The 51975-nt window shown below is 61.3% G+C and carries 41 protein-coding genes and 1 pseudogene; 18 read left to right on the plus strand and 24 right to left on the minus strand.

The features are described 5' to 3' along the window. Window positions 1-239 precede the first annotated feature (239 nt). Window positions 240-1631 carry a M20/M25/M40 family metallo-hydrolase gene (locus ACXAHG_RS18520; RefSeq protein WP_475059712.1) on the minus strand — a complete coding sequence of 464 codons (1392 nt, stop codon included), beginning with the start codon at window positions 1629-1631 and terminating at the stop codon, window positions 240-242. Window positions 1632-2012: 381 nt separating this feature from the next. On the opposite strand from ACXAHG_RS18520, the gene hemA reads away from it, so the two are divergent. The 3 genes from hemA to ispG all read left to right on the plus strand — a co-directional run bounded on the left by hemA (window position 2013) and on the right by ispG (window position 5814). After that, window positions 2013-3248 carry a 5-aminolevulinate synthase gene (hemA, locus tag ACXAHG_RS18525; RefSeq protein ID WP_475059714.1) on the plus strand — a complete coding sequence of 412 codons (1236 nt, stop codon included), beginning with the start codon at window positions 2013-2015 and terminating at the stop codon, window positions 3246-3248. Window positions 3249-3378: 130 nt separating this feature from the next. Next, window positions 3379-4587 carry a helix-turn-helix domain-containing protein gene (locus ACXAHG_RS18530; RefSeq protein ID WP_475043830.1) on the plus strand — a complete coding sequence of 403 codons (1209 nt, stop codon included), beginning with the start codon at window positions 3379-3381 and terminating at the stop codon, window positions 4585-4587. 105 nt (window positions 4588-4692) lie between these two features. Next, window positions 4693-5814, plus strand: a complete 1122-nt coding sequence (gene ispG, locus ACXAHG_RS18535; RefSeq protein WP_475043828.1) for a flavodoxin-dependent (E)-4-hydroxy-3-methylbut-2-enyl-diphosphate synthase — start codon at window positions 4693-4695, stop codon at window positions 5812-5814. 79 nt (window positions 5815-5893) lie between these two features. Here the strand turns inward: ispG and ACXAHG_RS18540 are convergent, their stop codons facing one another. Next, window positions 5894-6658 (minus strand): DsbA family protein, encoded by a 765-nt coding sequence (locus ACXAHG_RS18540; RefSeq protein ID WP_475059717.1) that lies wholly within the window; start codon window positions 6656-6658, stop codon window positions 5894-5896. Further along, a complete protein-coding gene (locus ACXAHG_RS18545) occupies window positions 6655-8034 on the minus strand; it encodes a M48 family metalloprotease (protein WP_475059719.1) in 1380 nt (459 codons plus the stop codon). Before ACXAHG_RS18545 ends, ACXAHG_RS18540 begins: the two co-directional genes overlap by 4 nt. Between ACXAHG_RS18545 and ACXAHG_RS18550 the strand changes: the two genes are divergently transcribed. The 4 genes from ACXAHG_RS18550 (at window position 8033) to ACXAHG_RS18565 (ending at window position 13908) form a co-directional block, all read left to right on the plus strand. Beyond that, window positions 8033-9178, plus strand: coding sequence for a pyridoxal phosphate-dependent aminotransferase (locus tag ACXAHG_RS18550; protein ID WP_475043822.1), 1146 nt, complete (start codon window positions 8033-8035; stop codon window positions 9176-9178). The genes ACXAHG_RS18545 and ACXAHG_RS18550 overlap by 2 nt on opposite strands. Window positions 9179-9248: 70 nt before the next feature. Further along, window positions 9249-10478 carry an N-acetylmuramoyl-L-alanine amidase gene (locus ACXAHG_RS18555; RefSeq protein ID WP_475059721.1) on the plus strand — a complete coding sequence of 410 codons (1230 nt, stop codon included), beginning with the start codon at window positions 9249-9251 and terminating at the stop codon, window positions 10476-10478. Window positions 10479-10487: 9 nt separating this feature from the next. Beyond that, the gene (locus ACXAHG_RS18560; RefSeq protein WP_475059724.1) at window positions 10488-11276 is read left to right on the plus strand and encodes a phosphodiesterase; all 789 of its coding nucleotides are present in this window, start codon (window positions 10488-10490) and stop codon (window positions 11274-11276) included. A gap of 130 nt (window positions 11277-11406) precedes the next feature. Then, window positions 11407-13908: a penicillin-binding protein 1A gene (locus ACXAHG_RS18565; protein ID WP_475059726.1), complete on the plus strand. Its 2502-nt coding sequence runs from the start codon at window positions 11407-11409 to the stop codon at window positions 13906-13908. On the opposite strand, the gene ACXAHG_RS18570 is transcribed toward ACXAHG_RS18565, so the two are convergent. Further along, window positions 13902-15902 (minus strand): Hint domain-containing protein, encoded by a 2001-nt coding sequence (locus ACXAHG_RS18570; protein ID WP_475059728.1) that lies wholly within the window; start codon window positions 15900-15902, stop codon window positions 13902-13904. The genes ACXAHG_RS18565 and ACXAHG_RS18570 overlap by 7 nt on opposite strands. A gap of 225 nt (window positions 15903-16127) precedes the next feature. On the opposite strand from ACXAHG_RS18570, the gene prfB reads away from it, so the two are divergent. The 3 genes from prfB to ACXAHG_RS18585 all read left to right on the plus strand — a co-directional run bounded on the left by prfB (window position 16128) and on the right by ACXAHG_RS18585 (window position 19800). Beyond that, window positions 16128-17255, plus strand: a complete 1128-nt coding sequence (gene prfB / locus ACXAHG_RS18575) for a peptide chain release factor 2 (protein ID WP_475059731.1) — start codon at window positions 16128-16130, stop codon at window positions 17253-17255. 190 nt (window positions 17256-17445) lie between these two features. Then, on the plus strand, window positions 17446-18855 hold the full coding sequence (locus ACXAHG_RS18580) for a calcium-binding protein (protein ID WP_475059733.1): 1410 nt from the start codon (window positions 17446-17448) through the stop codon (window positions 18853-18855). A gap of 174 nt (window positions 18856-19029) precedes the next feature. Then, window positions 19030-19800 carry a DUF2189 domain-containing protein gene (locus tag ACXAHG_RS18585; protein WP_475043810.1) on the plus strand — a complete coding sequence of 257 codons (771 nt, stop codon included), beginning with the start codon at window positions 19030-19032 and terminating at the stop codon, window positions 19798-19800. A 2-nt stretch (window positions 19801-19802) separates the two neighbouring features. On the opposite strand, the gene ACXAHG_RS18590 is transcribed toward ACXAHG_RS18585, so the two are convergent. Next, window positions 19803-20600: a helix-turn-helix domain-containing protein gene (locus tag ACXAHG_RS18590; RefSeq protein ID WP_475043808.1), complete on the minus strand. Its 798-nt coding sequence runs from the start codon at window positions 20598-20600 to the stop codon at window positions 19803-19805. 236 nt (window positions 20601-20836) lie between these two features. On the opposite strand from ACXAHG_RS18590, the gene ACXAHG_RS18595 reads away from it, so the two are divergent. Next, on the plus strand, window positions 20837-21193 hold the full coding sequence (locus ACXAHG_RS18595) for a S1 domain-containing protein (RefSeq protein ID WP_475043807.1): 357 nt from the start codon (window positions 20837-20839) through the stop codon (window positions 21191-21193). 31 nt (window positions 21194-21224) lie between these two features. On the opposite strand, the gene ilvN is transcribed toward ACXAHG_RS18595, so the two are convergent. Then, window positions 21225-21785: an acetolactate synthase small subunit gene (gene ilvN, locus ACXAHG_RS18600; protein ID WP_475043805.1), complete on the minus strand. Its 561-nt coding sequence runs from the start codon at window positions 21783-21785 to the stop codon at window positions 21225-21227. A gap of 85 nt (window positions 21786-21870) precedes the next feature. Continuing rightward, complete coding sequence (locus ACXAHG_RS18605) at window positions 21871-23622, minus strand: acetolactate synthase 3 large subunit (protein WP_475043803.1); 1752 nt, start codon at window positions 23620-23622, stop codon at window positions 21871-21873. Window positions 23623-24024: 402 nt separating this feature from the next. Between ACXAHG_RS18605 and ACXAHG_RS18610 the strand changes: the two genes are divergently transcribed. After that, on the plus strand, window positions 24025-24876 hold the full coding sequence (locus ACXAHG_RS18610) for a HalD/BesD family halogenase (RefSeq protein WP_475059735.1): 852 nt from the start codon (window positions 24025-24027) through the stop codon (window positions 24874-24876). A 75-nt stretch (window positions 24877-24951) separates the two neighbouring features. Here the strand turns inward: ACXAHG_RS18610 and ACXAHG_RS18615 are convergent, their stop codons facing one another. Further along, on the minus strand, window positions 24952-25941 hold the full coding sequence (locus ACXAHG_RS18615) for an MBL fold metallo-hydrolase (protein ID WP_475043798.1): 990 nt from the start codon (window positions 25939-25941) through the stop codon (window positions 24952-24954). A 266-nt stretch (window positions 25942-26207) separates the two neighbouring features. On the opposite strand from ACXAHG_RS18615, the gene ACXAHG_RS18620 reads away from it, so the two are divergent. Next, window positions 26208-27356 (plus strand): lytic murein transglycosylase, encoded by a 1149-nt coding sequence (locus ACXAHG_RS18620; RefSeq protein ID WP_475059738.1) that lies wholly within the window; start codon window positions 26208-26210, stop codon window positions 27354-27356. Window positions 27357-27359: 3 nt separating this feature from the next. Here the strand turns inward: ACXAHG_RS18620 and ACXAHG_RS18625 are convergent, their stop codons facing one another. From ACXAHG_RS18625 to ACXAHG_RS18635, 3 genes are all read right to left on the minus strand, one after another. Next, complete coding sequence (locus ACXAHG_RS18625; RefSeq protein WP_475059740.1) at window positions 27360-28328, minus strand: LuxR C-terminal-related transcriptional regulator; 969 nt, start codon at window positions 28326-28328, stop codon at window positions 27360-27362. 70 nt (window positions 28329-28398) lie between these two features. Then, window positions 28399-29043, minus strand: a complete 645-nt coding sequence (locus tag ACXAHG_RS18630) for a response regulator transcription factor (protein WP_475059742.1) — start codon at window positions 29041-29043, stop codon at window positions 28399-28401. 49 nt (window positions 29044-29092) lie between these two features. Continuing rightward, window positions 29093-30520, minus strand: coding sequence for a cache domain-containing protein (locus tag ACXAHG_RS18635; RefSeq protein WP_475043791.1), 1428 nt, complete (start codon window positions 30518-30520; stop codon window positions 29093-29095). 283 nt (window positions 30521-30803) lie between these two features. On the opposite strand from ACXAHG_RS18635, the gene ACXAHG_RS18640 reads away from it, so the two are divergent. The 3 genes from ACXAHG_RS18640 (at window position 30804) to ACXAHG_RS18650 (ending at window position 35324) form a co-directional block, all read left to right on the plus strand. Beyond that, window positions 30804-31886, plus strand: a complete 1083-nt coding sequence (locus ACXAHG_RS18640; protein ID WP_475043789.1) for a TRAP transporter substrate-binding protein — start codon at window positions 30804-30806, stop codon at window positions 31884-31886. Between the two features lie 142 nt (window positions 31887-32028). Next, complete coding sequence (locus tag ACXAHG_RS18645; protein WP_475043787.1) at window positions 32029-32955, plus strand: TRAP transporter small permease subunit; 927 nt, start codon at window positions 32029-32031, stop codon at window positions 32953-32955. 14 nt (window positions 32956-32969) lie between these two features. Continuing rightward, entirely contained in the window at window positions 32970-35324 is a 2355-nt protein-coding gene (locus tag ACXAHG_RS18650; RefSeq protein ID WP_475059745.1) for a TRAP transporter large permease, read from the plus strand. 159 nt (window positions 35325-35483) lie between these two features. Here the strand turns inward: ACXAHG_RS18650 and ACXAHG_RS18655 are convergent, their stop codons facing one another. From ACXAHG_RS18655 to ACXAHG_RS18715, 13 genes and pseudogenes are all read right to left on the minus strand, one after another. Then, window positions 35484-35867: a VOC family protein gene (locus tag ACXAHG_RS18655; protein ID WP_475059747.1), complete on the minus strand. Its 384-nt coding sequence runs from the start codon at window positions 35865-35867 to the stop codon at window positions 35484-35486. Next, window positions 35867-36691, minus strand: coding sequence for an arginyltransferase (locus tag ACXAHG_RS18660; protein ID WP_475059750.1), 825 nt, complete (start codon window positions 36689-36691; stop codon window positions 35867-35869). Before ACXAHG_RS18660 ends, ACXAHG_RS18655 begins: the two co-directional genes overlap by 1 nt. 130 nt (window positions 36692-36821) lie before the next feature. After that, window positions 36822-37253, minus strand: coding sequence for an RDD family protein (locus tag ACXAHG_RS18665; protein WP_475059752.1), 432 nt, complete (start codon window positions 37251-37253; stop codon window positions 36822-36824). A 75-nt stretch (window positions 37254-37328) separates the two neighbouring features. After that, entirely contained in the window at window positions 37329-37784 is a 456-nt protein-coding gene (locus ACXAHG_RS18670; RefSeq protein ID WP_475059754.1) for a DUF2852 domain-containing protein, read from the minus strand. A gap of 468 nt (window positions 37785-38252) precedes the next feature. Further along, complete coding sequence (locus ACXAHG_RS18675) at window positions 38253-39176, minus strand: DNA cytosine methyltransferase (RefSeq protein ID WP_475059757.1); 924 nt, start codon at window positions 39174-39176, stop codon at window positions 38253-38255. Continuing rightward, on the minus strand, window positions 39130-39336 hold the full coding sequence (locus ACXAHG_RS18680; protein WP_475059759.1) for a Com family DNA-binding transcriptional regulator: 207 nt from the start codon (window positions 39334-39336) through the stop codon (window positions 39130-39132). Before ACXAHG_RS18680 ends, ACXAHG_RS18675 begins: the two co-directional genes overlap by 47 nt. A gap of 195 nt (window positions 39337-39531) precedes the next feature. Continuing rightward, the gene (locus ACXAHG_RS18685) at window positions 39532-39789 is read right to left on the minus strand and encodes a hypothetical protein (protein ID WP_475059761.1); all 258 of its coding nucleotides are present in this window, start codon (window positions 39787-39789) and stop codon (window positions 39532-39534) included. Window positions 39790-40180: 391 nt separating this feature from the next. Beyond that, window positions 40181-40642: a hypothetical protein gene (locus ACXAHG_RS18690; protein WP_475059763.1), complete on the minus strand. Its 462-nt coding sequence runs from the start codon at window positions 40640-40642 to the stop codon at window positions 40181-40183. Between the two features lie 248 nt (window positions 40643-40890). Next, on the minus strand, window positions 40891-41142 hold the full coding sequence (locus ACXAHG_RS18695) for a hypothetical protein (RefSeq protein WP_475059766.1): 252 nt from the start codon (window positions 41140-41142) through the stop codon (window positions 40891-40893). 8 nt (window positions 41143-41150) lie between these two features. After that, window positions 41151-42128: pseudogene (locus tag ACXAHG_RS18700) on the minus strand (transposase); the annotation flags it as partial. Between the two features lie 294 nt (window positions 42129-42422). Continuing rightward, window positions 42423-45806 (minus strand): metallophosphoesterase, encoded by a 3384-nt coding sequence (locus ACXAHG_RS18705; protein ID WP_475059769.1) that lies wholly within the window; start codon window positions 45804-45806, stop codon window positions 42423-42425. 322 nt (window positions 45807-46128) lie between these two features. Continuing rightward, a complete protein-coding gene (locus ACXAHG_RS18710) occupies window positions 46129-46824 on the minus strand; it encodes a hypothetical protein (protein WP_475043764.1) in 696 nt (231 codons plus the stop codon). Between the two features lie 59 nt (window positions 46825-46883). Continuing rightward, window positions 46884-47555: a hypothetical protein gene (locus ACXAHG_RS18715; protein WP_475059771.1), complete on the minus strand. Its 672-nt coding sequence runs from the start codon at window positions 47553-47555 to the stop codon at window positions 46884-46886. A gap of 423 nt (window positions 47556-47978) precedes the next feature. Here ACXAHG_RS18715 and ACXAHG_RS18720 point away from each other — a divergent pair, with 423 nt between their 5' ends. Together ACXAHG_RS18720 and ACXAHG_RS18725 are read left to right on the plus strand one after the other, a co-directional pair. Beyond that, on the plus strand, window positions 47979-48341 hold the full coding sequence (locus ACXAHG_RS18720) for an SRPBCC family protein (RefSeq protein ID WP_475059774.1): 363 nt from the start codon (window positions 47979-47981) through the stop codon (window positions 48339-48341). 921 nt (window positions 48342-49262) lie between these two features. Further along, on the plus strand, window positions 49263-51975 hold a 2713-nt coding region (locus tag ACXAHG_RS18725), incomplete at its 3' end, for a beta strand repeat-containing protein (protein WP_475059776.1).

A 51975-nucleotide genomic window follows, 5' to 3' on the forward strand; every position in this document is an offset into this window, starting at 1 on the left:
CCCCCGTCTCGTGGCTACCCGTTCTCCTTCCCCCCTCCCCTTGTCCCTCGCCCCAACCCCCCCCCCCCCCTTTTTTTTCCCTCCCCTCCTACACCCCCCCCCCCCGCGCCGCCTTTGGCGGCGCCATGCCCAACGGGAAGAGGGGCGCATCAGTGCCCCGATGACGGGCGGGAGAACGCGCATTTTTCTTGGCGGGAAGGCAAGGGCGGGGCGGGCTATTCGCAGGCCCCGCCAATGAATTACTTCGCGCTCAGTGCGTCCAGGATGCGGGCCCAGGAGCGCATGCCCTTGTGGAAGCTCTTCAGGTCGTATTTCTCGTTCGGCGAGTGGATGGCATCATCATCATTGGCAAAGCCGACGAGCATCGATTCCATGCCGAGGATCGACTTGAAGAAACCCGCGATCGGGATCGAGCCGCCCATGCCGCAGAACACTGCCTCGCGCTGCCATTCGTCCGACAGCGCGGCGCGGGCGGCGGTGAATTCGGGGCGGCTGATGTCCATGACTGACGCCTTGGAGCCTTCGAGATCGTTGTCCCAGACCACCTTGCAGTCGGGTTTCAGCTGCGCCTCGACGTGTTTGCGGATCTTTACCCGCAGCGCGTCAGGGTCCATGTCGCCGACCAGGCGGCAGGTGATCTTGCAATGCGCCTGTGACGGGATCACGGTCTTGGAGCCGGCGCCGTTGTAGCCGCCCCAAAGGCCGTTCACCTCCAGCGTCGGGCGGGCCCATTGCTGTTCCAGGACCGAGCGGTCCTTTTCGCCATGCGCCTGGGTGTAGCCCGCATTGTCAAGGTAGTCCTTTTCGTCAAAGCCGCAGCCTTCCCACTGGCGCAGCTGGTCCTCGGGCACCTCATGCACACCTTCATAGAAGCCGTCGACGGCGACCTTGCCGGTCTCTTCGTCATAGAAAGAGGCGACGATGCGGCTGAGTTCGCGCAATGGGTTGAGGCCGGGGCCGCCGTAGTGGCCGGAGTGCAGGTCAATGCGCGGGCCGATCACGGTGAATTCATCCTTCAGCATGCCGCGCAGTTGCGAGGAGATCGACGGCACCCCGCGCGACACCATCGAAGTGTCGCAGATCAGCGCGATGTCGGCCTTCAGTTCTTCTGCGTTGGCCTCCATGAAGGGAATGAGCGAGGGGGAGCCGCTCTCTTCTTCGCCCTCGAAGAAGAAGGTGATGCGGCAGGGCAGGGAGCCGTTGACGGCCTTCCAGGCGCGGCAGGCCTCGACAAAGGTCATCAGCTGGCCCTTGTCGTCCGAGGAGCCGCGGCCGCGGATCACGGTGCCGTTTGGGGTTTCCTCCAGCTGCGGCTCAAACGGCGGCGTGTTCCAGAGGCTCAGCGGGTCAACCGGCTGAACATCATAATGGCCGTAGAACAGCACATGCGGGGCGTCGGTGTTTTCCTCGCCCACATGGCCGACCACCATCGGGTGGCCTGGGGTGGTGCGCTTTTCCGCCTTGATGCCGATGGCGTTCAGGTCGGCGACCAGCCAGTCGGCGGCTTTGTCGCAGTCTGCCTTATAGGCAGGGTCGGTGGAAATCGACTGGATGCGCAGCAGTTCCATCAGCCGCTCTGTCGCGGCGTCTAGCTCTGCGTCGATCCGGTCCAGAACGTCATTCAGTGCCATTTTGCTCTCCTGTATGTCGGGGAGGCCCAGGGTAGGCCGTTTTGCCGCGGACCCTAACAGCGCGGTAAGGGAGGGGCCAGAGGTCCCGGGGCTGGAAATCCATGGCATTTTCAGCTGCGGCGGTTTCCGATCCTGCACATTATTCGGAAAACCGGGAAACAGATACGACGCAAACGGACACAGGTTGGCCGCAGCTGTCCTTGCCCGGCCTCTGTTTAAGTTTTATTTGACCTGCATCAATGTTGCGCACCCCCGGCGGCGCGTATGCAGTTGATCGGAGGGGGCGCCTGCGGTAACCATTCCCGGACGTGAATGTGGTCTGACCGCCGGACGGCCGAGCCCTTTACACAGCCCGCGTGCTCAGCCGGAGCACAATTAGCTATGGAGATGCCGGTGGACTATACCGCGAAACTGGACGCAGCGATTGCCAGCCTTCACGACGAGGGCCGTTACCGGACCTTCATCGACATCGAGCGCAAGAAGGGCCATTTCCCGCATGCGGTCTGGACCCGGCCGGATGGCCGCCAGCAGGATATCACTGTCTGGTGCGGCAACGACTATCTGGGCATGGGCCAGCACCCGGTTGTGCTGGAGGCGATGCATGATGCCATCGACTCGACCGGCGCAGGATCGGGCGGCACCCGCAATATCTCGGGCACCACGGTCTATCACAAGCAGCTGGAGGCCGAACTGGCCGATTTGCACGGCAAGGAAGCTTCGCTGCTGTTCACCTCGGCTTATATCGCCAATGATGCGACGCTGAGCACGCTGCCCAAGCTGTTCCCGGGACTGATCATTTATTCCGACGCGCTGAATCACGCCTCGATGATCGAAGGCGTGCGCCGCAATGGCGGGGCCAAGCGCATCTTCCGCCACAACGATGTGGCGCATCTGCGCGAGCTGCTGGAGGCGGACGATCCCAAGGCGCCCAAGCTGATTGCCTTTGAATCGGTTTATTCGATGGACGGCGATTTCGGCCCCATCGCCGAGATCTGCGACCTGGCGGATGAATTCGGCGCGCTGACCTATATCGACGAGGTCCATGCGGTTGGCATGTACGGCCCCCGCGGCGGCGGCGTGACTGAGCGGGACCGTCTGGCCCACCGCATCGACATCATCAACGGCACGCTCGCCAAGGCCTATGGCGTGATGGGCGGCTACATCGCGGCCTCGGCCAAGATGTGCGATGCGATCCGCTCTTATGCGCCGGGTTTCATCTTCACCACCTCGCTGGCGCCGTCGGTGGCGGCAGGGGCGGCGGCCTCGGTGGCATATCTGAAAGGCGCGCAGGAGCTGCGCGACAAGCATCAGGACCAGGCCAAGGTGCTGAAACTGCGCCTGAAGGGTCTTGGCCTGCCGATCATCGACCACGGCAGCCACATCGTGCCGGTAATCGTCGGCAACCCCGTTCACACCAAGGTGCTGTCCGATCACCTGCTGGAAGATTACGGCATCTACGTCCAGCCGATCAATTTCCCGACTGTGCCCCGCGGGACAGAGCGGCTGCGGTTCACGCCCTCGCCGGTGCACGGCCCCAAGGAGATCGACGCGCTGGTTCATGCAATGGACGCATTGTGGTCGCATTGTGCGCTGAATCGTGCCGAACTTGCCGGGTAACATACTGATCAGTGTAAATTTACCTTAGGTGTGTTACGCTGTTGTCAATCAATGAGCGGATCTGAGTCGCATCTGTGATTCTTTCACCGCTCAGCAGTAGATTGCGGCAGGCATTGATGGGACGGCAGGCATGATCGGGCGCTTCACCCAGCGCAAGCACGAAGAGCATGGAGAGGTCGCGGAACCGAAAGGTTTTGACGACTTCGAACTCAAGCTCGGTGACGTTATGCGGGGCGAACGGGCGACAATGGGCAAATCGCTGCTCGACGTCCAGCGCGAGCTGCGGATCAAGGCCTCCTATATCGCTGCCATCGAAAATTCAGACCCCACCGCCTTTGACACGCCCGGCTTTATCGCCGGGTATGTGCGGTCTTATGCCCGCTATCTGAACATGGATGCGGAACAGGCGTTCCAGGATTTCTGCAAGGAAAGCGGTTTTGCCGTGGCGCATGGCATGTCCGCCGAGGCCTCCAGCCGCAGCAAGTCCGGCGGCGCGCCTGCCGCCGCGTCCAAGGGCCTGGGCGGCGATGCCTTTGCCTCGCCCAATACCCCCTTTATCCCGGCCCCCAGCAGTTTCCTCAGCCAGATTGAGCCGCGCGCGGTTGGGTCTCTGATGGTGCTGGCCGGGCTGATCGGCGGCATTACCTATGGCGGCTGGGCGGTGCTGAAAGAGGTGCAGCAGGTGCAGTTTGCACCGGTGGATCAGACCCCGGCAGTGCTGGCGGACCTGGACCCGCTCAGCAGTGCCGTGCTGGAAGTTGCCGAAGGCGCCCAGGATCCCGCGGCTGAAGCGCTGGACCGGCTATACCGGCCGCAGGCGCTGGACGTGCCGGTGCTGGTCGCGCGCGATGCGCCGATTTCGACACTGGACCCTTCCACGCTTGGAAACTTCGCGGCGCCGGAACTGCCGAGCGTCGCCCTGGCGGAGGCCAGCATTTCCTATGAGCAGGATGCGTTGTCGCAACCGGTTCCGCAGGTCGTGGCGGAAATCAAACCGGGTGTGGAAATGGTGGCGGTGCGCCCCTCCTGGGTGCAGGTCACGGCTGCCGATGGCAGCGTGATCCTGGAAACCATCATGGATGCGGGCCAGCGTTTCGAGGTGCCTCTGACGGAGGATGCGCCAAAGCTGCGCACCGGGGAAAGCAGCGCCATCTATTTTGCCGTCAACGGCGAGCATTTCGGCCCGGTGGGCGAGCGCGGCCAGGTGTCCAAGAATATCGAGCTGTCGATGGATGCCATCACCGGCCGGTTTGAACTGGCAGACCTGACTGACGGGCGCAACGAGGCACTGGCGACCTTGGTAGCTGAGCTGCAAGCGGCCCAGCCGGCGTCGCAGTAAACGGATCTTCAGGAATTCCCGCAAGACGCCCGGTGCCGCCATTGCAGCGCCGGGCGTCAGCACGTATCTAGGCGGTAACAGGATCCAGCCGGGACACATGCCGCAATGTCGATCAATCACATCCGCCCCTGGCGCCATATCGAGCGCCGCAAAAGCCGCCAGATCCATGTGGGCAACGTGCCCGTCGGCGGTGATGCCCCGATTGCGGTGCAGACCATGACCAACACGCTGACCACCGATGTGGCGGCGACGGTGGCGCAGGTCCAGGCCGCGGCTGAGGCCGGGGCTGATCTGGTGCGGATCTCGGTGCCGGATGAGGCCTCGTCCAAAGCGTTGAAGGAAATCGTGCGCGAAAGCCCGGTGCCAATCGTCGCCGACATCCATTTCCACTATAAGCGCGGGATTGAGGCGGCAGAGGCAGGAGCGGCCTGCCTGCGCATCAACCCGGGCAACATCGGTGATGAAAACCGTGTGGCCGAGGTGATCAAGGCAGCGCGCGACCACAATTGCTCAATCCGGATCGGGGTGAATGCCGGCTCCTTGGAAAAGCACCTCTTGGACAAATACGGCGAGCCCTGCCCGGAGGCGATGGTGGAGAGCGGGCTCGACCATATCCGCATCCTGCAGGATCATGACTTTCATGAATTCAAGATCTCGGTGAAAGCCTCCGACGTCTTCATGACCGCTGCCGCTTATCAGCAGCTGGCGGAAGCCACAGACGCGCCCATTCATCTTGGCGTGACCGAAGCCGGCGGCTTTGTTTCCGGCACTATCAAATCTGCCATTGGCCTGGGACAGCTGTTGTGGATGGGCATTGGCGACACGTTGCGCGTCAGCCTCTCTGCCGATCCGGTGGAGGAGGTGAAGGTGGGGTTTGAGATCCTCAAATCCCTTGGCCTGCGCCACCGCGGCGTCAATATCATCTCCTGCCCCAGTTGCGCGCGTCAGGGGTTTGATGTGATCAAGACGGTAGAAACCCTGGAGAAGCGCCTGGAGCACGTTAAGACCCCGATGAGTCTCAGCATTATCGGCTGCGTTGTGAACGGCCCGGGCGAGGCGCTGATGACCGATGTCGGCTTCACTGGCGGCGGCGCGGGCTCCGGCATGGTCTATCTGGCCGGCAAGGCCAGCCACAAGATGTCCAACGAACAGATGGTCGACCACATCGTCGAGGAGGTCGAGAAAAAGGCCGCGCAGATCGAGGCGGCCCAGGAAGCGGCGGAGTAATACTCCAGCCGTTTCATCTTTCCAGAAATACTCCGGGGTCCGGGGCAGCGCCCCGGTCCTGCCGGTTCAGCTTAACCGATCAGCTCTGCTGCTCGCGGATCTCCGCCACCATGATCTCCATCTGGTCGGCAGGCAGGTAACCGCGCAGCAATTCATTGCCCAGCACAAAGGTCGGGGTGCCGGAGATGGCCATTTTCTGCGCTAGCGCGCGGGTCTGGCGCAGCTCGGCAGTGACCTCTTCGCTGTCCATCTTGGCAAAGATCGCCTCTGCATCCAGCGAAAGGCCATCGGCCAGGCGGCGCAGCGCAACCTCGTTCGGCTCGGCGCCGAAGTCGATCAGCGCGTCATGCACTTGCTTATAGGCGTCAGCACCGGCCACGTGTTTGGTGGCTACGGCAAAACGCGATGACAGAACCGACGCCTCGCCCAGGATCGGGAATTCCTTGATCACCAGGCGGATGTTGCCATCGCTTTCCAGCAGTTTGGCGACTTCGGGTGCGGCGCGGCGGCAGTAGCCGCAGCGGTAGTCCATGAACTCGACCAGGGTGATGTCGCCATCCGGGTTGCCGCCGACCCAGGAATAGCCATCATTCACCAGCTCCTCCATATTGTCGGCGACCAGCACGTCGTCGCGCGCGGCTTCGGCCTGCTGCTGGCGCTGTTCCAGCAGGTCAACGGCTTCCAGGATCAGTTCCGGATTGGCCAGGATGTAGTTGCGGACTTCTTCGCCAAAGGCCTCGCGCTCAGCCTCCGTCATCGCGCTGGCGTCAAAGGCCTGGGCCGGGGCGCCCAGCAGGGCGAGCGCTGTGGCCGCCGCGGCGGCTGTGCGGGTGAAAAGGGTCATTTTCGTCTCTTCCTCTTTTGAGCTTTTTCATAGGCTGTCAGCACGTCCTGTGCCCGCCGCGCAGCGGCAGTTCCTGCAGGCAGCAAAGCGACGGCCCGTTTGGCATGAATGCCGGCGTCCCGCAGACGTCCTTGCAAGGCATATCGTTCGGCGGTGACCAGCGCTGCCATGCCGCGCTGGCCGGTTTTGGCATAGGCCAGCGACATGTCGCGCAGCAGCACCGTGTTGCGGAAATCGATGGCGCGGGCCTTCTCCATGGACTTGAGAGCTGCCTTGGGCTGGCCGGCCGCCAGCTGGGCGCGGCCGTAGCCGGTCAGGATCAAGGGATCCCTGGGGGCCAGCTTGACCGCGGTGGCATAGGCCGCCAGGGCAGCGCTCCATTGGCGGTTCTCGATCAGGATCTGGCCCTTCATCTCGTGGTAGAACGGATCGGATGGCCGGATTGCGAGCGCGCCGTTCATCGCCCTGATCGCCTTCTTCAGGCTGTTCTGCCTGTGATAAGCCGCAGCCTCGCGCATCAGGCGGACGTCTTTGAACTGTTCTTCACGCACCCGGCGCAGGGTCCATTTCGGGGCGCGGGTGAAGGCCGACAGTTTGCCGCGGACGCGGGCGAACCAGTATTGCGCTTCCTGGCTGGCTGCGCCCTTGTCGCCGTGGGCTGCCAGATAGGCCTTGGCCGCGCGGATGCGGTCGCGGCTCAAGGGGTGGGAGCGGGTGTAGGGGGCCTGGCTGGCGGCGCTGAGAACCTCCTGGCCGGCAAAGGCGCGGTGAAGGTCGACCAGCCCCTGCGGGCTGATGCCTGCGCGGTTCAGATAATCGGCTGCGGAGCGGTCGGCAGAGCTTTCCTCGGCCCGGGTATGTGCCAGAAAGCTGCGCAACGCGGAGTTCTGGGTGCCGATGGCAATGCCGGCCGCCGCATCTCCGCCGCCGGCTGCCGCGGCAAGTGCGGCTAGTGCCAGGCCCAGCCCCGCGGCACTGTTGGCAGAGCGCAGATTCTGCATCCGCCGCGCCAGATGGCCGTTGGTGATATGGGCGGCCTCATGGGCGATCACCGCTTGCAGCATTTCCGGGCTGGTGACCTTTAGGATCAGTCCGTAATGCACGAAAATCGTTCGCGAATCCACAACGAAGGCATTGAAGGACGAGTCATTGACCAGAAGGATCCGCACCCGGTTCGCATTCAGCCCCGCAGCGCGCAGCACTGGCGCCGCCAGGCGGTTCAGCCCGTGTTCAATGTCCGGATCGCGCAGCAGCGAGATCGACGCAGCCTGCGCCGCTGAGGCTATCTGAATCAGCGCGCAAAGCAAAAGAGCCGGGATTGACGCCAGCCGGAAGAAACGGTCAAAACTCATGCGCGCACATTGGGAGATAAGCATGCGAAACTCAACCCGGTCCGAGGTCGATCCCTTCATTGTGATGGATGTGATGGAGGCTGCCCGCAAGGCTGAGGAGGCAGGCCGCCATATCATTCACATGGAGGTGGGCCAGCCGTCGACCGGGGCACCGGCCGGTGCGTTGAAGGCGCTGGGGAATGCACTGGAAAACAATGCCTTGGGCTATACAGTTGCCTTGGGTCTGCCAGCCCTGCGCAAGCGGATCGCGCAATTGTACGGGGAATGGTACAACGTCGATCTGAACCCGGAGCGGGTGATCGTTACGCCGGGCTCCTCCGGCGCCTTCCTGCTGAGTTTCACGGCGCTGTTTGACAGCGGCGACCGTGTCGGCATCGGTGCGCCGGGCTACCCCTCTTACCGGCAAATTTTGAAGGCGCTGGGGCTGGTGCCGGTGGACATCCAGACCGCACCGGAGAACCGGCTGCAGCCGGTGGCGGCGGATCTCAAGGGGCAGGACCTGGCCGGGCTGATGGTGGCCTCACCTGCCAATCCGACCGGCACGATGCTGGATCACGCGGCGATGGGCGCGCTGATCGACGCGGCACGGGACGAGGGCGCCAGCTTTATCTCCGACGAGATTTATCACGGGCTGGAATACGAGGCGAAGGCGGTTACTGCGCTGGAGCTGACCGACGAGTGTTATGTGATCAACTCCTTCTCCAAGTTTTTCTCAATGACCGGCTGGCGGGTGGGCTGGATGGTGGTGCCGGAGGATCATGTGCGGGTGGTGGAACGCATCGCTCAGAACATGTTCATCTGTGCGCCGCACGCAAGCCAGGTAGCGGCGCTGGCGGCGATGGATAGCGAGGATGAGATGCGGCAAAACCTGGCCGTCTACGCAAAAAACCGCCAATTAATGCTGGATGGTTTGCCGAAAGCCGGGTTCAGCAGGATCGCGCCGCCGGACGGGGCGTTTTATGTCTATGCCGATGTGTCGGACCTGACCAATGACAGCCGCAGATTTGCCGCGGAAATCCTTGATAAGGCTGGGGTTGCGGTGACGCCGGGACTGGACTTCGATCCCGTCCGCGGCGCCACCACGCTGCGGTTTTCTTATGCGCGGTCAACTGCGGATATCGAGGAAGGCCTGGCGCGGCTCACCCGGTTCATGGCGGAGCGCGGCTGAACGCAGAAGGCGGATTTCCAATCCAGCCGTAATTGCCTAGTCTGCCCGCCAAAAGACCAAGAGGCGTGGCATGGGCAGACTGTTCAAACTTACCGCACTGATCTGGATGCTGGCCGCAGGCGCCTGGGCGCAGGGGTTCAGCGGCCTGGCCCGGATCGACCCGGAAACCAGCCGGGTGACGGATGCCTGGCAGGGGGCTGAGGTTTCCCTGGGCCTCAGTCAGGGCGTGCCGTTCCGGCTGTTCACATTGGACGGGCCGCCGCGGCTGGTGCTGGATTTTCAGGAGGTGGACTGGACCGGTCTGACGCCGGAGGCGCTGTTGCAGGGGGAACAGGTCTCCGCGGCGCAATTCGGCACCTATGTCCCGGGCTGGTCGCGGCTGGTGCTGGAGCTTGCGAAGCCAATGAAAGTGTCCGAAGCCGCGATGACGGTGGACCAGGTGACGGCTGCGGCCCGGCTGATGGTGTCGCTGCAGCCTGCCACGGCAGAGGAGTTTGCCGCCAAGGCAGGCGCTCCGAAGGATCCGCGCTGGGACTTGCCTGCGCCAGAGGCGGTGCAGGGCCGCGGGGAGCGGGACGAGAACGCGCCTTTGCTGGTGATGCTGGACCCGGGCCATGGCGGTATTGATCCGGGCGCCGAACGGGATCACCACAGCGGCCATGTGGTTGAGAAACACCTGATGCTGCAGTTCGCGCGGGAGCTGGGCGAGGTGCTGATCCGGTCGGGGCAATTCACCGTTCAGCTGACCCGCGATGACGATTACTTTGTGTCGCTGGAGCGCCGCATCGCGCTGGCGCATCAGGCGGGAGCAGATGTGTTCATCTCGCTGCATGCGGATACGATTTCCGAAGGCCGGGCGCATGGCTCGACCGTTTACACGCTCTCCAAGGAGGCCTCGGACGTGGCCTCAGCCAAGCTGGCGGAGCGGCATCTGCGCGGTGATCTCTTGTCCGGCACCGATCTCAGCCAGGCGGACGACGGGGTGACGGCTGTGATGCTGGACCTGGCCCGGCAGGAAACCCAGCCGCGCAGCGACGCGCTGGCGGCGGCGCTTATCAAGGGATTGCGTGAACAGGGCCGGCCGATCAACAACCGGCCGCTGCGCTCTGCCGGGTTTTCGGTGCTGAAGTCGGCGGATATTCCTTCGGTTCTGGTGGAGATCGGCTTTTTGTCCAGCAAGCGGGACCTGAAGAACCTGGTTGACGCGGACTGGCGGGCCAAGGCGGCGCGCGGCATCCTCGATGGGCTGATTGCCTGGCGCATCGAAGACGACGCCCGCCGCGCGTTGGTACGGCAGTAGGGGGAGGCAATGAAACTGATCTGGATGTCAGATCTGCATTTCGAGGCAGAGGGGCTGGTGCTGGGCTATGATCCGCGAGCAAGGCTGCAGGCGGCGGTTGATTATATCTCGGCACGTCACAGTGACGCTGCAGCCTGCCTGATCACCGGTGATCTGGTTGAAACGGGAACTGTTCAGAATTACAGGGCGTTGCAGGGGTTTCTTAACCAATTGCCAATGCCGGTTCTGCCCCTGGCCGGCAACCACGACGACCGCGACGCCCTGCGGGAGGTGCTGCCGCTGCCAGGATCTGCGATGGCAGGCTTTGTCCAGTACCGGGCGGATTTTGCCGGGCTTTGCGTTTTGGGCCTGGATACGCTGATCCCCGGAGAAGACGCAGGACTATTATGCGCTGAGCGGCTGGACTGGCTGAAGGCAGAGCTGGATGCTTTGGACGGCCAGCCGGTTATTGCTGCCTTGCATCACCCGCCGCTGAAGCTGGGCCTGCCGATGCTGGATCCGGATAATTTGCAGAACGGGGATGCGCTGCTGGACCTGCTGGCGGATTATCCCAATGTGCTGCACTTGCTGGCGGGCCATGTGCACCGGCCGTGTTCCGGCACCGCGCGGGGTATCCCCTTCACCACGGCAAAATCGGTGCTGTATCAGGCGCCGCCGCCGCGCCCGGAGTGGGATTGGAGCAGCTTCCGGCCCGCGGCAGAGGCACCTGCGCTTACGGTGCTGGAGCACAGCGCGGCCGGGCTGGTGCTGCAGCAATGCCAGTTTTGTGACCACGCCCATGGCGGTCCCGCTGCGTAAGACGCCGCATCAGGCGGGGAAATGTGATAGGATTCTCCCATCTTTCCCGGCATAGATCCGCTGTTTCCTGTTTTGACCCCGGGGATTGCCGCGCCTATATAGGCGGCACCTCGCGAGAAAGGCCAAACCCGTGCTCAGGTTCATACTCTCCTTCTTCGGTTCCATCTTCAGCACCATCACCCTTGGGGTGGCGATGGTGGCACTGACCATCGGGGCGGTGTTCTGGATCTACGGGCGCGACCTGCCGAGCCATGAATCGCTGGCCCAGTATCAGCCGCCTACGATCAGCCGGATCTATTCGGGCGAGGGGCATCTGATCGACGAGTTTGCCAAGGAACGCCGCCTGTTTACCCCGTCGGCGGAAATCCCGGATCTGGTGAAACAGGCCTTCATCTCGGCAGAGGACAAGAATTTCTACAGCCACGCAGGCTATGACGCACGCGGCATCGCTGCGGCGGCGATCGAGGCAGTGCGGTCGCGCGGCCGGAACGTGCGCGGCGCCTCGACCATCACCCAGCAGGTGATGAAGAACTTCCTCTTGTCCGGCGACCGCCGGGCAGAGCGCAAGATCAAGGAGATCATCCTGGCCACACGGCTGGAGGAGACGCTCGACAAGGAGCGGATCCTGGAGCTGTATCTGAACGAGATCTTCCTGGGGCAGAACTCCTATGGTGTGACGGCGGCGGCGCAGACCTATTTCAACAAGACCTTGGGTGAGCTGGAACCGCATGAGGCGGCGACGCTGGCCTCGATGCCCAAGGCGCCGTCGGATTATCACCCGGTGCGCCAGAAGGAGCGTCTGCTGGCGCGGCGCAACTACGTGCTGCGTGAGATGCGCGAGAATGGCTATATCTCCAAGGACGTCTATGAGGTCGAGGTGGCGCAGCCGCTGCGCTCCGTCCAGAATGGCGATTTCGAGGGTTTCCGCACCGCACTGCCGCCACGCGACTATTTCACGGACGAGATCCGCCGCCAGCTGACCGAGGATTTCGGCGAGGGCGAGTTCTTCACCGGCGGCTTTACCGTGCGCGCAACCATCGACCACGAAATGCAGGCCGAGGCGGCGCTGGCGATGCGCGGCGGCTTGCAGAAATACGACCGCTCCCGCGGGATCTGGCGCGGCACCGGTGTTACGCTGGAGGAGGCACAGCTGACGGATGAGGCCGCCTGGCGCACAGCGCTGGCGTCGGCCGAGGTGTCCCGCGACATTGATCTGGGCGGCAAGTGGTATCCGGCGGTTGCGTTGGAGGTGGGCGACCAGTCCCTGACCGTGGGGGTTGAAGGTGCTGAGGGCACCGGCACCGTGCCGCGTTCCGACATTAAGTGGATGAAGGGCAGCTTCAAGGACAACATCAGCCGCGGCGACGTGGTGCTGGTACGGGCCGAAGAAAAGAACGGTGAATTCAGCCACTGGTCGCTGCGGCAGGTGCCGGAAGTGCAGGGCGGCTTTGTCGCGATGGACGTGAACACCGGCAGGGTTCTGGCGATGCAGGGGGGCTTTTCCTACCAGCATTCGGTGTTCAACCGCGCCACCCAGGCGCTGCGCCAGCCGGGCTCCAGTTTTAAGCCGTTTGTCTATGCGGCGGCGCTGGACAGCGGCTACAGCCCGGCGACCATCGTGGTCGACGCCCCGATTGAGATCAACACACCGCAGGGGCTGTGGCGGCCCAAGAACTCCTCCAACAAGTTTTATGGCCCGACACCGCTGCGCACGGGTATTGAACAGTCGCGGAACCTGATGACCATCCGCCTGGCGCAGGAGGTCGGGATGCCGGTGGTGGCGGGATATGCAGAACGCTTTGGCGTCTATGACAACATGGGGCCGTTCCTGGCTAACTCGCTGGGGGCAGAGGAAACCACGCTCTATAAGATGGTGGCGGCCTATGCGATGTTTGCCAACGGCGGCGAGCGGGTGCAGCCGACACTGGTGGACCGGGTGCAGGACCGCTTTGGCAAGACCATCTACCGCCACGACGACCGTGACTGTGTCGACTGTGCCGACCCTGCGCTGGCCCCTGGCCAGGCGCCGCGCATTGTCACCGACCGCGAGCAGGTGATGGACCCGATCACTGCCTATCAGCTCACCTCGATGATGAAGGGCGTGGTGGACCGCGGCACCGCGTCGAGCGTGATCAACCTGCCGGTTCCCACCGCGGGCAAGACCGGCACCACCAACGATTCCCGCGATGTCTGGTTCGTCGGTTTCACCTCCAACATCGTGGCGGGATGCTACATGGGTTTTGACCAGCCGCGCCCGATGGGCCGCGGCGCCTATGGCGGCACCATGTGCGGGCCGGTGTTCCAGCAATTCATGAAGAAGGCGACCGAGAAATTCGGCGGCGGCCCGTTTGAGGTGCCCGAGGGCGGTCATTTCATCAAAATCGACCGTTACACCGGCGCGCGCCTGCCCAACGACGCCTCTGGCGCCTATGTGGTCGCGGAATATTTCCGCGACGGGTTCGAGCCGATCTTTGGTCTGACCTACGATGGCGGTTTTGCCATGGGATCAAACCTGCCGCTGATCGAAGAGGTGCAGGAATCGGGCCGTCAGGTTACCACCTCCAGCGGCGGCACCGCAGTGCTGGGGCCCAAGGCAACCTTTGGCACCATCAGCTCCGGCGGGCTTTATTGATCCGGCGGGGTTTGCGGCCTCAGCAGCGCGGCCTCATGGCGCACGGCGCACAGGCGGGCAGTTTTGCCGCCTTCGCCGTTGTGCCAGCGCAGATCTGGCATGATGCGGAACAACTCTTCGCGCACGGTACCCTCCAGGGCTGAAACCGCCTGAACACCGGGATGAAAGCTCTCGGTGGCGGCGCCTTCGGCATAGATGATCTCATGCTGGTCAAACAGCACATGCACATAGGTGACCATTCCGCCCGGCTCGCGCCGGATGGAGCGGTCGTTCAGCATATGCACCGCTGAGACCAAAACCTCGCGGTCACCGAACAGCAGGCTGGCCTGAGGGCCGGTGAAAAGCATCCGGTGCTGCGGCGAGACCAGAAGGTCGCGCTCCGCCCCGAATTGGCCCGCCTTGATGCGGATGGGGGCCAGATTTCCCGCAGCGGGCACCGTTGACTGGCTGATCCAGCGCACGGGCTGCAGCCCGTTGTCCCGCGTCATCACCTGATCACCCGGGCGCAGGGTCTCAATGGCGCGCAGACCAGCGGCGGTGGCGATACGGGTGCCGCTGGTGAAACAGATGATGGTCTCGATGCCGGAGAAATGCACGGTGCTGCCGTCCAGCAGCTTGGCTGTGCCGGTCAGGCTGCCACCGGTGTTGTCAGTAATGTTCAGCGTGCCGGTGTCGAGCTGGCCGTTGAAATCAAGCGTGTCACCGGCGGTTTCGCCATCGTCGCCGCCAGTGATGGTGATATCGCCGGTGATGAAGGTCTCGTCCGGCGCGATTGTGAAATAGTCATCACCATCGCCGCCGCTGGCGGAATCGCCCTCACCCGCGGTGATGCTGTCATCCCCAGCGCCGCCATCCAGCGTGTCGGCACCGCTGCCGCCGTCCAGCGTGTCGTCGCCGCCCTGGCCATAGATCACATCATCTCCAGCACCGCCTGAAATGCTGTCATTGCCATCGGAGGGCGTTTCCGGCGGCACCGTGAAGGTGATGTCGGTGACCATATAGTCAGAGCCGTCGGTGCCATCGGTCTGCAGGTTGGCGGACAACACCAGTTGGTCAAAGGGGCCATAGCCGTTGATGTCGACAGTTCCGATGCCGCTGCCCGCGGTGTCCTCGGTAAAATCGCCCTGGGCGACCAGCACGCCATCCTTGTAGATCGCCCAATGCCCCTCTTCGCCGAAACCATCGGTATAGAGATGCTTGAAGGAGAAGCTGGCGTCTTCGGTGTCCTGGTCGAAATCGACGATCAGCTCTTCGGAGATGCCGGAGGCCTTGTCATAGCCGATCTGCTCATAGACGTTGCCGCTGTCAGTATCCGAAATCGCACCCGCAACCCCGAAACCGCCGTCGTAGTAGTCAATATTGGCGGCGCTGGCGTTGCCGGAAATGTCCTTGGCGGTCACCGTGAAGCCGCTGCTGGTGTCGGTGACATTTGACGCATTGATGCTTTGATCAGAGTCGGTCAGGCCCGCTTCGCTGCTGCTGTCGCCATAAATGGTGTCAGCGCCTGCGCCGCCCTCCAGGCTGTCGTCGCCTGCGCCGCCGAACACCATGTCGTTGTCCGCACCGGCATCAACAGTGTCGTTGCCGGCGCCTGCCTCCACCGTGTCCTGATTGCCGGATGCACCGCCGCCGCTGCCGTTGTCGATCTGGTCGCCATCGCTGTCGGTATAGCTGCTGTCAATATTGTCAGCTCCGCTGGTGCCCTCCACGGGACCGTCGGTGTCTGTATAGGCTGGCGGGTTATCCGCGGTGGCGGAACTGACGGAATCCGGCGGGCCCAGATCCGGCACGAAATAGACATTGCCATCAGCGGCCAGGTAGTAGACCCCGGTTTCGACCTCGTTCGTGTAAGGCGTGCCGCTGTGGGTGCCGGTCCAGCTCCAGCTTCCGGCGCCCAGGTTCTGGTCGGTGGTGAAAGAGGAATAAGTGGACGTAATCGTATCGCCGTGATCGAGCGAGCCGTCTCCAAGCTGGACAAGATATCCGCTGGGCATAGTCCAAGGTCCCCGGTTTCCGGACGGCAGCCCGCCCGTCAATGTTCCAGCGGTCAGACTGCATGAGCCCGCGTTAAGGCGGCGTTTGCCTTCCTTGGAAATTTATGCGGAATTTTAAGAGGTTTTTCTGCAGCACCCGGCAGGCCTGCGGCCGGTCTGGCCGCTTGCCCGCGGCGCAAGGGTGGTTTATCACGCAGTCCTGATCTCAGATTGCAAGGACCTCCCATGCGCGCGGAAACCCAGAACATCGTTGCAGACATCGAGAAATCGCTGGAACTGCTGGCCCAGCGGATGAACTGGGAAACCGCCGAATACCGGCTGGAGGAGTTCAATGCGCGGGTCGAGGATCCGAACCTGTGGGACGATCCTGAAGCTGCGCAGAAACTGATGCGCGAGCGCCAGGCGCTGGTGGATTCCATTGATACCTACAAGGGCATCCAGCAGGATCTGTCCGACAACATCGAGCTGATCGAACTGGGTGAGATGGAAGATGACGCTGAGGTCATCAAGGATGCCGAGGCGTCACTGGCGGCGCTGAAGGAAAAGGCGGCTGAAAAAGAGCTGGAAGCGCTTCTGGACGGCGAGGCCGATGCCAATGACACCTTCCTGGAGATCAACGCTGGTGCTGGCGGTACAGAGAGCTGCGACTGGGCCTCGATGCTGGCGCGGATGTATGTCCGCTGGGCCGAGAAGAAGGGTTACAAGGTCGAGCTGCAGTCCGAAAGCGCAGGCGACGAGGCAGGCATCAAGTCTGCTGCCTATAAGATTTCCGGCCACAATGCCTATGGCTGGCTGAAGTCCGAGAGCGGCGTGCACCGGCTGGTGCGGATCTCGCCATATGACTCGGCGGCCAAGCGGCACACGTCGTTCAGCTCCGTCTGGGTCTACCCGGTTGTGGACGACAACATCGAGATCGACGTGAACCCATCCGACATTCGCGTCGATACCTACCGCTCCTCCGGTGCGGGCGGCCAGCACGTCAACACCACCGACTCAGCAGTGCGGATCACCCACATCCCGACCGGCATCGTGGTGACCTCGTCCGAGAAATCCCAGCACCAGAACCGCGATATCGCCATGAAGGCGCTGAAATCGCGCCTCTACCAACAGGAGCTGGACCGCCGCAACGCTGCCATCAACGAGGCGCATGAGGCCAAGGGCGATGCCGGCTGGGGCAACCAGATCCGCTCTTACGTGCTGCAGCCCTATCAGATGGTGAAGGACCTGCGCACCCAGCATGAAACCTCTGATACCAAGGGGGTGCTGGATGGTGACCTGGATGGTTTCATGGCGGCCACGCTGGCGCTGAATGTCTCTGGCAAGAGCCGCGCGGACGCGCAGGCCGAGGACTGATCCGGCACCGCCGCAAAAACTGGATATCCGAATGCACAGAGCCCCAGGGCAGCCAGCCTGGGGCTCTTTTTCCGCGCGCGTTCTTTTTATTCTCTGCTTATGGTAAACTAAACCCGCGGTTTTGGCTTATTGTTTCCAGTTCCGGAGCCGCTGTTAAAGATTTCAGTCAGGTAAAGAGAGGGATGGTGCCATGGCCGATTTTGAGCTGAATCTGGCATTTGACGGTGAAACTGAGATTCCCCGGCGCGAGGGGCAGCCCGCGGTCCCGTGGGGTAACAGGTTTCTCAATTCCTACAACATTTTTGAAAGCGATCCGGACAACCGCCTGATTGTGGACGCAACTCTGTCCGGCGAGGACTGGATCGCAAAAATCCTCCGCTTCGGTGATGAGGCAAGAACCAATGTGACGCGGATCACGGACGCCGGCAGCGGCGCCGGCCGCCGGATTGACTATCTAGAGGTTGGCTACAACTCTGAAATTGAACTGGACTCCACCCGCATTCGCCAGATCAACGGCTGGGACGGCGAAAGGCATATGGTCACGCTGGGCAACAACCAGGAAGGCAGCACCTTTTCCATTTTCCTGTTTGCCGCAGAAAACATCCTGACCACGGGCAATGCGCATGTGTTCAGCATACAGACCGGTCTTGGCAGCAGTGATGCGGACCGTGCCAAGGGCGATGTGATCACCATCGGGACAGGTGGCGCTGGGACGGTTCGGACCGGTGTAGGGGACGACAAGGTGGTGATCCGCAATGGGTTTGCTGAGTTCGTCAGCACGTCAAACGGCAATGATACGGTGATTGCTGGCGCCAGCGGTGCTGGTGTCATCCGGACCGGGGATGGCAAGGACACCATCCGCACCGGCACGGAATGGGTCGAGCTGATCTCAGCCGGCGGCGGCAATGATACGGTTGTGGTCGGCACCGGCGGCGGCGGCGTGGTCCGGCTGAGCGACGGCCGGGACGTGGTAAAAATTTCGGAAACCAATCCGGATTTCGGGCTTCATATCAACGGCGGAAGCGGCAAAGACACCGCGGATTTCTCAAAATTCTCCACCGGTATTGTGGTCTCGCTGGACCTGGATGGCGCCTGGCAGAATCCTGGCGCGCGAGGCGGGAGGCTTGACGCGGACGGGCGCGGGTTCTTTCAGCTGACGGGAGTTGAAAACCTGGCGGGCACCGCAAGGGGCGACAGGCTGACGGGGGATGGCGGTGCCAACCTGTTGTCTGGCAAAAGCGGCAATGACCGGCTTTTTGGCCTTGCCGGCAACGACACGTTGAACGGCGGCGGCGGTAAGGACCGGCTGAATGGCGGGGCCGGCAGCGACACGCTGAATGGCGGCCGCGGCAATGATACGCTCGATGGGGGCGGCGGTGCGGATACCTTTGTGTTTGGTTCTGGCGGCGGCGATGATCTGGTCAGGGATTTTGCTGATGGCACCGATCTTTTTCAAATCCGGGGCCACAGCGGCGGGTTTGCCAATCTGGCAATCTCAGACAACAGCGGCGACCGGCTGATTGCCTATGACGGCGGCAGCATCCGGCTGGACGGCGATGCTGGGCTTGGGCTGACTGCAGATGACTTTGCCTTTGTCTGACGCCTTCCAGCGGCGGAACCAGGGGCGGGCCGCGAGATCCGCCCCTTTTTCGGCTCAGGGGGGCGGCGCGTTGACGGCGGCGGTACCCGTCAAACATTTATTCAAGAGGCATTTTTTAATAGCTGGTTCGCGGTTAGGCTGTCTAAAAAAGAAGAAGAGGGAGGACTAACTGCAATGACACCTGAAAAGCCCTTTGGCGTGCCGCCGCTGAAACCGGTCACCACACCGATGCTGTTTGAGGCGTTGCGCCGGGGCTGGGCTGACTTCCGCAAAAAGCCGCTCTACGGGCTGTTCTTTGCTGCGGTCTATGTCCTGGCTGGCTGGGGGATGGCCTGGGTCACTGTGCGCACCGGCACTACCTATTGGCTTGTGCTTGCCGCCATCGGCTTCCCGCTGATCGGCCCGTTCGCTGCAGTCGGGCTCTATGAGGTCTCGCACAGGCTGGAGCAGGGCAGGGGCATTGCTGTCGGCCGGATCCTGGGCGTGGTGCTGCAGCAGAGCCGTCGCCAGCTGCCATCGATCTGCGCCATTATTGTGGTGGTGTTCTTGTTCTGGTTTTTCCTTGGCCACATGATCTTTGCCCTGTTCCTGGGCCATGCCACGATGACCAATATCACCAGTTCAGCTGAGGTGTTTCTGACTGCCAACGGGTTGACGATGCTGGCCGTGGGCACGGTGGTGGGCGCACTGTTTGCGCTGCTGCTCTACATGATCACAGTGATCTCTCTGCCGCTGCTGCTGGACCGCGAAGTGGATTTCGTCACCGCGATGATCACCAGTTTCCAGTATGTGCAGCAGAATTTCGTGGTGATGATGATCTGGGCCGCGCTGATTGCCGGGGCCACTTTTGCGGCGCTGCTGCCGTGGTTTCTGGGGCTGTTCCTGGTGCTGCCGCTGCTGGGGCACGCCACCTGGCACATCTACCGCCAGGCCTCCGCTGAATAGCCTCAGCGGAAGGGCTCTCCGGTGTGCAGCAGGCGCTGGTGGAACGGCAAAAGTTCCGTTTCATCTGCAAAGCCCGCGCTGCGCGCCGCGTCCAGCACCTGGCGGGTGTCCCGGCCAAGGTGCTCATAGACCATGCGTGTCACCCGTTCGCCAGTGCTGCCTTCACGGACGGTGCGGGCAACGTAGCCGGACCAGAAGTTGTTCTCCAGAGAGGCGGTCCGGGCCAGGTAATTGAAGGAATAGGTCATCGATTTGCGCCGGGCGATGACAAAGGCAACGCCATCCTCGTGGCCGCTGACATAGCCGCGGAACTCCCGCGCTTCGGGGGTTGCGGACAGGCCCTGGCTGAGCATCGCTTCCTTGGCCTCAAACCCTTTGATGTAGGTCACGCCAGCGTCCCGGAACACATAGACAAGACCGATCACGAATTTCTCGTCATTGATAAAACTGCGGCGGGTAAAACGGTAAAAACCGGTTGGGAAAAACTCTTCCCTCAGATGCTGCACACCCTGGCCCAGAAAGTCGGCCAGAAACGGGCCATTGATCACCTGGCCGGCTTTGGACAGTTTGTCCACGGGGTCCAGAAGAATGCGGGCGTCCACCTCAAAGAAGCGGCAAATGCGGTCCAGAACATCGGGGCGCGGAAAGCTTTCCCCGGCCAGATAGCGGTTGAATTGCGTGCGGTTGATGCCCAGTTGCCGCGACAGTTCCGAAATAGAAGGGTATTGCCGGGACAATTGACGCAAATTGGCGCCAAACATGTTCCTAAGATCGGCTGGCGAGCGGTTCTGGCTGATCATCCTGGCCTCTGTAAGTGTGATATTTTGCGGCGAATTTGCGCTGCACTGGAACAGGTTATGCGAAAATCCGGCGGAACTGCACCAGATGTTGAACCTGACCGGCGTCAGGTCTGTTGCTAAGTCACGTCAGGAGGCGTGTCAAGCCGACACAAAAACTAGTGCTCCGGCACGTATTTTATCATGTTGGCGTCACTTCAATTGTATCAGAATTGGCAGGCGGCAATGCGAGGACTGGTATGATTGGAGTCGTTTTATGGAGTGACGAATCCCTGAACAAAGCCGTTATCTGGTGCGATGATCAGGGCGACTTGGCCTTTTATACAGGAAAGGCCGGGGGAAAATTCCAGGAACTGAATCCAGGTGATTGGGTTGAGTTTGATTTAACTTTGAGCGGCAATTGCAGGATCGCGGAAAACCCGTCGCTCCTGATTGAGCAGGGCAGCCCTGGGCTGGCTGACCGGCTGTGCGCCGCTGCAGGCGGTTGCAAGGATGCCGCGGCAGAGGCTCAGGACAGCGGAACCGTGGTGCCTTTTCCCATGACCGCGGAAAAAAAGCGGCGCGTTTCCGCGCCGCGTCACTTCAGACAAGGCTGAACGCCGGCACGTTGCCGTGCCGGTTTCAGGATCAGTTCCCGCGCAGCAGCGCCGCCACTCCGGTACGGGCGATCTCGGCCAGGCCAAGCGGACGCATCAGGTCCGCAAAGGCGTCAATCTTCTCCGGCGCGCCTGTGATTTCAAACACAAAGCTGTTGAGGGTGCTGTCGACCACATTGGCGCGGAAGATATCCGCCAGCCGCAGCGCTTCGACACGTTTTTCACCTTCGCCGGCCACCTTCAGGATCGCCAGTTCCCGCTCCACAGCATCGCCTTCGACGGTCAGGTCATGCACGTCGCGGACTGAGACGATGCGGCCCAGCTGCGCCTTGATCTGCTCGATCACCTGCGGCGTGCCGGTGGTGACGATAGTGATGCGCGATAGATGGCCGGTATGGTCCACTTCGGCCACGGTCAGGCTTTCGATGTTGTAGCCGCGGCCGGAGAACAGGCCGATCACACGGGCTAGAACACCGGGTTCGTTTTCCACCAGCACTGCGATGGTGTGGCGCTCCTGCACGTCCGAGAACGTCGGGCGCAGGTTATAGGCGGAATGGCGGGTGGAGCCTTTTTTGATATGCAGGGCAGACATTCGTGGTCTTCCTCTCGTATGTCGCTGCCAGGAAATTTGAATTTCCTGGCAAATTTCTTCGAAGAAATTTGCGGCGCCGCCGCGGTTACACCAGCACTGCGCCGCCGGCCTGGATGACGCCCTGCGTCTCCGCCTCGCCCAGCAGCATTTCGTTATGCGCCTTGCCCGAGGGGATCATCGGGAAGCAGTTTTCGTGCTTTTCGACCAGGCAGTCGAAGATCACCGGCCCGTCGTATTCGATCATCTCCATGATCGCATCGTCCAGGTCCGCAGGATCGCTGACCATGATGCCCTTGGCGCCGAAGGCCTCGGCAAGCTTCACGAAATCGGGCAGTGCTTCGGACCAGGAGTGGCTGTAGCGCTCACCATGCAGCAGTTCCTGCCACTGGCGCACCATGCCCAGGCGCTCATTGTTGAGGATGAACTGCTTCACCGGCAGCCGGAACTGCACCGCAGTGCCCATTTCCTGCATGTTCATCAGCCAGGAAGCTTCGCCCGCGACGTTGATTACCAGCGCGTCGGGATGTGCCATCTGCACCCCGATCGAGGCCGGGAAGCCGTAGCCCATGGTGCCGAGTCCGCCGGAAGTCATCCAGCGGTTCGGATCCTCAAAGCCCAGGTATTGCGCCGCCCACATCTGGTGCTGGCCAACCTCGGTGGTGACATAGCGGTCGTGGCCCTTGGTCAGCTCTTCCAGGCGCTGCAGCGCATATTGCGGCTTGATGGTCTTTTCCGAGTTCTTGAAGGACAGGCAGTTGACCGCGCGCCAGTCGTCGATCTGGGCGTGCCATTTCGCCAGCGCCTCGCGGTTCACCTTGCGGCCGCGTGCCTTCCAGACCTTCAGTACGTCTTCCAGCACATGGGCGACGTCGCCGACAATCGGAATGTCGACCCGGATCACCTTGTTGATCGAGGAAGGGTCGATGTCGATATGCGCCTTTTTCGAATTCGGGCTGAAGGCGTCCAGGCGGCCGGTGATCCGGTCGTCGAAACGGGCGCCGATGTTGATCATCAGGTCGCAGCCGTGCATCGCCAGGTTGGCCTCGTAGAGCCCGTGCATGCCCAGCATGCCGATCCAGTTCTTGCCCGAGGCCGGATAGGCGCCAAGGCCCATCAGAGTCGAGGTGACCGGGATGCCGGTGGCATCGACCAGCTCGCGCAGCAACTGGCTGGCGGCATTGCCGGAGTTGATCACACCGCCGCCGGTGTAAAACACCGGGCGCTCGGCGGCTTCGATGGCGGCGACCAGCTCGGTGATTTCCTCCATGTCACCCTTGACCTGCGGCTGGTAGTGCGAGGCGGCCGGTTTCGGGCCGTTGTATTCGCCGGTGGCAAACTGCACGTCCTTGGGGATGTCGATCAGGACAGGGCCAGGGCGGCCCGAAGTGGCGACATGGAAGGCCTCATGCAGGGTGCCCGCCAGGCTGTCGGTATCCTTGACCAGCCAGTTGTGCTTGGTGCAGGGGCGGGTGATGCCCACAGTGTCGGCCTCCTGGAAGGCGTCCGAGCCGATCATGAAGGTCGGAACCTGGCCGGTCAGAACCACCAGCGGGATTGAGTCCAGAAGCGCGTCCGTCAGGCCGGTCACCGCATTGGTGGCGCCGGGGCCGGAGGTCACCAGCACAACGCCGGGCTTGCCGGTGGAGCGGGCATAGCCTTCGGCGGCATGCACCGCGCCCTGTTCGTGGCGCACCAGCACGTGGCGGATGTCATTTTGCAGAAAGATCTCGTCATAGATCGGCAGCACGGCGCCGCCTGGGTATCCGAAGACTACGTCCACACCCTGATCCTTCAGGGCTTGGACAACCATCTTTGCGCCGGTCATTTCACGTGTCATCTGCTTTTTGCTCCAATTGGCGGCATCGTCCGTTACGCATAAAAAAAGCCCCCGATTTCAGGTCGGAGGCGCATGGGTTCGATTATGGTCTACCGTCACCGGCCCATGCGCTTGGTTCCTACGATTACGACTAGTGCGTTCACGTCACTGGCTCCTTACTGCGTTGCAGCGGACATTATGAGGGCTGGACAGGGGCGTCAACCGCCTAAGGTGTCAAAAAAGCCCCGTGCGGAGACATTTTCTTGCTCAAATCCCGGGGTGCAGCGAAATTTCCGCGAAAATGCCCGGTCAAAGAGTTGCGAAATCGTTCAAAACCGGCATCCGGCTGTCCCGTTTGTGCCAGATCGGCGCCTTGTCCGCAGGCAAGCTCAACCGAAAAGAGCTAACAGGGAAGGAACAAATATGGTCGAACTGTCGGAACTGGTGGATCTCGGGCGCTACCCGATCGACCGTCCGGGCTCCAAGGCTTTTGATCGGCTGATCGGCGATCTGCAGCGCGACTTGCAGGCGGACGGCTGTGCAGTGCTGCCGGGGTTTGTGCATGAGGAGGGGATCGCTATGCTGGCAGCCGAGGCGGACAGTGTGGCGGATCAGGGGCATAAATCCTTCAGCCGCACCAATGCGTATTTCTCGCAGGATGACAGCACCCTGCCGGAGAACCACCCGGTCCGTCAATTTTACGACCGCTCCAACGCCTTTATCCCCGCGGATAACTTCGGGGCGGACAGCCCGTTGCGCGTGATTTACGAATTTCCGGGCTTTATGCCCTTCATACGCACTGCGTTGGGGGAGCCGGAGGACCGTTTCTTCCGCTATGACGATCCGCTGGCCGATGTGATCATCAATATGGTGGAAGAAGGGCAGGGGTTCCCCTGGCATTTCGACACCAACAATTACACGGTGACGCTGGCGATTCAGAACGGCGAGGTCGGCGGCGATTTTGAATATGCGCCGATGCTGCGCACCTCCACGGACGAGAACTACGACGGTGTGGCGCGGGTGCTGGCAGGCGGTTCGCCTCTGGTGCGCAAGCTGGTGCTGCAGCCGGGCGATCTGCAAATTTTCCGCGGCCGCTATTCGCTGCACCGGGTGGCGCCGGTGCAAGGTCCGCGCAAGCGGTATGTCGGCATCTTCTCCTTTGTCGAGACCGAAGGCATGTGCGGCGGGGTGGAGCGCACCAAGCAGCTTTATGGCCGGGTGCTGCCGCGCCACTATGAACGCGAGGGCCTGCGTGCAGACGCGCTGCGGGACTGAACGTCTAAAACCGCCGGGCGCCCCGGGGGAGGGCGCCCGGCAGCCCGGGCACAAGCTTGCGGCAACGCCGAGGGGTTATTCCGTCAGCGCATTGTGCCCGAAATAGAGGAACTCCTTGTCCATCGCCTGCACATCTGCCGCCGCCAGCGACAGCGAGGCTCCGTCCAGCATCTTGAAGCTTTTCTGGTCCTTCACCCAACTATCGGCGGGCTGCAGCGTCGACAGCGTATAGGTGGTGGTCTCGGACAGGTAATGGGTGGGGATCACCACCTTGGGCTGGATTCGTTCCACCAGCGCGTTGGCCTGCTCATAGGACAGGATGTGCTCAGAGCCGTCCACCGGCAGGGTCAGCACGTCGATGCGTCCGATGGCGTCCCAGAACCCGTCCGCCGGATCGGGCCTGTTGTCGCCCCAGATCAGGGTGCGGATGCCGCCGGTCTCCACCACATAGGTCACCATATCCATATGACCCGGGTTGTTGGGCGGGCAGGCCTCGACCCCGAACTCGGCCAAGGCGTTTGTCCAGGGGTACCAGCCCGGCGCGACGCAGGCGTGCTTGTCGGCATAGCCGGTGATCTTGAGATCCGCGAACTCGAACGTGCCGACCATCCGGTCCAGCACCATGGTTGATTGCGGGCGGTCGATGGCGTCATGATCGAAATGGGTGTGGGTGGACATGGTGATATCCACCAGCGTTTCCGGGAACTTCTGCTTGAACCACAAGCCCCAAGCACCGGAGGGGTCATCCCGCCACGGATCAAAAAGGATCGAGGCGCCGCCGGGAGAGGTGATCTTGATCGCGCAATGGCCGTAGAAATCAATCTTCACTTCGCCATCTGCAAAGGCGGACATGTTCTGCAGGTCGATCACATGATTGTTGTTGCCTGGTTGCAGCCAGTCGGTTGATTGCGCCTGCGCGCTGGTGCTGCCCAGCAGGCTGGCGGCTGTTCCGACGCCCGCCGCGCCTGCGGCTGCAAAGAAGCTGCGCCGCGACAGGCCGGGCGCCAGATCATCCTTGCGCCCGTCCAGCCGTGCCGGTTTCAGGTTCTTCTTTTGCTCATCCATTGGTTCCGTCTCCCTTGTTGTATTCTGGCCGCCGCTTTGCTGCGGCGATACAAACAGGCTAGGCATCAAGGCCCCTCAGGGGTGCCCCGGAAGAATATGGGGGGAATATGGGGATGCCCCCCGTAACCGGTGCCGACGGGGCTGCGGCGGGTCTTTGCTGCGGAGGAATTCCGGGCCTTGGCGCTCCTCCCGGTTTCTGGCAGCCTGATGTCAAAGGATCCGGCCGAAGCCGGGCATCGGGAAACCCATTGGAGCGGGCAGAAAGCATGAACATCACACGGCGTTATTTTGGATTTGGCCTGGCAGCCTTGGGGCTGAGTGCCTGCAGCAGCACGGTGCCAGCGGGCAGCGGCCCCAGCGGAGCAACCGGCCTGCCAGCAGACCTGCGGCCTGTGCCGAATGCGGGCTATGATACCTGGGTTGCCGCCTTCCGCAGCCGGGCGGAGGTGCAGGGGATTTCGCAATCCACCTTGCACGCGGCATTCCGTGGTGCAGGCTACCTGCCGGGCGTCGTCAAACGCGACCGCAACCAGACCGAATTCAAGCGCTCGCTGGAGGATTATCTCTCCATTGCGGTCTCGGATGAGCGCCTATCCAAAGGCCGCGCTGCCTTTGCCCGCCACCAGTCCACCCTGCGCACGCTGGAGCGCAGCTATGGCGTTGATGCGGAGATCATCTGCGCGATCTGGGGGCTGGAGAGCTTTTTTGGCGAGCGGCGCGGCGATGTGCCGGTGATCTCGGCCACCTCGACGCTGGCCTATGACGGGCGGCGCGGGGCGTTTTTCGAAAAACAGCTGCTGGCCGCGCTGAAAATCCTGCAGAACGGCGACATAACGCCCGCCCGCATGACCGGCAGCTGGGCTGGCGCCATGGGGCATACCCAGTTCATCCCGACGTCCTATCAGGCCTTTGCGGTGGACTTCAGCGGCGACGGGCGCCGCGATATCTGGTCGGAGGATCCAACCGATGCACTCGCCTCCACCGCCGCGTATCTGCAGCGCAATGGCTGGACCCGCGGCCTGAAGTGGGGAGGTGAGGCCGGTGCGCCGGGCACGCCTTCGGGGCGCAGCCTGCAGCCGCAGCCGGGCGGGCCGGTGTTCTCCGTCACCAGCAACTTCAATGCGATCAAGCGTTACAATAACTCGGATGCTTATGCGATCGGGGTGGGCCATCTGGCCGACCGTATCGCTGGCGGCGCACCGCTGCGCGCCAGTTTTCCACCGGACAAATACGGACTGACCAAGGATGACCGCGTCCTGCTGCAAAAACGGCTGACCGCCCGCGGCTTTGACACCGGCGGCGCCGATGGCGTTCTGGGGCCGAAGAGCCGCGCGGCAATCAGCGCCTACCAGTCCAGCCGCGGCCTGCCAGCCACTGGCGATCCGTCCAAGGCGCTGCTGAACAGCCTGAACTAACGGCTACTCCGCCGAACTCAGCGCAATCAGGTGCTGGCGCAGGTTTTCACGCCGGTTCAGGCCCAGTTTCTGGCGGATGTTGTTGCGGTGAAAGTCGATGGTGCTGGTTTCGCGGCCCAGGGTGGCGGCGATTTCCTTGGTGGTGCGGCCCATCATGATCAGCTGCATGATCTCGGTCTCCGCTGGCGTCAGCTGCTCCAGCATTTCCGCCAGCTTGGAGGAAAGCGCCGACGTGATGTTCTTGAGATTGTCCTCGACCATCAGCAGGTAAGCGCTTTGCAATTCTCGGTCCGCGTCCAGATGGCGCAGCTTGGCGATATAGGGCAGCACCATGCCCTTGATCTGCTGCACGATCTGCTGTTCGGACTCGTGGCGGGAGGCCTCAACATTGTCGATCAGTACCCGCAGGGCAGTATTGGCATCCTCCAGCGCCTTGGTGCGGCGCTTGATGGTGTCCTCGCGGGCGCGCACCGTCTCGCGCAGCTCGGCCTGGGCCTGTTTGCGCTGGGCCACCTCCAGCAGCAGCGCCAGATCACCCTCCACCACCCGGCAGAATTCCTGCAGCCCCTTGCGGAACATCAGCGCCCGCTTGTTGCGGCGGGTATCCAGCACGCAGATGGTGCCGTAAACCTCGCCATCGGGCCATTTGATCGGGTAGCCGATGTAGAAGGACATGGCGTGCTCCATATCCTCATTGTCCTGCCAGCGGGGTTCGCATTGGGCGTCTTCGACCACCAGCTCTCCGTCGTTTTCAAAGACGCCAAAGCAGTAGAGCTTTTCGTTCAGATGGTACTTGCGCCCCGGGTAATAGGGGTTGTTTTCGGCGGCGTTCGACACCTTCACCCGGTGGTCCTTGTCCACGGTTGCCATGATCAGCGCGGCCGGCACGTCGGTCAGCTCCGCCACCAGATCCACCACCCGCTGCCATTTGGCCTGGGTTTCCGGCGGGATCGGGGGCTTGGCGAGTGTCATGGCGCGTCTCCTTGGCCCGGGAGGCTAAGGCAGGGAGGGCGACGGGCAAAGGAAATTCTGGGTAAGGCGGTCAGAACCCGGCGCCGGTGCCCTGCAGCACGCCATGCTCCAGTGCGTAACGGGTGAGGCCAGCAGTGGAGGATATGCCCAGCTTGCGCTTGATGTTCTTGCGGTGGGTTTCAACGGTTCTGACCGATATATCAAGCGTTTGCGCGACTTCCTTGTTGGACTTGCCCTGCGCCAGCTCCAGCAGGATGGTTTGCTCTCGCCCGGTGAGTGCTTCGCGGGCGTCGCCGTCCTTGGGCTTCAGCGAGCCGGCCGCACCGGTGCAAAGATAGGTCTGGCCTTCCATTACCGCGTCGATCGCCTGCTTGATCTCATCCGTGGGCACGTCTTTCAGCACATAACCCATGGCGCCGTGGCTGAGCGCGGTGGAGATATATTCGGCGCTGTCATGCATCGACAGGATCAGAATGCGGGTGCCGGGGTTCTGCTCCAGGATGATCTCGGTAGCGCTGAGGCCGCCGAGCTTGGGCATGTTCAGATCCATCAGCACCACGTCCGGCGCCAGCGCGCGCATCTGCTCGACAGCGTCCTGGCCATCGGTCAGTGAGCCGACCACCTCAATATCATCATAGCTTTCCAGGATCGACTGGATGCCTTCTGCCACCATCGGGTGGTCATCCACGATCAGAACTTTCACCGGATCAGCCATCATTCCCCCAATGCAGCTTTCCTTTGCTGAGCGCCGCAGCTGCCTTCGTTCAAGGCAGCTGAACCGGCGTTCCCTCTTCGCCAGGCGGCAGCAGGTGGCTGAGGGGCAGGCTGGCCTCGATCACCGTGCCGCTTTGGGTGCCACGTGATGACAGAATGCGCAAGGTTCCGTCAAGCTGTTCGATCCGCTCCTGCATATTGCGCAGGCCAATTCCCGGGCCGGAGCGGGCGTTTCGCGGTGGCAATCCGCGGCCGTCATCGGTGATCCGCATGGTGGCGCCGCGCTTGTGGCCGCGCAGGTCGATGCTGACCTTGGTGGCCTCCGCGTGGCGCTCAATGTTGGTCAGCGCCTCCTGCGCGATCCGGTAAAGCGCGATCTTGGAATCCTGGTCCAGGCGGTTGCGGAAGACCACAGTAGAGAACTCTGTCTCAATACCCGTCCGGGCGGCAAAATCATCGGTCAGCGCCTTCAGCGCTGGACCAAGGCCGAGGTCGTCCAGCACGCCCGGGCGCAAATCGCGGCTGATCCGGCGGACCTCGGTTATGGCCGTCAGCAGGTTCTCGGTGCCTTTCTCCAATGGTGCCTGGGCCGCCTCGCTGTCGCCGCGCGACAACCGCCGCCTTGTGTTGTCCAGCGCGTAGCGCACCCCGACCAGCAACTGGCTGATGCCGTCATGCAGCTCGCGCGCCACCCGGCCGCGTTCTTCTTCCTGGGCGTCGAACACCCGCTGGGTCAGCTCCTTCAGCTTGGCATCCGCGAGCCGCCGCTCGCGGATATTGAGGAACATGCCGGAGGCAAAGACCAGCACCAGCGACACCAGTGTGATGCCGCCAATGTAGAAGAAAGTCCGCTGCACCCGCGCCTCGACCTCGGCGCGCGAGGCAGCCACCGTCGCCAGCACATCGTCAATGAACACCCCGGTTCCGATCGCCCACTGCCAGTCCTGCAGCCCCAGCACATAGGCGATCATCTGCGCCTCTTCCCCGGTGGAGGGCTTCTCCCAGGTGAAACTGTGCCAGCCCGCCCCGTCGCGGGCCAGGCGGATGAACTCATCCACCACAGGCACGCCCGCGCTGTCGGTCAGCCCCGCCCAATTGCGGTTGATGAATTCGGTCTGGCGCGGGCTCACCAGATTGGTGCCGTCGTAGTCATAGACAAAGAAGAACCCGTCCTTGCCGTAAATCATCGCCGCAAGGATCTGGGTGACCTGCTCCTTGGCTGCGGCATCATCCGGGGCGGCAAGGCCGTAGATATGGGCAAAGCCATTGCGCGCCTGGGTCACGTAGTTGCGCAGCTCTGCCTTTTTGGCCTCCAGCAGCTGCACCTCCAGCGCCTGGATCTCGCGCTCCGCCAGGGCGCGCGACTGGTAGCCCACCAGCACCGCAATCGCGGCACCCGCCACGATCAGCGGCAGGGTCATCAGAAGCGAGAGTTTCTGCGCATAGGTGGGGCGCAGAAGGAGGTCGAACAGACGCATCGGCAAGGCCCCGGAATTAGTCAGACTCTTCTAACGAATCGTGTCCCGGCCGCCCAGCAGAATCAGGCAGGCCGGAGAGCGCTGGATCTTGGGCGGGAGTAACACAAACGGTGTTCCTGGCGAAAACCCGGAACATTTCACCGTAAAGCCTGGAAAAACGTTCCGTTCTACGCAGTAGTAGGTATTCACATAAAATTCATCGCCGCTAGGCTGACCGCACTCGAACCGATCCGCCTTGGGGGGACCCCGGGGCAATCCGAATTGATAATGGGAGGAATAATTAATGGATCGCCGTTCTTTCTTGAAAACATCCGCGCTGGGCGGGTCCGCAGCAGCAGCCAGCACCCTGGCGGCTCCGGCCTATGCCCAGGGCAACCGCACCCTGACCATGGTCACCACCTGGGGCCGCGGTCTGGCAGGCGTGCATGACTCGGCGCAGTTCGTGGCCGACACCATCACCGCCATGTCCGACGGCACCCTGACCGTTGACGTGAAAGCCGCAGGCGAACTGGTTGGCGCGTTCGAAGTGTTCGACGCCGTGACCGCAGGCCAGGCCGACATGTACCACGCCGCTGACTATTACTTTGTCAGCCAGCACCCGGGCTATGCCTATTTCACCGCCGTGCCGTTCGGCATGACCCCGCAGGAACTGGTGAACTGGTACTACCACGGCGACGGCCACGCGCTGCATGACGAACTCGGCCAGATCTTCGGCCTGAAGTCCTTCATCGGCGGCAACACCGGCCCGCAGGCCGGCGGCTGGTTCAACAAGGAAATCAACGGCCCCGAGGACTTCAACGGCCTCAAGTTCCGGATGCCGGGCCTGGGCGGCAAGGCGCTGGGCAAACTGGGGGCGTCTGTACAGAACATCCCGGGCTCCGAAGTGTATCAGGCACTGTCCTCCGGCGCGATCGACGGCACCGAGTGGATCGGCCCCTGGGCGGACGAAAAGGCCGGTTTCCAGGAAATCACCAAGACCTACTACACCGCCGGCTTCCACGAGCCGGGCGCGGCGCTGTCGGTTGCCACCAACCGCGACGTCTTCGACAGCCTGTCGCCGGCCCATCAGAAGATCATCGAAATGGCATCTGCCGCCGGTCACCAGTGGAGCCTGGCGCAGTTCATGAACAACAACGGTGCAGCGCTGCAGCGCCTGCAGTCCGGCGGTGTGAAGACCCTGGAATTCCCCGACAGCGTCTGGGATGCCTTTGGTGCAGCCACCAAGGAAACCCTGGACGAGTTCATGGGCGACGAGCTGTTTGCGAAAATCCGCAACAGCGTCGAATCCTCGATGAAAGCCTCCTCCGGCTGGATCACCAAATCCGAAGGCGCCTACCGCGTTCAGCGCGACCGCGTCCTGGGCTGATCTGCCTGACTGGCATTAATCGGATCCCCCGCCGCCGTGCGGGGGATCCATATGCAGTTGCACCACGCGCGGGACGGCGGGCCGGCAGAGCCGTGTGCCCAACCCGCCGCCGCAGCTTCGCAGCAATCTTCCCGGGGGAAACATGCAGGAAGAGAGTGGCATCACCTTCTTTGGCGCAATCTGGGGCGGGCTTGTCTGGCTGATCCAGAACCTCGCAGGCGCCTTCTACAATTTCGGCTACGCCATCACCCATCCGCAGCTTTGGCTCGACTGGTCCGACAAGGCCTCAGTGATGCGCTTTGTCTACTATGGCGGCTCGGTCGAGTTCTTCTTTGTGGTCTTTACCACCTTCCTGGTGCTGACCGCCGTCGGCATCTACTTCCGTGGCTTTATGTGGGGCATGGTCCGCGGGCTGGAGGGGATGGCCAATACCGTTGGCCGTTTCTTTGCCTGGGCGGGCCTCCTGATGGTCTTGCAGCAGATCATCATCGTTTTCATGCAGCGGGTGTTCGCGCGGCCTGACATCAGCTTCGGCTTTGGCATTCCGTTCAGCCAGGACATCAGCTGGTTTGCAGAAGAGCTGAAGTTTTACAACGCCTTGGTGGTCTGTCTTTGTGTGACCTACACCTTTGTGCAGGGCGGCCATGTGCGGGTGGACCTGATCTATTCCGGCATCAGCTTCCGCGCCAAGAAGGTCGTCGACATGCTCGGCTCGCTCTTGTTCATGATGCCTGCCGCCGTGCTGACTTGGATGTACGGCTGGTTCTTCCTGTGGCGCCATCTGATCGTGCCGAAACCCTCGGCCTCGGACAGCCTCGACCGGCTGGTGATGAAATCCCGCGCCCTGCGCTGGAACGTGGAAACCATCGGCTTCAGCCCCAACGGATTCAACGCCTACTTCCTGTTCAAGATTCTGCTGGTGCTGTTTGCGGGCCTCGTGTTCCTGCACGCCATCGCCTTCTTCTACCGCTCCTTCCTGGAGTTCGTCGAAGGCCAGGGCAGTGAAAACAAGTACCTCGACAAGGACAGCCTTGGAGAGGGTGAAGAAGCCTACGAAGGCACGCACTAAAGGGACGTCGGAAAATGCTATTTGGACTTGATGGCGTCGAAATCGGCCTGCTCATCGTATTTTTCTGCCTCTTCGGGGGCATCCTTTCCGGCTTTCCGGTGGCCTTTGCCATCGGCGGCGCCGGAATCATCTCCTTCGGGATCATCGCCGCGCTGGACAGCGCCGGCATCCTGATCCACCAGGCCATCGACACTTCGTCGCAGGCCTATCGCGATCTGGTGGGATCGGGCATCAGGCCCGACAAGATTTCCGTCTTCCGATACCCGGATTTGCCCAGGCTGGCCGAACCGGTGTTTGCCCAAGGCTGGGAAGTGGCGCTGGACCGAAATGTCTCCTTCATCGTCAACCGCATGAACGAGCGGGTTCTGGCGGGCGCGTCGATTGAAACCCTGCTGGCGGTTCTGATGTTCGTACTGATGGGCATCACCCTGGAGCGCTCCAAGATTGCCAACGACCTCCTGACCACCATGGCGCGCGTCTTTGGCCCGCTGCCCGGCGGTCTGGCGGTGTCGATTGTTGTCGTGGGCGCGTTCCTGGCGGCCTCCACCGGCATCGTCGGTGCCACCGTGGTGACCATGGGCCTCTTGGCGCTGCCCACGATGCTGCGCAACAACTACTCGCCGGAGCTGGCGACCGGCGTGATCGCGGCCTCAGGCACTCTCGGGCAGATCATCCCGCCGTCCATCGTGATCGTTCTTCTGGGCACGCTGGCGGGCGACCTCTATTCCACCGCGCAGGAAACCCGCGCGATGGAGGCAGGCTGCTCCGACGCGCTCACCTATTTGGGTGAACCGGCGGTGGTGTCTGTCGGCACCCTGTTCCAGGCAGCGTTGCTGCCGGGGATTATGCTGGCGATCCTCTATGCCACCTATGCCTTCGGCTATGCGCTGCTGAACCCGCACAAGGCGCCCGCCGTGACGCTAGAAGGCGGCACCGGAGAAGTAATCACCCGCAACGAAGGGCTGATCTGGTTCCTGGGCGTGCCTGCGGCACTGATCGGCGGTGCGATCCTGCTGTCCAGCTTCAACGTGATTGGCAGCCAGAACATCACCGTCTCCACCTTCTCGGATGCCGGTGAGACAGCCAGCTTGCGCACCAATGTCGGTGCCGAGTGCAAGGCCTCGATGATCGACCTGCACGGGCAGGAGGCCTGGGATACTGCTGTGGAAGAGCAGAAGGCGATCAATGAGGCTGGCGGCGTCACCCTGGCCGAGCGGCTGAGCGAAGAGGAAATAGCCGCCGCCCGCGAGGCCAAGATCGCCTCTGCTGCCCCGATCGGCACCGGCATCACCGTGATCATGGTTCTGCTGGGCCTGGTGCTGGCGTTCGGCCGCGGCGTGGCGCCCTCGCGCGATGCCAAGCCGCTGATCCTGGGCTCCATCGGCATCCTGCTGATTGCGCTGGTGGATCTGGTGGCGATTGCGCCCACCACCTCTGCCGGGGTGACGGTGCTGTGGATCGCGCTGCCGCTGCTGCTGGCGCTTTACGGCTGCCGCGAGGCTGCCGCCCGCTGCGCCAAAAACGATCTGATCCGGGTGGTGTTCCCACCGCTGGTGCTGATCGTTGCGGTGCTGGGCTCGATCCTGGGCGGCATCACCAACCCGACGCCGGCTGCGGCGCTGGGGGCAGGCGGCGCCATCATGCTGGCGGCCTACCGCAAGCTGCAGGACGAGGGCAAATCGGGCAAGATCATCATCTGGTCCACCTTTGCCGTCATGCTCTGTATCCTGATCGGCATGAACTTCGACCTGCGCGTCAACCAGGGCGGCGTCAGCGTCGAAAGCTGGATCGCCTTCATCGCGGCCTATGCGATGTATCTCTATGCGCTGTTCGGGCTGCTTTATGGCTGCTGGGTTCTGTTCCGCTCCGGCGTTCTGACCCCGGTGGTGCGGGAAACCGCCAAGGTGACCTCGATGGTCTTCACCATTCTGATCGGCTCTCAGCTGCTCAATCTGGTGGTGATCTCCTTTGGCGGCGAGCACTACATCCAGCAGTTCCTGAAGAGCTTCGACAATGAGATGACGGTCTTCCTGATCGTGATGCTGGTCCTGTTCTTCCTAGGCTTCGTGCTGGACTTCCTGGAGATCATCTACATCGTGATCCCGATCGTCGGCCCGGTGATCTATGGCGGGTCGTTCGACCCGAAATGGGTGACCATCATGGTGGCGGTGAACCTGCAAACCTCGTTCCTGACCCCGCCCTTCGGCTTTGCGCTGTTCTACCTGCGCGGGGTGGCGCCCAAGGAGGTGACGACCGCCCATATCTACCGCGGGATCGTGCCCTTTGTGCTGATCCAGGTGGTGGGCATTGCCATCCTGTGGATGTTCCCGTCGATCGTGACCATCGTGCCGGCGCTGATCCCGAACTGATCCGGGCAGCAGGGTATCAAACGGAAAAGGGGCCCCGAGCGGGCCCCTTTTGCATGTTTGCAGCGGGCAGGGGCACTGCCTCTCTGCGCGCGCGGCGCGCATTCGCCCCGGGATATTTTCAGCCAGATGAACAGGGGATCCTTGCAGGCAGGCGCAGGTTCAGGCGAACTGGATCAGGTCCCAGCGGTTGCCGAAGGGATCGCGCCAGACCGCGACCGTGCCGTAGGGCTCGTGCCGGGGCGCTTCCTCAAACGCAACGCCCTTGGCCAGCATCGCCGCATGGTCGCGGGCAAAATCATTTGTGGCAAGAAACAGCCCGACGCGGCCGCCGAATTGATTGCCGATAGCGGCCTCCTGCTGAGGCCCTTCGGCGCGGGCCAGGATCAGGCTGCCCTGCTCAGCCCCTGGCGGCAGGATCCGGACCCAGCGCTTGCACCCCTGATCAATGTCCTCTGCCAGCTGCCAGCCCAGCTGGCCGCAATAGAAGGCAATGGCGGCGTCATAATCCGGCACCACCAGCGAAACTGCGTGGAGATGCTGCATCAGCGGGTCTTGTGGATTGGCTGTTCAGGCAGCTGGATATTGGCCACCTGCTCGGCAATCGGATCTGTGGACAGCGGGTGGCCCGCTTCCTCGAATTCCAACGGGTCGGTCATCTTTTTCCATTCGCTGCGATGATAGATCTCCAGCCCGGAGAATTTGGCCTTGTAGCCCATTTTCTGGCTGCCGGGCACCCAATAGCCCAGATAGACATAGGGCAGCCCGGCCTCGCGCGCGATATTGATATGGTCGAGGATCATGAAGGTGCCCAGCGAATTCTGCGGCTGGTCGGGGGCGTAGAAGGAATAGACCATGCTGAGCCCGTCCTCCAGCACATCCGTGAGCGACACCGCGGTCAGCTGGTTGCTGCCGGTCTCGGCATATTCCACCACCCGGCTGCGCACCGGCGTTTCCTCGATCATTGCGGCGTATTCAAACACATCCATATCGGCCATGCCGCCATCGGCATGGCGACTGTCCAGGTAGCGGCGGAACAGGGTGAACTGGTCTTCGGTCGCCCAGGGCGAGGTCGCCCGCCGTTCCAGATGCGCGTTGCGCTTTAGGGTGCGTTTCTGACTGCGGGTGGCGCTAAAGGCGGAAACGTCGATCCGCGCCGACAGGCAGGCCGAGCATTCTGAGCAGGACGGTCTGTAGAGCACGTTTTGCGAGCGGCGGAACCCCTGCTGGCTGAGACTGTTGTTCAGCTGCTCCACCCCGTCGCCCTGCAGCGCGGTGAACAGTTTCCGTTCCATCCGCCCCTCCAGATAGGGGCAGGGCTGCGGCGCAGTCACGTAGAACTGCGGAGCAATGGGAAGGGTGTGGCGCATCAGAACTCTTCAGCAGTTTCGCAGGACAACAGGAACGGTTCGCTTCGTCGTCCCGGGATGATAGCAATGCGGTTCCGATGCGCCAAGCGGTCTTGTGGAAAATGGTTTAACGGTATCTTGCGTTTGCCCATCAGACCCGGCGGTTCAGCATCACGGTGCCCAGGAAATGATCGGTCAGCCCCTGGCCGCGTGATGAGGTCAGCATCAGAATAACCGAGATCACCTGCAAGACCGGCAGCGCCAGCGACAGGGTGTAGCCTGCGGTGTGCAGCGCGGCCGTGCCGCTGTCCATCCGCTGGCCTTCGCCGTCGCGCAGTTCAATGCCTGCAAAGCGCATGCCCCAGGTTGCGGAGCCGTTGGCAATGGTCACGGTCCGGTAGGCAAATCCAACCGCCAGGTACAGAAGCGGCCAGATCAGGAGGCCGGTAAAGGCGGTCAGCACCACGGCGCCGGCGCTAAGCGCAAAGATCAGGATGCTGTCGATGATCCAGGCGATCAGACGCTTGGCGGGGACAGACGCGTAGAATTCTGCCTGGAAGTCGGGGTCGGGCAGGGCGGTCATACATGGGTCCTTTGCTGAATGGTCACGAGGAAGCCCCGCCCGGGCAGATGGGCGGGGCAGCAGGAGGGAAGGGGATCAGTGGCGCTTGGGGTCGCCCTGGCCGTTGTCCTCGTCCTCCAGATCTTCGCTGGAAGCATTGCGGGCGCGTTCGTCCATGAATTCGTCGAACTCCGCCTTGTCCTTGGCTTCACGCAGGCGCTGCAGGAAGGCTTCAAAATCATGCTGTTCCTGTTCCAGACGGTGCAGTGTGTCGGCCTTGTAGGCGTCAAAGGCACTGTTGCCCGAGGGTTTCATCGCTGAATATCCGTGGCGGGCCCAGGACTTGCGGTGGTGGCAGGAGGATTTGCTGAACATGCGTTTGCTCCAGATCATGTAGAAAAGAAGGGCCAGGCCAACCGGCCAGAAAAACACGAAACCCAGCACCATGGCAGCGATCCAGGCGCCCTTGCCCTTGCTGTCCAGCCAGGCTTCGCTGCGGTAAAACCAGCCCTGTACCGGGGCGGCAGGGGCGGTTGGGGTGAAACTCGTCATCGGCGGGGTCCTCCAGGTTACGGGTGAATGTAAATCCTTTTCACATGAATGCATATCGGAAGCCGCCCGGCGGCTTTCAAGGGTGCATGTAAACCTTTTTCACATTTTTTGGTGTAGCGGGACACTTCGCGTTGCAGTGCGGGACACTTCCCGTTTGTAGCGGGACACTTCGCGTTGCAGTGCGGGACACTTCCCGTTTGTAGCGGGACACTTCGCGTTGCAGTGCGGGACACTTCCCGTTGCAGCAACTCATTTTCGCGAATTCTCTGATTTTTAGGGGATTTCCGGGGGCGTTTCCAGCCCCGGCGCGGCGCAGATCGCGGCGCTTGGCTCGGAACCTTGGGACACTTCCCGTTTCAATACCCGGAAATCTGCCGCCCGAAGCGTTTAAATCCGGCGGGCGGCGGGGGTCTTTAAACGGTCTTTAAACACCCGTTGAAGGGTCCGAGGGTGTTTGGACCGTTTGGCTCACTGGATGAATTCCCGCTTCAAAATGCGGTACGCGCGCGCTGCAGCCATTGGGACCACCCCGTTACCGGCCGCAGCGGATCGGTCCAGCCCGCAGGCCAGCCCATCATCCAGTCGGTGAAGGCAGGGTTCTGCTGCAGCAGGGTTTTCCCCTTCGAGTGCGCGTCCCCAGCCAGCAAGGTCACCAGGCATCGGGGGGAAGAGGCCAGCGGCCCCGGCTTCCAGCCCGTGGCCTTCATCAGGTCCCACATCACTGTCCAGCATTGCCCCGCCGTTCTCAGTGAAACCTGGCCCCCGGTCTGATTCTGATCCGCCACAAACAGAAAGCTGCCGGGCCCCATCCGGATCGACGTCCGGTTGCCCCCCTGCTTGTAGGTCGGCGTGGGCCAGAATGAAGAGCCTTTGCCTGAAATGAGACCCGCCGACTTCAGCCGCCGATTGCACGCGCGCTGCAACCCGGTAGCCCATGCCTTGAAGGTCTCTGACGACGTCTTGCAGACCAAGGGTGAGATGGCCTGCGACGTTTTCGAAGAAGCACCACTCAGGTTGCACCTCGCTGATGATGCGGGCGACGTCCGGCCAGAGGTGCCGGGGGTCCTGGTCGCCCTTGCGGTCACCGCTGAGGGTGAAGGGCTGGCAGGGATAACCGGCAGAGAGGAGATGAACGCGGCCGCGCCACGGTTTGCCGTCGAAGGATTTGATATCGTCCCAGACAGGAGCCGCAGCCAAGGACGCGTCCGCCATCCGCGCCACGAGAGAGGCCGCGGCGAAACTGTTTCGCTCGACATAACACACAGTTCGATATCCGGGTTCAGCGAGGTGCAGGCCAAGGTCAAGTCCTCCGACACCGGCGCAAAGGCTGATGCCGCGAAGGTCGTTAGATCGGTTGGGGGTACGAAGAGCCACACTGTGGGTCCTTTCCATCGCGCTCCTGGCGCTTGGGTGAAGGGCTCTTTTGCGGCCTCAGGATATTGTGCGCCTTGCATCTGGGGCACTTGATGGCGAGCGTGCCGCTGAGGGCGGCAGGCTCAATTTTGAATAACAATCTGGAACATTTACCGCAACGCTGGTCTTGCAGCTTCAAGTGGAATCACTCCAAAGAGGCCGGGTCCTCGAGGACAGGGAGCGGCCGGGAGTGCTTGTCGGTCGGCGGGGTATTGTGTGAGAACTTTGGCCCCGTGTTGAGGAGCGTTGGCGCGCTCCTCGGCCTCCCGTTACCGGAGGGCCTTAAGTTTGCGGCAGGTTCTGGGCAGCAGGGCTGCTTTCCTTCCCCGCATCGTCAGGGCAGCGGGGAAACCGCGTCAAAATGCGTTGCCGCCCAGGTCAGCACCTGGCCATCTGAAACGGCCTCCGGCGCCTCAGCGGCCGCGCGGCGCAGATAGGTCTTTGTCGGCCAGTCCTGACCGCCGCCCTCAGTCACTCCGTTGATGTTGGTCCGGACGAACAGGTCCTGCGGGTCTGCCTGCCAGATCCCCGTGGTGAAGAAGGCGCCGAATTCCCCGAAGTAGGCCGCCCCCTGAACATTGGCGATGGTCAAATCTGTGTTTGCACCGCTGTAGTCTGACAGGTGGTATGTGCTTCCATCGCTTATTCCCCGGCACAAAACCCCAAGCTTCCCCGTCAACTGTCGGGGGCAAATCTGCTGTCTGTTTCGGGAAATCCGGATAGGGCGAAAAACTGCCCGCTGAGGGGCTTTTCCGCCCGCAGGGTAGTCCGGGGCGGAAATCCGCACAAGGCCGCTTACAACCCCTTTAAAGGGTATTTAACGGCGATGTTTGTTCCGTGCCGCCGGGTGCATTTGCAGCTTGCGGCCCCAAAGCTGCCTGCATCATTGAAAATTCACCCGGTTCGGCCTAAATTGGGGGTGCGCCTGAGCCATTCGCTCGACCGGTTCTTCCGTCAAGGGGTTGCGACCTTGCAGGCGCTATTCACTTCACCCGCGTTGTTGTTCTGAACAGCCGCTCCGCATACCGGCGCACCGGGCTGTAGAAGGTGCTGAGATAGATCTCGCAGCCGTCCTGTGTCGCCTTGAACACTGCCGCCCAGTATTCGCCGTCTATCTCTTCCAGGATAGTCAGGCTTTTCGGGTTGTCCCGCTGAAGCACGGCGCCACGGTCAAGGACCCGCTGAAGATCCGCGAACCGCTCAATCACCGCCTCCGGGTGCTTTTCCCGGGTTTTGCCTGCGGTGTAGTCGGAATAGCTGACAACGCGGGTGCGGGTGCCGATGGCGTCGGCCAGCTCCTGGGGCAGCACAGCGACCGGCGCCGATCCGGTGGCGGTTCCCTCATGGATACGCCGAACACGCCAGCTCGTTGCCAGATCGCGGGCGGCGGCATGGGCGACGGCCGGGTCGGCTTCATCCAGTTTACCTTGCAGGAATTCCTCCATGCGGCGCTGGCGGAACTGGCCGGGGTTACTTTACCAGCCGGGGGCAGGCTAGCCCTGTCGACGATATCTGCCCTGGAGAGCCTATGCAGTCTGGGTACACGAATATCTGCTTTGGTGACACCACCTCTAGGACCAATCACCCGGGGTCTACTGGGGTCAACCATCTCCACATCAAACTCGCCAAAGTCCACATCTTCGCTGACATAGTTATAGTAGATCAGGGAAAGGCAGATGTTGAGTTCGTCAGGTTAAAGCTGAGTTGCACGCGGATAGACGAACTGAGATGCGCCTCGCTCGCCATCTACAATGTAGTGTTGGATGTTCATAGGAATTTCACGCTGCACACCAAAGTACAGCGGGTTCCGGTGATGATCATCATATGCCGACCACTTTTGTGGGCGCACGAACTCATACAGTAGTTTTGCCAGCTCCACGTTTAAGGCGAGGTCATCCTTTCTGCAGACAATCTTCAATGACTGCTGGATGTCGTCGAAACTCATATCGCCGGAACCTGGCGGGCGTCTTCATGATCCTCGCGGGTGATCGGCCGGAAATCCATATTCGGGCAGCAGAACTGCTTTGAGGGACAGGCCTGGCAGATATTCTTGAGACTGCGGTATTTGGCGCCCCCCTTGCCAGCCGGTCCCCGGTTCGGGCCGGAGTAGTTCCGGCGAAACTGCTTCAGAGCGTGGCTTTCGGGGCAGATGTACCGGTTGCTCTCGGCGTCCCATTCAAAATCAGTGCGGGTCCAGGCGCCATCCCTGCGGCCAGCCTTGCCGATAACAGGGAAATGCAGGGCCTTTACGCCGCAGTCCATTGACTGGCCGGATCGGAATGCGATGTGAACTTGGGCTGAACAGGTGCTGCTGCACCAAAGGCCGCCTCGTCCAGCACCTCAAGGTATTCCTTCACAGCACGAGGCGCATCGTCCGGATCAATGGTGCTGTGATCCCAATCTTCCTTGGGTGCGGAGTTTTGCTTGCTGGCATCGGCCTCGATCAGGCTGGCATCAACAGCCAAACGCTGACCGCTCACCAGGCCTTCCAGGATGCACCGCGCCACAGTCGCTTCGAAAAGGTGACGCAGGAGTTCGCTCTCACGGAAACGGCCATGTATTACCCGGCAGGCGGTTGCGAAGCAATCTGCCGAGAGGGCGGTTCTTGGAATAGGTCGAGTGATCCGGGATGCGGTCAGTCAAATCAAGGCGGCAAAACCTACGATAGGCCAGGTTCAAATGCACCTCTTTGCAGAGCCGCCGCTCGGATCGAATGCCAAAGCAATAGCCAGCCAGTAGCATCCGGATCAGCAACTCAGGATCGGCCGAAGGGCGCCCCGTGTGACTGTAAAACTCCACCAAGTGGGAGCGAATGCTACTCAGATCGACAAACTGATCAATCGACCGCAGCAGATGGTCCAGAGGCACGTGATCTTCCAGCGAGAACGCGTAGAACAGCGACGCTTGCGCTTCCTGCCTCGGACCTATCATCGCTCAATCCCCCATTTAAAACGGAAATTGAACCAGCGGATTCAGTCTCGAACGGGGGCGAGTTTTTCAACGAAATACGCCAAAAGCCGTCTTTTGAACCAGACCGAAACAACAGGCAGCTGCAGTTGTTTTGGGACATTCCTCACCTTCGCGGGAAACCATTGCCTCAATGAAACCGTGGCCGACAACGCAACATATACCAGCGCGATTCACGCTGGCGCAGCTGGTGAGCCGTTTGCTCCCAGTGGTGGCTGAATTCCGCAGGGCGACGTGCAGGACGCTGAAACAAACCAGTCATACAAAGACAAAGTCATCAGCACCAAGGACATTCAAATTGGTATCGCGCAAGGTGGCCATAACTGCACCTGGTGTTGTGATCACGGCGTCAGCGCCGGCTTGCGTAAAACCAAGATCCCCGATGCCGCTTACACCGGTGATATTTTCGAAGCGGAGGACGTCGGTCCCGTCCTCGAAATCGGCAATGGTATCCGCCCCGTCAGTGTCGTCAGAGAAAATGAACTCGTCTGCGCCTGCCTGGCCAAACAGCGTATCATCGCCGGAATTTCCGGACAGTTCATCGTCTCCGGTTCCGCCGATCAGCTCGTCATCGCCGGCCAGTCCAAAGAGCTGATCATCACCAGAGAGCCCATTCAGATTGTCATTGTCAGCGCTGCCGTTGACCACATCATCACTGCCGGCAAGCAAGGGGTCAGCGCCTGGCAAGTCGATCGTGTAGCTGTCAATCAATGTGCCGCCGTCAGCATTCGACCAAAATTCAAAGGTGATCGTCGCATCACTGGCCTGGACCAGCATGGTGCCGTGATCATCATTGTAACGCACTGCACTGCCCGCAATTGGCGTTTCGAAGTCACGCAAGGTGCGCCCGCCAGCCCCGGTAACGAAATACGGCAAAATGTCCCCGTCTCCATTATCGTCACGCAGGACCCGTTCGTAGTCATGGTCGTGACCGGTAAGCACGGCGGTGGCGCCCCAGTCCTCGAACGGCCATTGCATGGTCGAATTCGATCCGTGGTTCCCGGACGAATAGGAGGCGTGATGGAAGTAGACGATCTTGTACAGCGCATCGGAATTTGTCATCGCCGCTTCAAGCCACTGTGCCTGCGTTGAGCTGCTGGACCGGCCATCGGGCTCCTGGCCATTGCTGTTGATGGCAAAGAAATGAACCGGACCCATTTGGAAGTCGTAGTAGCGCTCGTTGTCCGGCAGAGTGAAGTAGTCCAGGTACACGTTCAAACCGGTATCTGAGTAATCGTGGTTGCCAAGTGACGGGAAGAAGAGGTTGATGTCACTGCCCGGCCCGTAGCTCCCCGTATAATTGCCGATGTAATCACTGAACGAGGGGCCGATCTGATCATCAATCAGCGGATCATAGCCATTGTCGCCGGTGGTCACGATGAAATCGACATTCATGCTATCGATTATGCCGGCCATGGCCAGCATGCCCGGGCTGGCCTCGTAGTCGCCAAATGCTGCAAAGCGCACTTCATCGACATCCGCGACCGATACGGTCACGCTGCGGGTGAGGCTGTGCCCGCCGGTGTCGATAGCGGTGATATCCAGGTCGATCCCGCTGCCCTGTTCGTAGTCGAGACGGGCGCCGTCTTTGAGTTTCAGCTGGCCGCCAACAACCTCGAAACGCGGGTCGCTCAGCAAGAAACTGTGCGTATCGCCGGCATCCGGATCTGTCACACTGAGCGTCCCTGCGACCAGACCCGGCGCATTTTCGACCAGATCCTGGCCCGGGAGGAAGGTGATATCTGTTGGCGCACTGCCGCTGCCGCTGCTGCCCACGGTGAAGACGACAGTTTCCGAAAACACCTGAGTGCCGCCTAGACCATTCCCGGAATAGCCGGAAACCATCAGCGTATGCGGGCCAAGATCAATTGAACCGGCCGCGAGATCTCCGCCGCTGTCGCCGAACAGGGCATAGGGCGCCACGTTTTCTGTGGCTGTAAGTGACCCTGAATCCAGATCAAATCCGATAGACTCGACGGCGCCGGGATCTGCTGGAACCGCCACGATGTTCACGGCCTGGCCAACCACCAGGGAGGGGTCGACAAATCCGCCGTTCATGATTGTTGCCAGCACCGTATCGGTATCCGCATCGTAGAGACCAAGCGTAACGGCAGAGGGGGGCAGCGCATCATCCAGGATCGTCACTGTTACATTAGCCGTGCTGACATTGCCCAAAGTGTCGCTGGCAGTGATTTCGACCATCTCAGTCTGAACGCCGCCTGAACTCTCGTCATAGTCCGCGGGGGTGTCGCGCACGAGTAAGCCGCTCTGAATTGAATAGGCCCCGGATGTGACGCTGAGGCTGCCCACACCGCTAGGGTCGCTCGCAGTCACTGCAATGCCGGTAGCAGTTTCCCCCTCCGTCAGGCTGCCGTTCGCAGCCACGATGCTAGGGCCGTTTGTGTCTGGCGGCGGTCCGCCGCCGTCATTAAGTCCGTATTCGAGATAGTCAATCCGAAGCGGTTCGCCGCCGTCCTTGGTGCCCACCAGTTCGATCAGGTCACCCGGTGCCAGCGGCACAGCAGCGACGGTGCGTGTCACAAAGGAGGACGCGTTCGCAAGGCTGCCGCCCGGGTCAGCATTCCAGACGAATGTGTCAATGGCGCCTCCGTTCAGCAGGATCGAAAGTTGCGAGGCCCCATCATCTTCGTCAAAGTAGCCAAGTGTCAGATCATAGCTGCCTGCGGCCGCGCCAAATGTGTATGACGCGCGCTGCTCGCCGCTGCTTCCTGCCTGCAAGTAGGCGTTTCCCGATGCGCTCGAATTGCTCTTAACATTGAACCCGCTCAGGATATTGAGAGATTCCGCCTCAACGCGGACCGGTTCCGCAGGCGGCGGTGCATCATTGATGCTGACCGTGAATGAGGTAATTGAACCGGCAGCGGGCGCGGCATTTCCCAGCGTGTCGAGCACTTCGGCACCAGCCAGTGCAACCGTGTAGCTGCCGTTATCCTCAGCGCCCCAACTGCCGCCAGGTGCCGTCAGCGTATAGTCCACTGTCCGTGGCGTGCCGTCTCCCGGCTGACCAACGCTTATGCTGGTTACAGCCAGTGGTCCAGACGGGGCTGTAACGACGATGTCGGCGGGATCAAGGCTCGACACGTCAACCCCGCTGGGGTCTGCATAGGTCACCGTGACAGTCGTGGTTGCCGCCCCTGCGTCGGCAAGCGTCAGATCCGGTGCTGCTGCCGACTGAACCACCGGACCGGTAACATCGGGCCCGGGTTCTCCAACCTGCTCAAGACTGAGATAGTCGACCCGAAGCGGTTCCCCGCCGTCCTTGGTACCAACCAGTTCGATTAAGTCGCCAGGTGCCAGTGCGATACCGGCAATGGTTCGGGTCACGAAGGAGGACGGGTTCGCAAGGCTGCCGCCTGGATCGGCATCCCAGACGAAAGCATCAATTGCCCCCCCGTTGAGCAGGACCGAAAGTTGCGACGCTCCATCGCTTTCATCGAAATACCCGAGCGTCAAGTCGTAGCTTCCGGCAGTCTCGCCAAACGTGTGCGAGGCGCGCTGCTCACTGCTGCTACCCGCCTGCAAATAAGCATTGCCCGACGCGACGGAATTGCTCTTAACATTGAAGCCGCTGATTAGTGTGAACGTCTCCGCTTCAATCTGAAATGTGTCGCCAATAGCCATATCGCCACTCCCCCGAGCCACGAACCTACTTGCCAATGCAAGGTGCCATCCGATCTCGACGCGAGAGAAGGTTTCGGCCAGGAGAAAGTTGAATGGCGGAACCGTTTCCGGAATGGAACTGCGCAAATAGCACGATACGCTATCATACCACACCCAGGGGTTCGCCCCAAACAGCACACAGAATTGCCATTGGAACGCAAATTCTGAACGCAATAGCAGTGCCGCTAGCGGGCCTTTGAGCTGGGTTGGCTTCCAGCCGGGAACCCACGTGCAATATTTGTTGCAGTTGCTGGCAGCATGGTAAAGCCAGTTGCCAGTGTGGCTAGCGTTTGTCCGGCCCGGTGCCGCGTGAAAATCTAAGAACGAGCCCCTGTTCAGCGATATGCTCGGCAAGCACAATGTTCAGGTATGTAATCCCCGCCAGTTCCGTGGATTCCTCGAGAACTGTCAGGAAGATGTAAAGCGTGTCCTTTCCGGCCCGCGCGGCATAAAAACCGCCGATCCCTTCAAGCACGATAGCCCCGAAGAAGAAGATAGCGAGCGCGGTAAGGAGTTGCTTTGCCAAGTTACGCGGCAACGCCAGCAGAAACGGAATAAACAGAACAACGAAGGTTCCCAGAACCACCAGCCCGGCAAAGATCCAGCCATGATGGAAAAAGTGCTCACGGAACACCGGCGGGGGAACCTTTTCATGCAACTGGGCAACTTCGTCATAGGCCATTGCGACCAAGGCCAGTGCGGCCAAAAGCCAATACAAGTTCAGGGCCGTTTTTTTGCTCCGCTGACCGATGATGAAGGTCAGCACCGCAAACTGAGACGCCATCAGCATGAGCAGGAAGCTTAGCACAGTCGGAATGCTGATCTCGTTGTTCAGAATGAAACGGTCCGCGATCTCGATGATCAGGCGGTTCCCGCTGCGGGATTTCACCTCCGTCATTATCATCGAAAGAACGGCTAGCGCAGGAATGCCAAAAAGAATGAACAGCCACAGAAGTTTCGAAGATAACGGAATTTCCATTTCACCTGGCCTGTCCGGAGCCCGGTGCTGGTCACTGGTTTTCTGCCTCCCAGCCCCCGTCACCGCCTTGCACTTTCCAGAATGGCAGCCGTACTAGCCTTGCACAGGAAGATTGCCCAGCAAATGGCACCGGTAAATTTCGCGCCGTCCTCAATAAGTATGCGGAAATCTCCAATGTTGGATTGAATCGAGGATTGCACCCTGTCAATCACAAGCGAAACTGCGAAAAGGAATGCCGCTGCGATTGCGAATCCGGCCGGGAACCGCTTGAACTGCTTCCTGAACAGAACACATCCGGTTGCCGCGATCAGAATATAGGCCAGAAACACCGCTTTCTCGTTCAACGGGAAGTTCTCGTGGATGAGAAACAGATCATCAAGCGTGAGCAGAACGGTCAAACCTCCGAAGTACCCCAGAAACAATGCATTAGACTTATCCTCGGCGAGCACATCCAGCATTGCAGAGGAAAAAAGAGCAATCACAGCCCCGGCTGCCCATGCCAGCACGCCAAGGCTGGAAAGATAGCCGGCGTAGAACGGTACCTGGCCGATCTGAGTCGGGTCGCGTGTAAAAAAGCCATACTCCCTGTCCAGAATATCTGCTGCAGGGATGATCAAAGCAATCATTGCAACGCAGAAAACCGCTAAGACAGCAGGCAGGGCGCGGTACATCCGCTGCAATTGGGCCATTCCGGCTCCGTCATTTCGGCGCACTTTTCCGGTTTTTTTCACAGCAGGTCACTAGAGAAAGCATTGTTTGCATGCATATCTTTACGTGTAGGTTAGCATGCTTTCTGCCCAGGTGAGAAAAAAACGCGGCAATCGGTTCAGCCTCTAGGGGCAGAGAGGCTCTGGCTCGTTATTGACACCGCGTCTTCTGGCTTAAGGAAGCTCGAGAAATTTGAACCGGGAAGCTTCAATTAAGGTGACCTTCCGCCCCCGCCGCGAATTGTACATGTTGCCTTTTCCGAGACAACACCAACTCTGTCCATCCAGTTTCATCGGACAGCTTTGTCACACGAAGCTGCCTTTCGATGGAAGCACCTGGTCAAGCGCTGCGGGCCCAAGAGACCGTGTATTTCCCATGCCCAGAGAAAGTCAGCAATGTTCCATGATCCGGCCTTCACCATAACTCTGGCTTCACACTTGCAGCGAATGGCTATTCTCGGGACGCTGCACTGCGGCGGCCTTAGGTGGGGCGAACGGCAGGAAAGGGCCGCTCGCGACGTGCTGCACATGCGAGGGGATGCCAGGGGAGGGATGATCGCAAAGGGCTCAAAGCGCCGCAGCCACTTTGCCAATGGCACATCTTTGGTTGAAAGGGTGACGGCCTGGAAACCGGGCACTGGTTACACGGTTCGGCTTTCTGACATGGCAGCGTTTCCTCTGCACGAGGCTCGTTCTGAAGTCCACATCACCCCAACAGGCGGAAAGTCCAAAGAAACTTGGATCTTCGACTATTGCGTCAAACACGGTCCGCTTGGACGGCTGATGGTTGTGCCGAGAAGTCTGAACTGACGCTAGAGGCAACTCACCACTAGACTGTTCTGCCGCGGAAACTGCGACGGTGTTGCGCTGGACCAAAACGCCACCGATCTTCTCTGCGTTCTTTTCGAAGCGGGCGAAAAAAGTAGCTTCCGAGTTTTTCCTCAAGCTGGTCGGTCAACGCTGAAACTACACAGAGCTCCCTAGGAGCCTCAAAAGAGGCAGCCCCTTCTGAAACCCGGTTCTTCCGTTTAATTTCGCTCTTAGAGGGTATCCAGCCCCTGGCTTGGAGCTGCACTTCGATTTCCAATGAGGAGATGTGCATTCTTCCCAATTTTTTGCCCTTCCTGCGGAGCTGACCTGATGAGCTGTTTGTGGCAAGCATCCTTTGCAAAGTTCGGGCCGCCAGCAACCCAGAGTGCCGCAATGCCGTACTTTGCCTGGAGAGCCTTAGGTCGGTAACTTGATCTTTTCACATCTTTTCAAACCGTTGGTTGAACAGCTCGATAAACACGACTGTCCAGGCTGGCTCCGGCATGAAAGCAGCAACTCCAGGTGCGCCGGTCTTTCTTATCTTTCAGTTAAAGAATCATGCAGTTTGTGGTATTGATGTTCTGCAACCTCTATGCGTTCGGGGTTGGTGCTATTCTTGTTTGGGCGCAAGTGCACACGTTGTTAATGATACGGCTTTCCCAATTTCGAGCGCCCGGAATCAGTTTCTTTCTTCGGATTGAGCGTTGCATCGCTTTGTAACCTGAGCGGCGGGTTTGCCGGTCTGGCGAATTCGGTGACGCTTCCGGCTGCGAACGCGATGACCGGCCGGCCTATGGCGCCGCACTTCAATGCGCCAGGCGCAGGGGCGTGACATCGCCCAAATTTTCAAAACTCGGTTATCAGGTGGTTGCAGTCGCCGCGGCATGGATAGCAGCGGTGGTTGTAAAGGGGGGAATACAGATGGCTGGCGTTAATGTCCTAGACGGTTTTGGTGCAGTTGTAGCGACGTTCAATACGATCCAGGGCGCGATTAACAGCGTGCTGACGCAGGACGGTTTCACGATCCGGGTGATTGCGGCGGACTATGCCCCCGGCGTGCCGGAGGCGGTCACGGTCAGTAAGGAGCTGACCATCGAGACGGATACCAATGCGGGGGTTGATCCGAACACGGGCGTGCGCGGGGCGGAGGTGGCAGTCGACCGGTTTCTGGTTCAGGCAGGCAACGTGACGATTGACGGGTTCACGGTGTCGGGCACGTCGAACGACGAGCGCATCGAGGTTATCAACGGTGCTACCGGAGGGCTGATCTCCAACAATGTCATCGTTCAGGGCGCTCCGATACGGGCCGTGTGGATCAAGGGAGGCGCGGAGGTCAGCGGCAACAATATTCAAGCGGTTCTAGGGGGGATCACTCTCGAAACTATTGATACCATATCCAATATTCAGAACAATGTAATCTCTCTGTCCGCAGCATCTGGTGGCGTGGCTATCATACTATATGATGATCTTCAGAACTCTGTGGTCAGCGGCAATGACATTACCTTTACTCAGCCTAATACAGAAGGTGCCGGGATTGAGCTGGCCTCTTCCATGCGGGCCGTCACGCTGCAAAATAACTCTGTGTCCGGCGGCGGCAACGGCATCCAGTTTTTTCCTGCTATCAGTGCGCTTGATCAAAGCAGTGTGATTATTGCTGAGGATATTTCCAATTTCACTGGCCAAGCCAATATGGCGATGGTGCTGGATGCCCAGGTGCTGGCCAACGGTGTGGTCATCGACGAGACGGCGCTGGCCGCCACAAGCCGCTTCGCCAGAACGGATAACGTAGATCATCCCATCAGCATCTTCGACAATGGCACAGCCTATTTCAGCGATCTACAATCCGCCATCGACACGTCTTTCGAATTCGCAAGTATCACGCTGTCGGACAATTACGGCGCCGCCGGGGCCATCAGTGTCGGCAAGGAAGGTCTAACGCTGGATGTGCCTGCAGGCGCTTCGGGCACCCTCACCCTTGATCCCGGTGTCCTCGGTATTACGCTGACAGGGGATGGCAGCATGGAGGTTACCGGCGATTCCGTGAACAATCGTATCACGGGCAACGACGGAGCCAACATTCTCACCGGCGGCGATGGCGACGACAGCCTTGCAGGAGGCCAAGGTGACGATACGTTGAACGGGGGCGCAGGCACTGACACTGCGATCTATGCGGGCATCGCATCTGGCTACACAGTCGCCGACAATGGCGGCGGCGGTTTCACGGTCACAGACAACAATGCCGCAGATGGCGATGACGGCACCGACACGCTGTCAGGCATCGAGTCTATCGTGTTTAACGGCGCACCCGTTGCGGCAGCCGACAGCGGCACCGTGGCCAAAAACAGCTCGGCGGCAGTGGATGTGCTGACCAATGACACCGATGCGGACGGCACGCTTGATCCGGCCAGCGTTGAGATCGAGGCGGCAGATGATGCCAGCGGCAAGGTGAAGACCGTGCCGGGCGAGGGCGTCTGGACGGTGGATGACACCACCGGGGCGATCACCTTCACGCCGGAAGCCGGTTACGGCGGCCCGGTGACGGACATTGCCTATACGGTAGCCGACGACCAGGGCGCGCGCTCTGCGGTTGCGGCGGTCTCCATGCTAATCACCCCCGCTCCCTTCCGGGTTGAGGCAGAGGCGCTGACCATTGTCAGCGGCTTTACTGTCAAGAACAGCAGCCAGGCCTCCGGCGGCCAGTATCTGCAGGCGGGCGGCTCCGGCGAGCAGCGCGCGTCCTATACCTTCATGGATGCGGCGGGCAGCTATGATCTGACCATCGGCCATTACGATGAATCCGACGGCCAGTCGCAGATGAGCCTCTGGGTGAACGGCTTCCTGGCCGGCAGTTTTGTCTGGGACATGGACGCCGGTGATGCGGTCGCCAACCAGACCGCCTTTGCCGAGTTCACCTTCAGCGGCGTCACGCTGGCGGCGGGCGATGTGGTCGAGATTTCCGGCGTCAAGGACGGCGGCGAGCCGCTGCGCACCGATTACCTGGACTTTGCCTTCACCGGCAGCGGCGGCAGCGACACGCTGGCGCCCTTCGTGCAATCCTCGGCGGCGCCGGATGTGGGGGTGGCGGATGCGGGCCTGGCCAGCACCGGTGTCACCGTGACCTTCGCGGATAACGCGGCCATCGATGCCTCCAGCATCGGCACCGGCGATATCACGGTGACGGGCCCCGGCGGCCCGCTGACGGTGAGCGCGGTCAGCCTCGATGCCCCCGGCGACGGCACCCCGCGCACCGCAACCTACACCGTGGATGCCCCCGGCGGGGCCTGGGATGCGGCGGATGAGGGCAGCTATACCGTAGCGCTGCTGGCGGATGAGGTGCTGGACACCAGCGGCAACGCCGCCGCGGCAGACGCGGCGCTGGACAGCTTCACCGTCGATCTGTCAGTGCCGCTGCCCGATCCCTTCCGGGTTGAGGCAGAGGCGCTGACCATCGTCAGCGGCTTTACCGTCAAGAACAGCAGCCAGGCCTCCGGCGGCCAGTACCTGCAGGCGGGGGGCTCCGGCGAGCAGCGCGCGTCCTATACTTTCATGGATGCGGCGGGCAGCTATGATCTGACCATCGGCCATTACGATGAATCCGACGGCCAGTCGCAGATGAGCCTCTGGGTGAACGGCT

This window comes from Leisingera sp. ABD4_442 (genome assembly GCF_056160905.1).

Excerpts from the sequence above, each read along its gene's own strand:
- ACXAHG_RS18520 (WP_475059712.1), bottom strand. The coding sequence starts at position 1,631 with ATGGCACTGAATGACGTTCTGGACCGGATCGACGCAGAGCTAGACGCC.
- hemA (WP_475059714.1), top strand. The coding sequence starts at position 2,013 with ATGGAGATGCCGGTGGACTATACCGCGAAACTGGACGCAGCGATTGCC.
- ACXAHG_RS18530 (WP_475043830.1), top strand. The coding sequence starts at position 3,379 with ATGATCGGGCGCTTCACCCAGCGCAAGCACGAAGAGCATGGAGAGGTC.
- ispG (WP_475043828.1), top strand. The coding sequence starts at position 4,693 with ATGTCGATCAATCACATCCGCCCCTGGCGCCATATCGAGCGCCGCAAA.
- ACXAHG_RS18540 (WP_475059717.1), bottom strand. The coding sequence starts at position 6,658 with ATGACCCTTTTCACCCGCACAGCCGCCGCGGCGGCCACAGCGCTCGCC.
- ACXAHG_RS18550 (WP_475043822.1), top strand. The coding sequence starts at position 8,033 with ATGCGAAACTCAACCCGGTCCGAGGTCGATCCCTTCATTGTGATGGAT.
- ACXAHG_RS18545 (WP_475059719.1), bottom strand. The coding sequence starts at position 8,034 with ATGCTTATCTCCCAATGTGCGCGCATGAGTTTTGACCGTTTCTTCCGG.
- ACXAHG_RS18555 (WP_475059721.1), top strand. The coding sequence starts at position 9,249 with ATGGGCAGACTGTTCAAACTTACCGCACTGATCTGGATGCTGGCCGCA.
- ACXAHG_RS18560 (WP_475059724.1), top strand. The coding sequence starts at position 10,488 with ATGAAACTGATCTGGATGTCAGATCTGCATTTCGAGGCAGAGGGGCTG.
- ACXAHG_RS18570 (WP_475059728.1), bottom strand. The coding sequence starts at position 15,902 with ATGCCCAGCGGATATCTTGTCCAGCTTGGAGACGGCTCGCTCGATCAC.
- prfB (WP_475059731.1), top strand. The coding sequence starts at position 16,128 with ATGCGCGCGGAAACCCAGAACATCGTTGCAGACATCGAGAAATCGCTG.
- ACXAHG_RS18580 (WP_475059733.1), top strand. The coding sequence starts at position 17,446 with ATGGCCGATTTTGAGCTGAATCTGGCATTTGACGGTGAAACTGAGATT.
- ACXAHG_RS18585 (WP_475043810.1), top strand. The coding sequence starts at position 19,030 with ATGACACCTGAAAAGCCCTTTGGCGTGCCGCCGCTGAAACCGGTCACC.
- ACXAHG_RS18590 (WP_475043808.1), bottom strand. The coding sequence starts at position 20,600 with ATGATCAGCCAGAACCGCTCGCCAGCCGATCTTAGGAACATGTTTGGC.
- ACXAHG_RS18595 (WP_475043807.1), top strand. The coding sequence starts at position 20,837 with ATGATTGGAGTCGTTTTATGGAGTGACGAATCCCTGAACAAAGCCGTT.
- ilvN (WP_475043805.1), bottom strand. The coding sequence starts at position 21,785 with ATGTCTGCCCTGCATATCAAAAAAGGCTCCACCCGCCATTCCGCCTAT.
- ACXAHG_RS18605 (WP_475043803.1), bottom strand. The coding sequence starts at position 23,622 with ATGACACGTGAAATGACCGGCGCAAAGATGGTTGTCCAAGCCCTGAAG.
- ACXAHG_RS18610 (WP_475059735.1), top strand. The coding sequence starts at position 24,025 with ATGGTCGAACTGTCGGAACTGGTGGATCTCGGGCGCTACCCGATCGAC.
- ACXAHG_RS18615 (WP_475043798.1), bottom strand. The coding sequence starts at position 25,941 with ATGGATGAGCAAAAGAAGAACCTGAAACCGGCACGGCTGGACGGGCGC.
- ACXAHG_RS18620 (WP_475059738.1), top strand. The coding sequence starts at position 26,208 with ATGAACATCACACGGCGTTATTTTGGATTTGGCCTGGCAGCCTTGGGG.
- ACXAHG_RS18625 (WP_475059740.1), bottom strand. The coding sequence starts at position 28,328 with ATGACACTCGCCAAGCCCCCGATCCCGCCGGAAACCCAGGCCAAATGG.
- ACXAHG_RS18630 (WP_475059742.1), bottom strand. The coding sequence starts at position 29,043 with ATGGCTGATCCGGTGAAAGTTCTGATCGTGGATGACCACCCGATGGTG.
- ACXAHG_RS18635 (WP_475043791.1), bottom strand. The coding sequence starts at position 30,520 with ATGCGTCTGTTCGACCTCCTTCTGCGCCCCACCTATGCGCAGAAACTC.
- ACXAHG_RS18640 (WP_475043789.1), top strand. The coding sequence starts at position 30,804 with ATGGATCGCCGTTCTTTCTTGAAAACATCCGCGCTGGGCGGGTCCGCA.
- ACXAHG_RS18645 (WP_475043787.1), top strand. The coding sequence starts at position 32,029 with ATGCAGGAAGAGAGTGGCATCACCTTCTTTGGCGCAATCTGGGGCGGG.
- ACXAHG_RS18650 (WP_475059745.1), top strand. The coding sequence starts at position 32,970 with ATGCTATTTGGACTTGATGGCGTCGAAATCGGCCTGCTCATCGTATTT.
- ACXAHG_RS18655 (WP_475059747.1), bottom strand. The coding sequence starts at position 35,867 with ATGCAGCATCTCCACGCAGTTTCGCTGGTGGTGCCGGATTATGACGCC.
- ACXAHG_RS18660 (WP_475059750.1), bottom strand. The coding sequence starts at position 36,691 with ATGCGCCACACCCTTCCCATTGCTCCGCAGTTCTACGTGACTGCGCCG.
- ACXAHG_RS18665 (WP_475059752.1), bottom strand. The coding sequence starts at position 37,253 with ATGACCGCCCTGCCCGACCCCGACTTCCAGGCAGAATTCTACGCGTCT.
- ACXAHG_RS18670 (WP_475059754.1), bottom strand. The coding sequence starts at position 37,784 with ATGACGAGTTTCACCCCAACCGCCCCTGCCGCCCCGGTACAGGGCTGG.
- ACXAHG_RS18675 (WP_475059757.1), bottom strand. The coding sequence starts at position 39,176 with ATGGAAAGGACCCACAGTGTGGCTCTTCGTACCCCCAACCGATCTAAC.
- ACXAHG_RS18690 (WP_475059763.1), bottom strand. The coding sequence starts at position 40,642 with ATGGAGGAATTCCTGCAAGGTAAACTGGATGAAGCCGACCCGGCCGTC.
- ACXAHG_RS18695 (WP_475059766.1), bottom strand. The coding sequence starts at position 41,142 with ATGAGTTTCGACGACATCCAGCAGTCATTGAAGATTGTCTGCAGAAAG.
- ACXAHG_RS18705 (WP_475059769.1), bottom strand. The coding sequence starts at position 45,806 with ATGGCTATTGGCGACACATTTCAGATTGAAGCGGAGACGTTCACACTA.
- ACXAHG_RS18710 (WP_475043764.1), bottom strand. The coding sequence starts at position 46,824 with ATGGAAATTCCGTTATCTTCGAAACTTCTGTGGCTGTTCATTCTTTTT.
- ACXAHG_RS18720 (WP_475059774.1), top strand. The coding sequence starts at position 47,979 with ATGGCTATTCTCGGGACGCTGCACTGCGGCGGCCTTAGGTGGGGCGAA.